The sequence below is a fragment of the Caulobacter sp. CCG-8 genome (assembly GCF_037402475.1).
GTDB lineage: Bacteria > Pseudomonadota > Alphaproteobacteria > Caulobacterales > Caulobacteraceae > Caulobacter.
On the sequence record NZ_JBBEUD010000020.1, the window covers coordinates 54,120 to 98,119 of the forward strand.

The following is a 44,000-nucleotide window of genomic DNA, read 5'->3' on the forward strand; positions in this document are numbered from 1 at the left end:
CAGCGGCGGGGCGCCGACCAGGGCCAGGACGATGATCGCCGCCAGGCCGACGGGGATGTACTCGCTGGCGTTGCCGAAGGCGCGGATGGCGCGGGCCAGCTCGGGGATGCCCTCGTCGCCCAGGGCGACCTTGTGCTTCTGCCGCAGGCGCACGACCAGCAGCGACAGGGTCAGCAGGAGCAGGACGTGCAGCCCCACCCAGAGGGCGGCGGCGTGTCCGGAAGCGATGGTGTCCATCGGGGTACTCGTGAAACGGGATCGAATGTCGCCGAATAAGGCTCAGCGTTCGGCCAAGCTGGCAAGATGGCTCGTCGGGGAGGCGACTGGGTTGAAGGGACGCTACCGGGCGTCCCGGGCGGAGGAGACCTTGGCGCAGCCCGCGCGGAAGGCCGCGGTCCGGTTCCAATCGGGGGCGGGGAAGGTCTCGACAAGATCCTCGTCGCGCGCCGTGCGCGCCGCGCGCGGCTTGCGGTTCACGCCGGTGAAGACCAGCGGCGGTCCGGACAGGAGCTGCGACACGGACCGGGCTCCGCCCGGGAAGACGCCATGCGACCAGCGTTCGAAACCGTTGCCGCGCGGCGTCAGGGTCGTCTCGAGGCGGAACGTCCCCGACGACACGGCCAATCGGGTGTAGTCGGCCGCATCGATCATCAGCGGCACGTCCGACGACAGCAACATGCGCCGCACCTCGACCCTCAGCGCGCCGTCGGGCTGGCAGACGAGCGACAACTGTTCCCAGTCGACTCCGCCCCGCCGGCGAACGTCCTCGTTCACCGTAAGGGCGTCGCCCTCGGCTTTCGGATAGCGCCAGGAGAACCGGGTCTCGCCGCTATACTCCAGAGGGAAGCCCTTCGGGCCGGCTGCGCGCGCGGAGTTGCAGCCCATCGACGCCAAGGCCGCCGCGACGATGGCCAGGCGCGTGAACCGGCGACCCACGCCTAAAGCTCCCGCCCGATCGGGTAGAGCTTGTAGTGGTCGTCGTAATAGGGCGTGCGCGCATAGAACCAGCCCAGGCGCGCGTCGGGATCGGCGGCGAACTTGGGGTCGGCGGCCAGCTTGGCCTCGAACTCGGCCTTCAGCTTGGGATCGGCGGCCAGCATCTTCTCGGCCAGCGGGGCCAGGGCGTAGCCCTCGATATATTCCACCCGCTGCAGCACCTCGGGGAACATGCCCCAGGCGAAGAAGCTCTCGTCGCTTTCCGGCTCCAGCAGCAGGGTGACCAGTTCGCCCAGCGGCTGGTCGGTGCTGACGCGGACCGAGCCGACGGGCCAGGTGACCGAGCGGGTCTCGTGGGTGACCGGGCCGGCGTCGATCTCGACGTGGCCTTCGCTGGCGCGGGTGGCGATCTTGGGCGACGTGAAGCGGATCATGTCGACCGACACCGTCTTCGGCGCCGCCAGGGTCTCCATCTGGACGCCGTGGACGCGCAGGCGCTCGATCACGTCGGGCTTGGCCGACGAGATCCAGTAGGCCTTGGGCGGGGTCAGCCGCAGCGACGGCTCGGCGGCGAACAGCGGCAGGGACCAGGGCTTGGGATCGGGCTTGCCCAGCCAGCGCACCTCCTTACCGCCCGTGGCGGGGGAGTCGTAGGTCTCGTACCGCACGCCCAGGAACGACACGGTGCGCAGCGGCTTGTCGCCGCCGCCCTTGCCGAAGCCGGTCCCGAAATTGGCCTCGACCACGGTCGGGCGCTGGGCGCGGTCGGCCGTCTCGGCGGCGCGCAGGGCCGCGCCGTCCCTGGCCAGGACCTTCAGGCTCTCTTCCAGCAGGACATAGGTGCCCAGCACCCGCTGGCGATAGGGCTTGAGGGAGTGGTTCTCGACCAGCACCGTGGCCATGCCCACCGCGTCGCCATAGCCGTTGGAATAGCGCAGCGAGGCCGGCGAGGAGCCCAGGCCCTTCTTCGGGTCGCGGTCGTCCAGGGCGAAGACCAGCTGGCCGGGCACGTGCCCCGCCGCCTTCAGCCCGGCCTGGGTGGCCGGCAGGTAGGTGTTGTCCAGCCAGGCGCTGGTGGCCTTGGAGCGCGCGAAGTCGCCCAGATAGCCGGCCCAGCCGTAGGTGACGTCGTACTGGTAGTCCTCGCCGTCGGTGACGTGGATGTCCATGTAGAGGTCGGGCCGGACCTTGTTGATCAGGCCGATCATCGCCCGCATCTCCGGCGCGTCCAGCTTGCCGTAGTCGCGGTTCAGGTTGAGGTTCTGGGCCGTGTGCCGCCAGCCCTGGATCACCGGGCCGCGCTGGTTGGGACGGCTGTAGGGGCTGGCGCGCTCGTGGCCGTCGACGCTGAAGATTGGCACGAAGACCAGGTTCACCTTGTCCAGCAGCGCGTCCTTGCCGTGGAACGCCATGTCCCGAAGGAGCATCATGCCGGCGTCCTTGCCGTCGATCTCGCCGGGATGGATGCCGGCCTGGGCCAGCAGCACGGGCTTCCTGGGATCGAACTTGTCGCCGTCCTTGGAGACGTACAGCACCAGCAGGTCGCGGCCCTCGGGCGACTTGCCGAAGGTCTCGATGCGGATCAGGGGCGAGGCGGCGGCCAGCTTCTCGAGCCAGGCGCGGGTCTCTTCATAGTTGGGCGAAGCCGTCAGGCCGGTCAGCTCGGACGGCGTGATCCAGGGATCGGAGGGCTTGGCGACCAGCTTCTCGCTGGCGCCATGCCAGGCGAGCGTCGGGGGAAGGATATCCGAGTCCCAGGGAGCCTTCGGGGTTTCCGCCATGGTCGTGCCCGCCATCATCGCGACGGCCAGAGCCGCCAGCCCTGTCTTCAACATCGTAAGCGCTCTCCGGCTCCCAGCCGGGGACATGCCCTTGCGGCGTGTCCCCAAACGCGGTCTGGGCTTGATGGGGACACGCGCGAGCGCATGTCCCCGGCCGGAGCGGCGTACTATTTCCGCGTCACCAGGTCCATGAAGCGCTGCTGCAGGACCTTGTCGGTCTTGAACGCGCCGCGGAACTGGGTGGTGATCGTCGAGACGTCGTGGTGGTGCACGCCGCGCGTCGACATGCACTGGTGCTCGGCGTCGATCAGCACGGCCACGCCGGCGGCGCTGAGGTGGTCCTCGATGGCGTCGGCGATCTGCATGGTCATGGTCTCCTGGGTCTGGAGACGCTTGGCGAAGATCTCGACCAGGCGCGCCAGCTTGGACAGGCCCACGACCTTGCCGGTCGGCATGTAGGCCACCCAGGCCTTGCCCAGGAACGGCGCCATGTGGTGCTCGCAGTGGCTCTGCACGTCGATGCCGCGCAGCATGACCATGTCGTCATAGCCCTGCACGTCCTCGAAGGTGCGCGACAGCTCCGTGGCCGGGTCGCCGTGATAGCCGGCGAACCACTCGCCGTAGGCGTCGACCACGCGCTGGGGCGTGTCGAGCAGGCCTTCGCGGTCGGGGTTGTCGCCGGCCCAGGCCAGCAGGGTCCGGACGGCGGCCATGGCCTCGTCTCGGGTGGGGCGCTGGGCGGGTTCAAGATCAAGACCGGTGTCAGTATCGAGACCGATCAGGGTTCGCTCGCGGGTCAGTGCGTCCATGTGCGGGAAGGGTCTTTCCACGGGCTGAGTTGCGCCAGGACGCCTTTCGTCCTGGAATTACGCGTGCCACCCGTCGCGCGCATTAGGACCAACTAAGAATGGTCGTGCGCGCGTGCTCTCGTTATATGGGGCCGATCCGTATCCCCGCAACACTCCCGCGACGTCAGGCCGCTGCTTCCCCATGACCATCAAGCTTCACGACACCATGGCGCGCGAGAAGCGCGACTTCGTTCCCGCTGATCCCAGCCGGGTGACGATGTATGTCTGCGGGCCGACGGTCTACAACCACGCCCACATCGGCAACTTCCGGCCGGTGGTGGTGTTCGACGTGCTGTTCCGCCTGCTGCGCCACGTCTACGGCGCCGACGCGGTGGTCTATGCCCGCAACGTCACGGACGTGGACGACAAGATCAACAAGAAGGCCTTCGACGAGGGCGTGGCGATCAAGGTCATCACCGACCGCTACCTGGCCGCCTATCACGAGGACGCCGACGCCCTGCTGGCCCTGCGCCCGAGCCTGGAGCCCAAGGCCACCGAGCACATGGGCCCGATCGTCGAGATGATCGGCAGGCTGGTCGACAACGGCAAGGCCTACGCCGCCGAGGGCCACGTGCTGTTCGACACCCAGTCGTTCGCCGACTACGGCGCGCTGTCGGGTCGCGACCTGGACGACATGATCGCCGGCGCCCGCGTCGAGGTCGCGCCCTACAAGCGCCACCCCGCCGACTTCGTGCTGTGGAAGCCGTCCAAGGAGAACGAGCCCGAGTGGGACAGCCCCTGGGGCGCGGGCCGTCCGGGCTGGCACATCGAGTGCTCGGCCATGATCGACAAGCAGCTGGGCAAGACGATCGACATCCACGGCGGCGGCATCGACCTGACCTTCCCGCACCACGAGAACGAGCTGGCCCAGAGCCGCTGCGCCCACGGCGCGCCGGTCCTGGCCAACTACTGGCTGCACAACGGCTTCCTGGATATGTCCGGGGAGAAGATGTCCAAGAGCCTGGGCAATGTGATCATCCCGCACGAGCTCCTGAAGACCACCCCGGGCGAGGTGATCCGCTGGGCGCTGCTGTCGGGCCACTACCGCCAGCCGCTGGACTGGACGCCGGAGCTGGTCGAGCAGAGCAAGAAGGCGCTGGACCGCCTGTACGGCGCCCTGCGCCGCGCCAAGACGGTCGAAGCCGGCGAGTCCGAGCCCTCGGACGACGTGCTGGCCGCCCTGTCGGACGACCTGAACACCCCTCTGGCGGTGTCGGGCTTCTTCGAGCTGTCCAGCGCCATCGAGCGTGCGGTGACGGCCGGCGACGAGGCGGCGATCGCGGCCAACAAGGGCCGGCTGCTGGCCACCGCCGGCCTGCTGGGCTTCCTGCAGGCCGATCCGGACGCCTGGTTCGAGGGCGACGCCGACGACGACCTGAAGGCCAAGGTCGAGGACCTGCTCAAGCGCCGGTTCGAGGCCCGCGCCGCCAAGGACTGGCCCGCCGCCGACGCCATCCGCGCCGAGCTGGACGGCCTGGGCGTGGTGGTCATGGACGGTCCGGCCGGGGCGACCTGGCGGATGAAGGACTAGGCTTTCCGCGGTTGCGGCTCATCTCATCCGTTGTCATCCCGGAAAGCGCGCAGCGCTTGTCCGGGACCCAGGTGAACCGCACCGCATCAGCCCAGTCCCCTGGGTCCGGGACAGCCTCCGCGAGGCTTCCGGGATGACAACTGAAATTCCAGCCGCCTCGACCACGACCTGAACGATGGCGGCTTGGTTCGCGATCAGATTACAGGCATAATCTGTTTGCCCGGATGAGCGGGGTTTGTGAATGCGCGCCTACTTCCAGATGTTCGCCGGCTACAACGCCTGGGCCAACCACCGCATCCACGCGGCGTGCGCCCTGCTGGACGAGGCCGACTACCTGGCCGATCGCGGGGCGTTCTTCGGCTCGATCCACGGCGCGCTGAACCACCTGATCGTCACCGACCGCATGTGGCTGGCGCGGCTGCGGGGCGAGCCCCTGCCGCCGGACGCCCTGGACGCGGTGGTCTTCCACGACCTGACCACGCTGCGCGCGGCGCGGACCCACGAGGACGCGGCCCTGTCGGACCACGTCGCCGGCCTGACCGACGAGGCGCTGGCCGGCGTCTTCCGCTGGACCCGCAAGGCCGACGGCGCGACCGTGACCCAGCCGCTGTGGGCGGCCCTGACCCATATCTTCAACCATCAGACCCACCATCGCGGCCAGGTCCACGGCCTGCTCAGCCAGGCCGGACAGGACCCGCCCTCCCTCGACCTGCCGGTCTTCCAGAAGGCCAGCGGCTTGGGCTTCTCAGAGTGAAAGTGATAGAGCGACGCCCATGCAACGCGCCGTAGAATTCCGAACCGGGGTGCAGGCCCCCGCCGAGATCGTCTGGGAGGTGGTCTCCGACTTCGCCTCGTGGAAGGACTGGAACCCCGTCCATCCGCGCATGGAGGGCGAGATGCGCATCGGCACGCCCCTGCGGTTCGACCTGGTCGTCGTCGAGAACGGCGCGCCCGTGGCGGTCGAGGCGGTGGTCCAGGACTGGGTGCCCTACGAGCAGCTGCACTGGCGCACCAAGCGGCTGAAGGGCTTCGTCACGGCGATCCGCTATCTCGAGATCGAGAAGATGAGCGACGTCGGCTCGACCTTCTCGAACGGCGAGCTGTTCATGGGCCCGCTGGTCCGCTTCGTCCCCCGCGACGAGCGGCGTCGCCTGAAGGCGGCCTTCACCCGCATGGGCGAGGCGGTCAAGGCGCGTGCCGAGGCCCTCTGGTCGGAACGCCAGAGCAGCCCCACATAAGCGGCATGATCGACGACCTCTATTCGGCCCGCATCCTGGGGCTGGTGGCCAACATGCCCCGGGCCGGACGCCTGGCCGCGCCGGACGCCAGCGCCGAGAAGACGGCCAAGCTGTGCGGCAGCCGGATCGTCGTCGACGTAACGGTGGCGGACGGCAAGGTCGCCGACTTCGCCCAGGACGTGACGGCCTGCGCCCTGGGCCAGGCCTCGGCGGCGATCCTCGGCGCCCAGGTGATCGGGGCCGATCTTTCCGAGATCGAGTTGGCCCGCGACGCCTTGCGCGCTATGCTCAAGTCGAACGGTCCCGCTCCCACGGGTCGATTTTCGGAGCTCGCCGTGCTGGAGACGGTCAAGGACTATCCCGCCCGTCACGCCTCGACGCTTTTGGCGTTCGAGGCCGCGGTCGAAGCTGTCCGCGAGGCCACAGGCGGGGCCCAAACCCGAACTAGCCGCGTCGGCGCCGCTTGATCGGGTCTTTTCGCTAGTCGATAAGGTCCCGACTCCGTCCGCGAAAGCGCCGGCATGACACTCTACGAACGCACCGTCGATCTGGGCCTGAAGGCCTACAAGACGACGCTGTCGCCCTTCATCGGGCGCCAATGCCGGTATCTGCCGACCTGCTCGGAATACGCGGCCCAGGCGCTCAAGGATCATGGGCCCCTGAAGGGGTCCTGGCTCGCGGTGGGACGGATTTGCCGCTGCAATCCGTTAGGCGGACACGGGTACGACCCTCCGCCCCCGCCCCGCGCGCCGCGCAAGTGGAACTGTGAAGAATGATCGACCTGATTTTCCCCGACGGCTCGGCCCGCCAGTACGCTGACGGTTCGACCGGCCGCGACGTGGCCGCCTCGATCTCGAAATCGCTCGAGAAGAAGGCCCTGCTGATCAAGATCGACGGCCAGCTGCTGGACCTGGACCGCCCGATCACGCCCGACCTGCTGGCCGGCGACAAGAAGTTCGAGATCATCACCCGCGAGGCCCCCGAGGCGCTCGACACGATCCGCCACGACACGGCCCACGTGCTGGCCGAGGCCGTGCAGGAGCTGTTCCCCGGCACCCAGGTGACCATCGGCCCCAACGTCGAGGACGGCTTCTACTACGACTTCGCCCGCGACGAGCCGTTCAGCCTGGACGACCTGGCCGTGATCGAGAAGCGCATGAAGGAGATCGTCGACCGCGACGAGAAGATCACGCGCGAGGTCTGGGACCGCAACGAGGCCATCAAGCACTTCGACGACATCGGCGAGGCCTACAAGGCCCAGATCATCCGCGACCTGCCGGCCACGGACACGATCACGGTCTATCGCCAGGGGAACTGGAAGGACCTCTGCCGCGGCCCCCACCTGCCGTCGACCAAGCACGTGGGCAAGGCCTTCAAGCTGACCAAGCTGGCCGGCGCCTACTGGCGCGGCGACCAGAACAACGCCCAGCTGCAGCGCATCTACGGCACCAGCTGGGCCAGCGAAGCCGACCTGGAAGCCTATCTGACGCGCATCGAGGAGGCCGAGAAGCGCGACCACCGCAAGCTGGGCAAGTCGCTGGGCCTGTTCCACATGCAGGAAGAAGGCCGCGGCATGGTCTTCTGGCACCCCAAGGGCTGGAAGCTGTGGCAGACGCTGGAGGCCTACATGCGCCGCCAGCTGGATCGCGCCGGCTATATCGAGGTCAAGACGCCCCAGGTGCTGGACAAGAACTTCTGGGAAAAGTCCGGCCACTGGGACAAGTACCGCGCCAACATGTTCGTCTGCGAGACGGTCGAGGGCGAGGTCCTGTCGCTGAAGCCGATGAACTGCCCGGGCCACGTGCAGATCTGGAACGTCGGCCAGCGGTCGTACCGCGAGCTGCCGATGCGCATGGCCGAGTTCGGCGCCTGCCACCGCTACGAGCCGTCGGGCGCCCTGCACGGCCTGATGCGGGTGCGCGCCTTCACCCAGGACGACGCCCACATCTTCTGCCGTGAGGACCAGATCGTCGAGGAGACCGAGCGCTTCATCCGGCTGACGCGGATGATCCACGGCGACCTGGGCATGACGACCAAGTACATCGCCCTGGCCACGCGTCCGGAGCTGCGCGCCGGTTCGGACGAGTTCTGGGACAAGGCCGAGGGCATGCTGGCCGAGGCCGCCCGCCTGGCCGGCGTCGAGCCGGTGATCGCCGAGGGCGACGGCGCCTTCTACGCGCCGAAGCTGGACTTCATCGTCCAGGACGCCATCGGCCGGGAATGGACCTGCGGCACGCTGCAGCTGGACTACGTCCTGCCCGAGCGGCTGGGCGCCGAGTACATCGGCGAGGACGGCGCCAAGCATCGGCCCGTGATGCTGCACCGGGCGATCCTGGGATCGTTCGAGCGCTTCATCGGCATCCTGCTGGAGAACTACGCCGGCGCCCTGCCGCTGTGGCTGGCGCCGACCCAGGTCGTGGTGGCCACGATCACGTCGGACGCCGACGACTACGCCCAGCGCGTGGCCGATCGGTTGACTTCGGCCGGCATTCGCGCAGAGGTCGACCTCAGGAACGAGAAGATCAACTACAAGATTCGCGAACACAGCCTCGCGAAAGTACCGGTGATCGCAGTGGTCGGGCGTAAGGAAGCCGAGAACGGAGAAGTCGCCCTGCGTCGCCTCGGCGGCGAAGGGCAGAGGGTGCTGTCGCTGGAAGACGCCGTCCGCGCGTTGACCGAGGAAGCGACGCCGCCCGACCTCGCCCGGGCTCGCACGGCGGCGGCGCCCGCGGAGTTGGCGCAGGCCTGATGAACAGCATTCTTCCCTCTCCTTCGACCTTCGTTACGGGTGCGCGGCCGATCCGGCCGCGCATCTCGGTCGTTATGGTCGTCTACAAGACGGGAGAAGCGCTGGTCGACAGCATCCGGCACGTCCTGGACGAGCCCCAGGTCGATGAGTTCGTCATCATCGACAACGGCTCGCCCGAGAACGAGGCCGAGCGGTTGCGCAAGCTGGGCATGGCCGAGCCGCGCGTCGTGCTGCGTCAGGGCCACGGCAATGTCGGCTTCGCGCGCGGCGCCAACATGGGCGCCGAGATCGCGCGGGGCGAATACATCGTCTTCCTCAATCCGGACGCCAACCTGCAGGACGGCTGCGTCGAGGCGCTGGTCGCGGCCTTCGAGGACCGGCCGGTCCCGACCGTGGTCGGGGCGCGGGTGATGAACACCGACGGCACCGAACAGCGCGGCGGCAGGCGGGGCGAGGTGACACCGGTCACCACCCTGCTCAGCTTCGGCCACCTGACCTCGCGGTTCCCGGGCCTGCAGAAATTCGAGATCCACCGCGAGCACGAGCCCACGCCCGACGGGCCGGTCCCGATGCCGACCATCTCCGGCGCCTGCTTCGCCCTGCGCCGCCAGGACTTCGAAGCGTTGGGCGGCTTCGACGAGGGCTACTTCCTGCACGTCGAGGACATCGACCTGTGCTGGCGCGCGCGCCAGGCCGGCGGCGAGGTGCTGTTCCAGCCGGCGGCCCAGGTGGTCCACCTGGGCCACACCAGCCTGGAGCACCCGGTGAAGGTCGAGTTCCACAAGGGCGTGGGCCTGTCGCGCTACTTCATCAAGCGGGCCGACACGGTCCAGCGCTACGTGATCGCCGTCCTGCTGGCCCCGGCCATCCTGCTGATGAGCATCACCCGCCCGCTGCTCTGGAAGATCACCGGGCGGCCGATCTAGGCCCGCGCCGCCGCCTAGTCGGCGAACACGAAGTTGTCGAAGGCCACGAAGCCCAGGGCGATCGTCAGCGAGGCCAGGCCGCCGAAACCCTCGGGCGCGAAGGTCTGGGGCGCGGTGTTGTTCGACGGCGTCGAGAAGGTGGCGCTGACCGTCGAGCCGTCCGGACGCGTCCCGGTGAAGTTGACCGGCTGGGCGGTGATGGCCGGATTGGGGTTGCAGACCTGCAGCGAGAGGAAGTCGAACGTCTGGCCCGCGGCCGGCGCGACGCTCACCGTGCAGGGCGCCTGGTAGCTGCCGACGAAGCCGTTGATGAAGCCGCTGCACCAGGTGTTGTCGGCCGAGTTGGTGAAGGTCAGGCCCTGGGAGGCGTAGGCGGTCGAGGCCGACGGGCAGCCGGGCGGGAAGTCCTGGTCGAACAGCACGGTCTTGGCCGACACGCCCTCGAAGACGAAGTTGTCGAAGGCCACGAAGCCCAGGCTGACCACCAGGTTGGTCAGGTCGTCGAAGCCCGTCGGCGCGAAGGTCTGGGGCGTGGTGTCGCCGTTCGGCGTGCTGAACTGGGCGCTGACCGTGGAGCCGTCGGCGCGGGTCCCGACGAAGGTCGTGACCTGCGGCGGGATCGCCGTGTTGGGGTTGCACACCTGCAGCGAGGCGAAGTCGAAGGTCCCGCCGTCGTCGCGGCTGACGAACAGCTGGCTGGGCGAGCCGTAGGTGCCGACGAAGTCGTTGACGAACGGGCTGCACCAGGCGTTGCCCACCGAATTGGTGAACACCAGGCCCCCGTTGCGGTAGGGACCCGCCGCCGACGGGCAGCCGGCGGGGAAGTCGTCGTGGAAGGTGATGGTGGTGGTCATGGCGGTCCCCCGTTCATCGCGCCCCCTTTCCTGGCGGTCGCGGCGCGGCGGACTAGAAGATCACCCAGGAGATGAGTCAACTTCGCCCTGTCACTACAAGTAGCGACGTCAGGCGGGGAACTTGCCGGCCTTTCCCAGGGACGAGGCGGGGGCCTTGCCCAGGCGTTCGCTGACGTCGCGGCCGATCTGGATCAGGGCGTCCAGGTCGTAGCCGGTCTCGTAGCCGCCGCGCTCCAGCATGTAGACCAGGTCCTCGGTGCCGATGTTACCGGTGGCGTTCGGGGCGAACGGGCAGCCGCCCAGGCCGCCGACCGAGGCGTCCAGCACGTCGATCCCCGCCTCGACCCCGGCATAGGCGTTGGCCAGGCCGGTGTTGCGGGTGTCGTGGAAATGCAGGCGCAGGCGGGTGTCGGGCGCGGCCTCGCGCACCGCCTCCACCCGCCGGCGGACGGTCCAGGGATCGGCGACCCCGATGGTGTCGGCGATGGCGATCTCGGCCACGCCGAACAGGGCCGCGGCCCGGGCGATGGTCACGACCTGGTCTTCCGAGACCTCGCCGTCGAACGGGCAGCCGAAGGCCACCGAGATCGTGGCGGTGATCGGCGGGCCGCCCTCCAGCGCCCGGCGCTCGCAGATCGCGCCCAGCGCGTCCAGCTGCTGCCTGGCCGTCGCGCCCTGGTTGGCCAGGCCGAAGCCGTCGGTGGCGCAGACCACGACATTGGCCTCGTCGCAGCCCGCCGACACGCAGCGCTCCCAGCCGCGCATGTTCAGCACCAAGCCGATGCGCGAGTGGTCCAGGTCGGGCGTCAGGGCCGCCTGGATCTCCTCGGCCCCCGCCATCTGGGGCACGCGGTTGGGATTGACGAACGAGACGGTCTCGATGCGCCGGGCGCCGGCCGCCTCCAGCCGCCGGATCATGTCCAGCTTCTCGGCCACGGTCAGGGACAGCTTCTCGTTCTGCAGCCCGTCGCGCGGGCCGACTTCGACGATCTGGATGAAGCGGCTCATGGGCGGGTCTCCTGCTCGGGCGCGTCCTCGTCGCCGGCCTCGTCGTCAGGGCGGATCGGCGCGCCGCGATAGAGCGTCAGGCGCTCCTTGTCGCCGTCGGAATAGTCGAAGCCCTCGACGACGCCGGCCGGCCGGGCGGTCTGGCCCAGGGCGGTCAGGGCGGCCTGGAAGGCCTTCTCCTGGCGGCCCTCGACCACGGCCGGGCGGCCCTGGGCCACGGCCTTGGCCGCGCCCGCCGGATCGGTCAGCTGGGTGGTGGTGCCCAGGAGGAAGATCATGCTGGGCTCGGCGTAGCCGGTGACGGCCACCGGTCCGGGCGCGCCGCCGCGCGGGGCCAGGTCGGCCGTCTCCAGCGCCTTCTCCAGGCGGGGCGACAGCAGCAGCGGCTCCAGGCGCGGCACGAACAGGCCCACCAGGGCGCCGTGGGCCAGCACGCCCAGCACGCCCGCCGCGACCAGGGCGGTGGCGGCGGTCTTGCGCATCACCAGAACCGCGCCGACCACCCCGGCGGCCAGGAACAGCAGGGCGGTCAGGATCGCGACCGGCAGGTCGCCGGGGTCGCCGTGTTCCTTGTAGAGATAGCCGATCAGGCCCGCGAACAGCACGCCGGCCAGGGCCGACAGCACCGCGCCGATCCCCCGCGCGATCCGGCCCAGCGGCGCGCGCAGGGACGCGGCCATCAGCATGGCCAGGGCCGGGAAGGCCGGCAGGGTGTAGTGGACCAGCTTGGTCGGCAGGAGCTCGAACACCAGCCAGGTCGGGATCAGCCAGCACAGGGCGAAGCGCACGCCCGCCTCCTTGCGCCCGGTCCAGCCCTGGACCAGGCCGGCGGGCAGCAGCAGGGTGGCCGGGAACACCAGCAGGAACGCCGCCAGGGCGTAGCTGCCGAACGGCGCGCCATGGCTTTCCTGGCCGCCGGCCAGCTTGGGGGCCAGGTCGCCGCCGACGGCCGAGGACCAGAAGGCGCCGTCGGTGGCCACGGTGATCGCCATCGCCCAGGGCAGGACGATGGCCGCCAGCACGGTGACGCCCCAGCCCCAGCCCAGGTCCTTGATCCACGGGGCCTTGCGGTCCCAGATCCACAGGGCGACCACGCTGAGCGCCACCACCATCAGCCCGACCGGACCCTTGATCAGCACGCCCATGGCCAGGCCGATCCAGAAGGCCAGCTTGGTCCAGCGCGGGACCTTTTCGCCGGCGAGGTGCGCCGCGTAGATCCGCGCCAGGGCGGCCATGGCCAGGGTGGTGAAGCCGCACAGGGCCGCGTCGGTCTTGGCGATGAAGGCCTCGGTCGACAGCAGGATGGTCGCGCCCAGTATGCCGCCGGCCAGCAGCCCGGTCTTGGGGCTCAGCAGCGCCGCCGCGCCCCAGGCGCAGGCCGCCGCCGCCAGCATGGCGCCCAGCAGCGACGGGATGCGATAGGCCCAGATCCCCCGGTCCTCGGCCGCCGAGAAGGCGGTGACGCTGGCCGCCTGCAGCCAGTGGATGCCGACCGGCTTCTTGAAGCGCGGCTGGTCCTGGAACTTGATGACGACCATGTCGTCGGTTTCCAGCATCTGGGCGGTGGCCTGGGCGAAGCGCGATTCGTCGCGGTCCAGCGGCGGCATGGCGAACAGGCCGGGCAGTCCGGCGATCAGCGCCACCAGGGCGGCGAACAGCGGGCCGCGCCAACCGCGGCTCCAGTCATCCAGGCGAGATTCAAGCGTCATCATACTGGAATAGCACGATCCTTCTTTCTGGCTATTTTTCGGGTATTAGAGGCCGATGAACGCTCAAGCCTCCCCCATCTCCTCGGAAGCTCCTGACTATTCCGTCGTCGTGCCGGTCTTCGACGAAGGGGGCGCCGCGCCCGCCCTGGCGCGCGAAATCGCCGCCGCCTTCGCCGGCGAGAACCACGAGATCATCTTCATCGACGACGCCAGCCGCGACGACACCAAGGCCCTGCTGGTGGCGCTGAAGGCCGAGATCCCGCAGCTGCGGGTGCTGTCCCACCGCAAGAATTCGGGCCAGAGCCGCGCCGTGCGTAGCGGCGTGCTGGCCGCCCGCGCCCCGATCGTCGTCACCCTGGACGGCGACGGCCAGAACGACCCGGCCGACGCGCCGCGCCTGGCCAAGGCCCTGAAGGCCGGCCCGCCGGAGCTGGCCCTGGTGGGCGGCGAGCGGGTCAAGCGCCAGGACAGCAACGCCAAGCGCTTCGCCTCCAAGTTCGGCAACGGGGTGCGCAAGCGCCTGCTGAAGGACACCGCCAACGACACCGGCTGCGGGCTGAAGGCCTTCCGCCGCGAGGCCTTCCTGCGCCTGCCTTACTTCGATCACATCCACCGCTACATCCCGGCCCTGATGCTGCGCGAGGGCTATGAGGTGGCGTTCCAGCCGGTGAACCACCGGCACCGCGAGAGCGGGGTGTCGAAATACACCAACTTCGGCCGGCTCAAGGCCTCGGTGTCCGACCTGCTGGGCGTGATGTGGCTGCAGACCCGGGCCCGCAACCCGCAAGGCGTGGACGAGGCCTGAGCCGGGGACATGCCCTTGGGCGTGTCCCCAAGTCCTGGCTCGGCGGATGCTGATGGGGACACGCCGCGAGGGCATGTCCCCGGTTCAGCGCGGGTATTGCGGGACCGGCTCGCGCGCTGAGCGGCGCCGGCTTTCGGGAATCCGCAAAACCGGTTAACCATCGTTCCTCAATCGGCCTTCGGGGGAGAGCCAGAGATGTTCGCCGCGTTTCCGCTGCTGGCCCTGCCGGTGCTGGTCTACAACCTGATCGTCCTGACCCTGGCCGGCGGCTTCAACGCCACCACCGCCCAGGCGCGGCTGGCCGAGCAGCTGTTCACGATCCACATGACCTCCAAGGCCGACTGGGCCGTCAGCCTGGGCGACCTCTTGCTGGCCGCCTCGCTGGTGGTGCTGTTCGTCGAGCTCTTGAAGTCGACCACCAGCCGCAAGATCGCGATCATCAACCACTCGCTGTCGATGGTGCTGTTCATTGTCTGCCTGGTCGAGTTCCTGCTGGCCCCGGCCTTCGGCACCTCGGTGTTCTTCCTGCTGACGGTGATGGTGCTGTTGGACGTGCTGGCCGGCTTCATCGTGACCATCGTCTCGGCCCGCCGCGACATCGACTTCAGCGACGCGCACTGAGCGCCCGCCGGGGACATGCCCTTGGGCGTGTCCCCAAGTCCTGGCTCCGTGGATGCTGATGGGGACACGCCGCGAGGGCATGTCCCCGCCACGAATTTCGACAAGACCTTGCGGCCAAGCCCGTCGATGCTGGCATCGTAGCTTTCCGCGAAGGATCACGATCATGGCGTCCAAACCCGACATCTGGCTGGCGGCCGGGGTCCGCACCCCCTTCGCCAAGGTCGACGGGCCGCTGAAGGGCTATGACGCCATCGCCCTGTCGGTGCCGGTGGTCCAGGCCATGCTGTCCCAAGGGGGCCGTCCCGACTTCGCGATCTGGGGCACGGTGATCCCCAACCTGACCTGGAGCAACATCGCCCGCGAGGTGCTGCTGGACGCCGGGGCCGACCCGACCATTCCGGCCTTCTCGACGATCATGGCCTGCTCGACCAGCATGATCGGGGTGATCGAGGCCGCCGGCATGATCGACGGGCGCGGCCGCGACCTGGCCCTGGTGGGCGGGGTCGAGAGCATGAGCAAGGTCCAGATCGGGGCCAGCATCGGCTTCTCCGACTGGCTCAAGGGCTTCCAGTCGGCCAAGACCCCGGGCGCGCGCCTGGCCCAGCTGGGCCGGCTGAAGCCGTCGGACCTGAAGCTGTGGATCCCCAAGGTCGCCAACCGCACCACGGGCCTGTCGATGGGCGAGCACACCGAGATCACCGCCAAGGAGTGGAAGCTCTCGCGCGCCGACCAGGACCAGATCGCCTTCGAGAGCCACCAGCACGCGGTGGCGGCCTGGGAGGCCGGCTTCTTCGACGACCTGGTGATCCCGATCGGCGACCTGAAGCGCGACACCATCCCGCGCAAGGATTCGACGCTGGAGAAGCTGGCCAAGCTGGCGCCGGCCTTCGACAAGACCAGCGGCCAGGGCACCCTGACGGCCGGCAATTCCTCGCCCCTGACCGACGGGGCGGCGGCGATCTGGGTGGCGTCCAAGGCCGGGCTGGCGCGCCTGCCGGCCAAGACCCCGCGGGTGAAGGTGGTCGACTACGAGGTCACCTCGATCGACCTGCGCCACGAGGGCCTGCTGATGGCTCCGGCCTACGGCGTGCCGCGCCTCCTGGCCCGCAACGGCCTGACCTACGCCGACATCGGCCTGTGGGAGATCCACGAGGCCTTCGCCGCCCAGGTGCTGTCGCACATCGCCGCCTGGGAGGACGAGGCGTTCCGGCGGACCAAGGCGGGGGTCGAGACCGACCTCGGCAAGTTCCCGCGCGAGCGCATGAACCCCACCGGCGGCAGCCTGGCGGTCGGCCACCCGTTCGGGGCGACCGGGGCGCGGATCCTGAGCCAGGCGGTCAAGGAACTGGCCACCCGGCCGAAGGGCGAGAAGGCCATCGTCAGCATCTGCGCCGACGGCGGCCAGGGGACGATGATGCTGCTGGAGAACGTCTAGGCGCGGCCGGGGACATGCCCTCGCGGCGTGTCCCCAAGTCCTGGCTCGGTGCATGCTGATGGGGACACGCCCAAGGGCATGTCCCCGGTCGGATCAGGTCAGGGCCGTGAAGATCAGGGTCACGACGGCGATGTCGAAGAAGCGGGTCACGGCGGTCAGCAGCATGATGGGTCTCGAGGCTTGAAGTCCCTCGCGACCAAGCAAGACTGGCGCCAACGCCGCCTCCTGCGTTAGCCTTGGTCCCATGGCGTTGTTCTTCGACCAGCTCTGGTACGACGCGCGGCTCGCCGAGCGGGGGCTGACGCGGGCGGTGCTGGCCGCCGTGGCCGGCATGACCACCGACGAGCTGACCCTGGCCTACAAGGACCAGCGCGAGCTGACGGCGGCCCAGATCGCCGCTTTCGCCGAGCTGCTGGGCGTTCCGCTGGCCGAGGCCGCGCGCCGGGCGGGCGTGGGGGCGCACGTGGCGGCCCTGCCGACGGAGGCGGTTTCCCTGGAGCAGAAGGTGGCTTCGCTGGAGGCGCGGGTGGCCGCGCTGGAGGCGGAGATCGCCCGCCTGAAAGCCTAGATCTCGGTCTTCTTGATCAGGCCCGCCTTGGGACGGCGGTCGGCCGGGCCGGAATATTCCGTGCCGAGATAGGTCGAACGCGCCGCGTCGAGCACTTCCTGCCCACCGCGCAGGCCGCGCTTCTGGCCGCTCTGGCCCATCAGGTGGGCGGCGAAGGTCGCGAAGGCGCCGCGACGGGGCGGCGGCGGAGCCGGCTGCTCGTCGCGCACGAACGTCACGTCTTCCTCGCCGTCCGCCTCGGGGCGGTCGGTTTCGCGGGGCGCGGGCAGCGCCCGGCGCGCGGCTTGCGCGCGTCGGATGGGGTCGATCGGACCGTTCATGGTGAAGAGTTGTGGTCCACGACGGTTAAGGACGGGTGGGTTTGCTTGGTTAAGGGGCGTTAGCACCCACCCTTTGGCCGTCATCCCGGGCACGAGGCCCGGGATGACGGTTCGTTTTTGAAATAGATCGCGGGCGCGGCCCTACGGCTTGGTCGCCAGCTTCTCGATCTGCTGCTGCATGGCCTCGAGCTGGCGCTTGAGGTCGGCCAGGGAGTCCTCGCTGGGCGGCGGGGCCGGGGCGGCGGGCGGCGGCTCGGCGGGCGGCGGCGGGGCGGCGGCGTCCTCGGGCCGGGCGTAGGCGAACGGCGAGAACATCTTCATGGCCCGGTCGAACAGCGCCATGTTCTGGCGGATCTGCTCCTCGTAGACCCCCATGCCCGGCATGCCCTTGGCGCCCAGGGCCCCGGGAGTCAGACCCGCGAACTGGCTGCGCATGCGCTCCTGCTGCTTGGTGAAGCTCTCCAGCGACATTTCCAGATAGCTGGGCAGGAAGGCCTGCATGGAATTGCCGTAGAAGCCGATCAGCTGGCGGAGGAACTGGATCGGCAGCAGGTTCTGGCCGCCGCCGCGATTCTCTTCCTCGAAGATGATCTGGGTCAGGACCGAGCGGGTGATGTCGTCGTTGGTCTTGGCGTCATACACGACGAAGTCGATCCCCTCCTTCACCATGTCCGACAGGTGCTCGAGGGTGACGTAGGAAGAAGACGCGGTGTTGTAGAGACGACGGTTGGCGTACTTCTTGATGACGACCTTCTGGCCCGCGCCCTTCTCACCGGCCTTGGCCGAGGGCGTTTCGCCGTTTTCGTTGTTCTCGGACATTTCGTTCCCTAGGACAGCGTTGTCTCCGCCTTTTCGCATCGCACTATCGCGAATGCAAAGGCGAGGCGCCAGTACCGGCGGCGCTTGGAGCTCGCAACATCCCGTGAAAATGTGCGCGTGACGAACGCCACGGCTTTGTGCAAGTTTATGCCGCACTGCAAAATCATGGGCGCCGCAGATGCGAGAAGCGCCCGGAAACACGTCACGGGAGCTATTTCGCCATGAGCGACATCGTCATCGTTTCCGCCGCCCGCACGCCGGTCGGATCGTTCCTCGGCGCCCTTTCCAGCCTGCCGGCCCACGAGCTGGGCAAGCTGGCCATCCAGGCCGCCGTCGAGCGGGCGGGCATCGCGCCGGCCGACGTCGACGAGGTGATCCTGGGCCAGGTGCTGCAGGCCGCCGCCGGCCAGGGCCCGGCCCGCCAGGCCTCGGTCAACGCCGGCATCCCGGTGCAGAGCCCGGCCTGGAGCCTGAACCAGCTGTGCGGCTCGGGCCTGCGCGCCGTGGCCCTGGGCGCCCAGCAGATCGCCGCCGGCGACGCCGACATCGTGGTGGTGGGCGGCCAGGAGAGCATGAGCCAAGCCCCGCACGCCCAGGCCCTGCGCAACGGCCAGAAGATGGGCGACCTCAGCTTCGTCGACACCATGATCAAGGACGGCCTGTGGGACGCCTTCCACGGCTACCACATGGGCCAGACCGCCGAGAACATCGCCGCCCGCTGGCAGATCACCCGCGAGGCCCAGGACAAGTTCGCCGTCACCAGCCAGAACCGCGCCGAGGCCGCCCAGAAGGCCGGCAAGTTCGACGCCGAGATCGTCCCGGTCACCATCAAGGGCCGCAAGGGCGACACGGTCGTCGATAAGGACGAGTTCATCCGCCACGGGGTGACGATCGACGCCGTTTCGGGCCTGAAGCCCGCCTTCACCAAGGACGGCACGGTCACCGCCGCCAACGCCTCGGGCCTGAACGACGGCGCCGCGGCCCTGGTGCTGATGAGCGCCGACGAGGCCAAGAAGCGCGGCCTGACCCCGCTGGTCCGCATCGCCTCGTGGGCCAACGCCGGCGTCGAGCCCGAGATCATGGGCACCGGCCCGATCCCCGCCTCCAAGAAGGCGCTGGAGAAGGCCGGCTGGAAGGCCTCGGACCTCGACCTGATCGAGAGCAACGAGGCCTTCGCCGCCCAGGCCCTGTGCGTGGTGGGCGAGCTGGGCCTCGACCCGGCCAAGGTCAACGTCAACGGCGGGGCCATCGCCATCGGCCACCCGATCGGCGCCTCGGGCGCGCGCATCCTGACCACCCTGGTCCACGAGATGAAGCGCTCGGGAGCCAAGAAGGGCCTGGCCACGTTGTGCATCGGCGGGGGCATGGGCGTGGCCATGTGCGTCGAGGCGGTTTGACGACCACGCCGATCAGACGTCTGTTTTGATTGGCTGTTTCGGCAAATTTTTCATGACGGACGCCATGAGGGCTTGTCCCATGGCGTCCCCCGCGTGCAACCATCGGGGAACACAGCGGAGATCATCATGGCGAGAGTTGCATTCGTGACCGGCGGCACCCGGGGCATCGGTCGAGCGATCTGCGAGCGGCTCGTCGCCGATGGTCTGAAGGTGGCGGCCGGCTATTCCGGCAACGAGGAGGCCGCGGCCGCCTGCGCCAAGAGCCTGGGCGTGATGGTGGTCAAGGGCAATGTCGGCTCGTTCGACGACTGCGCCGCCGCCGTGAAGCAGGTCGAGGCCGAGCTCGGGCCCGTCGAGGTGCTGGTCAACAACGCCGGCATCACCCGCGACGGCATGCTGCACAAGATGACCTACGACCAGTGGTCCGAGGTCATCCGGGTGAACATGGACAGCGCCTTCAACATGACCCGTCCGGTCATCGAGGGCATGCGCGAGCGCGGCTGGGGCCGGATCATCAACATCAGCTCGATCAACGGCCAGAAGGGCCAGATGGGCCAGACCAACTATTCGGCCGCCAAGGCCGGCCTGATCGGCTTCACCAAGGCCCTGGCCCAGGAGAACGCCAAGAAGGGCGTGACGGTCAACGTGATCTGCCCCGGCTATATCGACACCGAGATGGTCGCGGCCGTGCCCGAGGCCGTGCTGGCCAGCATCATCGCCGGGATCCCGGTCGGCCGCCTGGGCAAGGGCGAGGAGATCGCCGACGTGGTCTCGTTCCTGGCCGGCGAGCGCGCGGGCTTCGTGACGGGCGCCACCCTGACCATCAACGGCGGCCAGTACATGGCGGCGTAGGGGCGGCCTGAAGCCCCTCATCCCGTTGTCATCCCGGAAGCCCCGCAGGGGCTGTCCGGGATCCAGGGGGCTGGGCGAAGGCTGTACGGTTGCCCTGGGTCCCGGACAACGCTTCGCGTTTCCGGGATGACAACCTGAATTCACGGCCTCGATGGAGCCGCGAACCTTCCCCTCCAGACGCGACCTAAACGCCACACGCCGCGTCAAAAAGACATGACGACTTGACGAAGACTCCCCGCCGGTTTGAAGATTCCGGCCGGCGGGGAAATTCTTCCAAGCATTTCAGAGTGTCCTTCGGGAAATTGCGTGGCGGCAACAAGGTCTTCTGGGTCCAAGATTCGCCCCACTCGCGGGGCATGACCCTGGGTATGAAGAGTCAATCGGCGGTGACGACGGGGCCAGGACGCTGGGCGATCCTGCTGGCGTTCGCCCTCGCGGCCATCGTCGGTGCGGTTCCCCTTGGCGCGGCCCACGCGCAGTCGAGCCTGCGCGACGCCTTCCTGGGCCACCGCGGCAGCGAGACCCGCAAGTCGCCCGCCCCGCCCGTCGCCCGCTACGTGGCCGCCGAGACCGGCGACGCCTTCATCCTGGACCGCGCGGCGCCCCAGCCGCTGCTGAAGTTCGAGAACAGCTCCGAGATCTGGGTGCTGTCGCCCCAGCCCGCGCCGCGCGGCGACACCATCTACAAGAACGAGCTGGGCGAGCCGGTCCTGCGGGCCAGCAAGCTGGGCGGCATGACCCTGTTCACCACCGAGCGCCCGGCCGGCGACGCCGCCGCCCTGATGGGCAAGGCCAGCTCGATCCAGCCGCCGCCGTTCATCTCGGTCAACGCCCTGTTCCAGCGCCTGGTCCAGGCCAGCGCCCGCGCCAGCCGGGCGGCCCAGCACCGGGTGGCGTTCGAGACCGTCGACGACGCCACCCCCGCAACCTCGGTCCTGGTCGCCGACACCGCCACCGTCACCGCCGAGGCCTTCGAGCGCATGGCCCGCGACGGCGACCGCAACCTGCTGGCCCGCGTCACCCGGGTCCTGCTGGCCGAGGGCCACAAGCCCGGCGCCAGCCTGAAGGGCGGCGACCTGACGGTGACCTACGCCCCTGGCAAGGGCCTGTCGGGCCGTCCGTCGTCCAAGCGGATCATCAAGATCGTCAACAAGTAGGGCCGCCCGTCAGGGCCGGTCGTAGACCCGCACCCAGTCCACCTCAAGCGTGGCGGGCAGGGCCTTGTCGTCGACGCCCTTCCGGCCGGTGATCTCCGGCCACCGGCCGCCGACCGCCAGGTTGAGGATCAGGTGGAAGCGCTGGTCGAACGGCTTGCGGGCGGGCTGGCTGAAATAGGGCTTGCCGTCCAGCGACCAGGTCATGCGCTCGGGCGTCCAGTCCAGGGCGAAGACGTGGAAGCCGTCGACGGGGGCCAGGCGGGCGGAGCCGTTCCACATGCGGTTGGCCGCCAGGCTGGGGCCGTGATGCACCGCCCCCTGCACCCGGTCGCGGCAGCCCGGGCAGCGCACGCCCAGGTTCACGGCCTCGGCGATGTCGATCTCGCCCGATCGGGGATAGGGGCCGTAGTTGTCGTGCTCGGGCAGCATCCAGATCGCCGGCCACAGGCCCTGGCCCGCCGGCAGCCGGGCCCGCACGGCGATGCGCCCGTAGCGGAACGAGGCCAGGCCCCGGGTCTGGACCCGTCCCGAGGCGTAGCGCCGGCTGACCCGCTCCGGCGAGGGATCGCCCAGGGGCTTGGCGCGACCGGTCACGGCCCGGCGACGGGCGGTGATCCTCAGCATCCCGTCGGCGACCCGCAGGGCCTGGGCGTCGTCGACATAGCACTGGCGTTCGTCGTTGCCGCCGCCCCAGCAGTCCTGGCTGGCCGTCCACTTGGCGGGGTCCAGGCGCGCGCCGTCGAACTCGTCCGACCAGATCAGGGTCTGGGCGCCGGCCGTGGCGGGCAGGGCCGCGAGGCCGCCGGCCAGGATCGCCAGGCGCCCGCGTCTCACGGGATCGCCACCGACGTTCGCCCCCCGGCCGGCAGGGCCAGCGCCACCTTCCGCCCGCCGGCCTTGGGCAGGACGATCTCGACGCCCGCCGCCCCGCGCGGCGCGGCGACGTCCAGGACCCAGCCGTCGCCGCGCGGCGAGACATCGGCCTCCAGCCCGTCGCGCGCCGACCACCAGTCGCCGAACGCCTCGACCGTCCCCATCCAGGCGCGATCGCGCCAGCGGTCGGTCAGCCGGGCTTCGAAATCCAGCTTGCCGCCCGTGACGTTGGGGTGGATCAGGATCGTCGCCACGCCCTGGCGGCGGGCGATCCGGGCGATCACCGCGTCCGCCGCGTCCAGCCTCTGGTCCAGCGGCGGCTTGGCCTCGTCCTCGATGGTGACGGGGAATTCGAAGATCGGCGTCAGGGCGCCGTCGGCCCGGTCCTGGGTCAGCTGGAACGGCAGGTGGGTCAGGACGGTGTTGGCCGTGATCGACGAGGAGTAGCGATAGCCGGTCGCGGTCAGGGCCTGGGGCAGGGTGAACGGATAGGACAGCCGGCCGGGCCGGAACGACACCACGCGCGCCCCCGCCAGCCGCTCCAGCAGGAACTTCGACACCCGCAGCTCGCCCAGCACCGAGCCCTTGCGCACCGTGGCGACGTCCTGGACGAACGGGCGGTAGCCGGGATAGCGCTCGCGGCCCGTGCCCAGCGACATGGCCTCGAAGGCGCCGGCGTGGGCCACGGTGTGGCTGCCGACCTCCATGCCCTGCTCGACCAGGGCGTGGACGTCGCGGATCGCGGCGGCGTCGAAGAACGGCCGGTCGTTGAAGTCCTTCATGTACTTGGTCTGGACGAAGAACGTCCCCTTCAGGCCGCGCTGGCGCAGCATGGCGGCATAGGCCAGGGCGTTGCCGACCGACGGCCCGTAGTCGACATCGTGGGTCAGCAGGATCGACACCGTCTTGCCCGCTGGCGCGCTGGACACCAGCCAGGGCATGGGCTCGCCGGCGACATAGAGGTCCTTGATCCACCAGAACAGGGTGTCCAGCGAGGGCTCGTAGGCGTTTACGTAGCTGCGGGCCATGGACTCGGCGCGGCCGTTCATGGCGCGCTGCGCCAGGTTGCCCAGGTCCACGCCCAGGACGCAGGCCTGGCCCACCACCGTGCGGCAGCTGGCGGCGATCGAGCCGTCGTCGAACCGGGCCGCCACCTGGGCCGTGCCGGGCGCGTAGCCGACGCTCTCGACCTTGGCCTCGCCGTGGCCGGAGATGACGATCTGCGTCTCCTCGGGCGTCGCGCCGGCGGTGGTCCAGGTCAGGCGCGTGCGCTCGCTCCCTTCGCGCCCCGGACCGACGCCGAACAGCTCGTCCAGCCCGCCGCCCGCCAGGTTGAACGCCAGCACCGTCCCGCCGTCGCGGACATGGCCGGCCAGGGCCCGCAGGTCGGGCGCGCTCAGCACCCGGCCGGAGATGATCGGATAGACCAGCACCACCCGGTGCCGCAGCGCCTTGGCGGCGTCCTGGGTGACGGTGATCGGCACGCCCTGGGCGCGCAGGCCGCGGACCAGGCCCAGCCAGCCCGAGTTCGGGTCGGTCACCAGGATCGCCAGCCGGTGGTCGCCGCCCCGGTCGAACTGGGCGATCTCGGCGCGGGGCGGGGCGACCATCCGGGTGACGGGCCGGGGTCCGCTGACGCCGGGATAGACGTTCATCGCCGCCGGATCGGGCCGGGAGGCCCACCACCATCCGCCCGCCGCCAGGCCGGCCAGCACCACGACGGCCAGCGCGATCACGAGGCGGGGCTTGGGGGACGTGCGGGGCATTGGGAGGCGTTCCGCGACTCGGACCTCAAGCCCGGGTCCGCCAGAGGACTAACCCCGATGCGAAACGCGCAGTTCCCTTCGGCGAGACGCGCCTAGCCCAGCCGCTTGCGCACCTGGATGAACAGATACGGCTCGAACGGCAGGCTGCGGTACTCGATCTTGTCGACCACGTTGTCGGCCCGCGAGCCCTGGTAGATCGTCCGTTCGCGGGTGACGTTGCGCGAGGTCCAGTTGGACAAGGTGGTGCGCACGGTCAGGTCCGGGCGGGGCTTCCACTCGACGAAGCCCTCGAAATACTGCTCGGCTCGCTGGGTGCGGACCTCGTTGAAGCGGAAGCGGCTGTACTCGTTGGCGCAGCTGGTCGAGACACCCCAGCTCCATTTGCCGCCGGGCATGTCGCGGACGAAGCTGACGCTGCAGACGAAGGGCGTGGCGTTGGTGATGCGGCGCTTCTCGAAGGTGACCGGGTCGGTGACCTCGCTGTCGAACCAGGAAAAGCGCGCCTTCACCTGGCCGCCGGAGATCCCCAGCCTCTGGGTGGGCACGGTCGCGGCGATCACGAACTGGTCGGAGCGGCCGTCGCCGATGTTGCTGGGCGCGTCGCCGCCGCCGGGCAGGGGCTTGTAGTCGACGACGTCCTGGATCTCCGAGTGGGTCAGGGTGGCCGAGATCGAGCCCGCGCCCCAGAACCGCCGCTCCCACGCCACCTCGCCGACCCACGAGCGCTGGGGCTCGAGGTTGGCGTCGGCGCCGTCCTGGCTGCCGGCCGTCAGGTCGGCCGAGGCGATGAAGTCGCCGAAGTCCAGCTGGCCGACCTCGCGCTCGATCCGCATCCGCAGCTGATCGACGCCGGTGGGGTTCCAGGTCACCACCACCCGGGGCTTGGGGTAGAAGAAGCTGCGCTCCAGGTCGACGCCGCCGCTCTGGGTGATGCGCGAGACCTCCAGCCGCGCGCCGGCCTCGACGTTCAGCTTGGGATTGGCGCGCCAGACCGCCTTGCCGGCCGCTTCGCCGCGCAGCTCCTCGACCTTCACGTGGGGCGGGCCGATGTCGACCGGCGCGCCGTTGGCGGTGTAGCCGATCTCGCCGTCCAGGAAGTTGTAGGCGCCCTCCAGGCTGCCCTCCAGCGACAGGGCGGCCGAGCGGCGCTGCTTGAGCTCGCCGCGCAGGATGCTCTCGCCGGTCTTGTCGCGCTCGCGATAGACCTCGTCGCGGCCGGGCGCGACGAAGGTCGAGCCGTAGCGCTCGTCGCCCAGGTTCTGCAGGAACACCAGCTGCAGGTCGGTGCGGCCCGACAGCTTGGCGTCGTAGCGGGCGCCGAATTCGCCGGTCCAGTTCTTGTCGGTCTCGCCGCTGTCCTGGCGGCCGGGGCCCGGCTCGTACTGGGTGTAGACGACGTCGCGGTCGAACGAGAAGTACTCGATCTTGCCGTTGACGCGGATCTTGCCGCCCGGGGCCGCGCGCTGGATCGCGCCGCGCGCCACGTAGTTCTGGATCTGGTCGTAGCCCTTGAGGGCTTCCTTGATGGTCGGGCGGCCGTCGGGGAAGCTGGTCACCCGCGCGCCGCCGTCGAAGGTCTGGTCGGTGCGGTCGACCGTGCCCTTCAGCGAGCCCTCGATCTCGTTGATCCCGTCCCGGCGCGAGGCCTGGAACTCCAGCAGCGGGCCGAACAGGCCGTCGGGATAGAGGTAGGTCTGCAGGTTGGCGACCTTCTCGACCTGGACCGTCGACTTGATCACCACATTGGCCAGGATCGTCTGGCCCTGCATGTCGATGCCCGGCGCGCCGCCGCGGATCAGCTCCACGCGCTCGACGGCCGTGGCCGAGATGCGCGTCAGGATGTCCTGCAGGGTCTCGCTCTTGGTGGTGGGGCGCTCGCCGTTGATCAGCACGTTGCCGGCCGTGCCGGCGAAGCCGCGGGCGCTGTCGCCGCTCTCCAGCCGGAAGCCGGGCAGGCGGTTGACCATGTCCAGGGCGGTGCTGGGATGCTGCTCGGCGAAGAAGCTGGGCGGATAGCTGATCACGCCGCGCTGGGCGTCGGCCGCGGGCGCGGGGACCTCGGGCGTCGTTTGGGCCGCGGCCTGGGCTTCCGGCGCGGCCAAGCCCAGAGCGAAAATGACGGAAGCCAGACTCATGACGCGTTCACCCCCAAAGCGCCCCCGCTTTGTTGGCCGCGAACCTGTGCGTGCGGACGCTTCCGGCCTAGTTACAAAACCGAAAGGTAGATTACATTTGTGAAATGTTTTCGCCGATCACCTTGGCGGTGGGGAGTTTTGTTTGGGGATTCAGAGGGTTATGCCGCCCAAAATCCCTCTCTCATAGAGAGAGGGAGGGGCCCGCCGCCGCAGGCGGTGGGAGGGTGAGAGGTTTCACCGCCGGCCGGAAAGGTCCAACCCGTTCAACCGCGCTTCGACTTCAGGGAAGCACACGAGGGGCGCCGCCGTGGATCGAACCGATCTCCGAAGATCGGCTGAACGGCCGCGTTTCGTTCGGTGAGGGTGTAACCTCTCACCCTCCCATGGCTTCGCCATGGGCCCCTCCCTCTCTCAAAGAGAGAGGGTTTTTGGTCAGACCGCCGTCCCGCCCACGGTCAGGCCGGTGATCTTCAGCGACGGCTGGCCCACGCCCACCGGCACGCCCTGGCCTTGCTTGCCGCAGACGCCGATGCCGGGGTCGAAGTCGAAATCGTTGCCGATCATGGTCACGCGGGTCAGGGCCGAGGGGCCGTCGCCGATCAGGGTGGCGCCCTTGACCGGGGCGGTGATCTTGCCGTCCTCGACCAGGTAGGCCTCGGTGCACTGGAAGACGAACTTGCCGTTGGTGATGTCGACCTGGCCGCCGCCGAAATTGGCGCAGTAGAGGCCCTTCTTCATCGAGGCGATCATCTCGGCCGGATCGTCGTTGCCCGCCAGCATGCCGGTGTTGGTCATGCGCGGCATGGGCATGTGGGCGTAGGACTGGCGGCGGCCGTTGCCGGTGGCCTTCATGCCCATCAGCCGGGCCGACATGCGGTCGTGCATGTAGCCGACCAGGATGCCGTCCTCGATCAGCACGGTGCGCTCGGTCGGGGTGCCCTCGTCGTCAATGGTCAGAGACCCGCGGCGGCCGGGGATCGAGCCGTCGTCGAACACGGTCACGCCCTTGGCGGCCACGCGCTCGCCGATGCGGCCGGAGAAGGCGCTGATGCCCTTGCGGTTGAAGTCGCCCTCCAGGCCGTGGCCGACGGCCTCGTGCAGCAGCACGCCGTTCCAGCCCGGGCCCAGCACCACGTCCATCTCGCCGGCCGGGCAGGCCACGGCGTCGAGGTTCACCAGGGCCATGCGCAGGGCCTCGTCGACCTGGGCCTGCCACTTGTCGGGGCTGATCCAGGCCGAGAAGCCGGCGCGGCCGCCGGCGCCCGACGAGCCGGCCTCGCGGCGGCCGTCCTTCTCGACGGTGACCTGGACATTGACCCGCACCAGCGGGCGCACGTCGCGCAGCAGCTTGCCGTCGGCGCGCAGGATCTCGACCACGCGGCGCTCGCCGGCCATCGAGGCCATCACCTGGACCACGCGCGGATCGCGGGCCCGGGCGAAGGCGTCGATCTCCTGCAGCAGCGAGACCTTGTCGGAGAAGGCGGGGGACGAGACCGGGTCGTCCTCGCCGTACAGCTTTTCGTTGGTGGCGCGCGGGGCCTCGGCGCTGACGCCGGCATAGCCGCGGCGGGCCAGCTTGGCCGAATCGGCGGCGCGGCCCAGGGCGGCTTCGGAAATCTCGGCGGAGTGGGCGTAGCCCGCCGTTTCGCCGGCCACCACGCGCAGGCCGAAGCCCTCGCCGGAATCGTAGGAGGCGCTCTTCAGCCGGCCGTCGTCGAACACGAAGGCCTCGCTCTCGGAACGCTCGACGAACAGCTCGCCGTCGTCGGCCCCGGCCAGGGCCTCGCCCAGGATGGCGCGGGCGCGCTCGGGATCGACGTCGGCCGAGGCGAGCAGGGAGGGGGCGGTGATGGGAGCGTTCATGGCGTCACAGGTAAGCGTTTCATCCGCCGACGTCATCACCCCGGCGACGATTCGGCGCGGGGATGGGAGACGAAACGGGGGACACACACTCGCTCAAAGGCCCATGCCGGACCGGCAAGATGGTTTGGGCGAGTGTGTGTCCCCTCCTTCATCACCAGTCCTGGTGCACTTCCCCCGAGCCCGCGACGTTCGAGCTGAGCACGGTCGGCTTGCTGGTCAGGTAGACGTCGCCGCTGCCGGCCACGTCGATCTCGGTCGCGCCGTGCGGGGCGACGTGGGCCTCGCCGCTGCCGGCCAGGGCGATCTTGGCGTCGCCGGTGTCGAGGCTGCGCAGGTCCGCCTCGCCCGAGCCCGAGACCCGCAGGTCGATCTTCCTGGCCTTGCCCTCGGCCTCGACATTGCCGCTGCCGTTGATCTCCAGGGCCAGGTCGGGCTGGTCGTAGGCCTTCAGGTGCAGGTCGCCGCTGCCGTTGACGGTGAAGCTGCGCACGCCGGGGGCGATCACCTCGATCGACAGCTGGTCGCTGTCGCGGCGGGCGTGGAAGGCGATGTCGCCGTCGCCGTCGCGAAGGCCCAGGCGGCCGTTCTCCATCGTCACCCGGTCGACCAGGTCCTTGGGCCCGGTCACCTTGACGCTGCCGCCCGCCCCGGCGGCGGCCTGGGTGAAGGTCACCTCGGCCGGCACGTCGATCTGCAGGGAGTCGGCGCCGCTCCAGGCGAGGTCGCGGGTCGTGGCGTCGCCGCCGTCGCCGTCGTCCGAGCCGTGGCCCACGCGGACGTGGTCATGGTCGTCGCTGATGTCGATGTTCCAGTCGGCGGGGAAGTTCCAGCCGTGCTTGAGCAGTTCCGGCCCGCCCAGGGCGGCGGCCCCGGCGAAGCAGCCGACGGCGAGCACGAAGCTGGCGACGGCGACGATGGTCAGGTTGCGGATCATGGCGGTCCCCTCAGACCTGGGTTTCGATGGCCGGCTTCAGCAGCCGGTAGTGGAGGCGGCCGAACCAGACCAGGCCGTTGACCAGCCAGATGCTCAGCAGGCCGGTGACCGACGCCCAGGCGGTGGCCCCGGCCATCAGGCCGATGCCCAGCAGGAAGGCCACGGCGGGACCGCCGGGCTGGCTGGCGAACGGACCGATCGTGGCCACCGCGCCGCCGGCGATGAAGATGGCGATGGCGGCCATGAAGAAGGCGAACAGCGTCCCCAGGATCCCCATCAGCACGGGGGCCAGGATGAAGATGTCCAGCGCCCCCAGGCCGAGGATGGCGAAGATCGCCCCGGCGGCGGCCGAGGGGTTCTTGGTCTCCTCCCAGCGCTTGACCCCCTGCTCGGCGCGCTGCTCGCGGGCAAGCCTTTCGGGTTCGCCCAGCGCGGCGGCGACTTCGCTCTCGCTGCGGCCGGCCTCCTGGGCGTCGTTGAAGTGGGCCTCGTAGTCGGCGACGATGTCGGCGATCTGGGCGGCGGGCATGCCCGCCAGCCCGCGCTTGAGGCGGGCGAGGAATTCGGCGCGCGTCATGCGGCGGCTCCCAGGATGTTTTCGACGGCCGAGCTGAAGGCCGCCCATTCGGCCTTCTGGGCCGTGAAGCTGCTCCGACCGGCTTCGGTCAGGCGGTAGTATTTGCGCGGCGGACCGGCCTGGGACTCGACCAGATAGGTCTCGACCTGGCCGTCCGACTGCATGCGGCGCATCAGGGGGTAGATGGTGCCTTCCCCCATATCGATGGCCTTGGCCAGCTTGCTGGCGATCTCGTAGGCGTAGCTGTCGGCCTTCGACAGCAGGGCCAGGACGCACAGTCCCAGCACCCCCTTCTTCAATTGGACTTCGATGGCTTCCGTCACGGCGCTAGGTTCCCGTTGCTGGTCACTCTTGTGACGCAAGGTAGTGTTGATTGCAAGGTAGCTGGCGTTACAAGTTAGTAATGGTACGTAGCTCGAAATCGCCCTGAAGGAGGGGTTGTTGAGAGTGGTTCTCAGGTGGAAAGCCTTGACCCAGCGCAAGGCGTCCGAGGGAACGCCTCTGGTGCTTGGCAACCGGGATTGGAGCGCGTATGCACGCCAGCGACCGGCCAGAGACGCCGGGACGAGAAGCCTTCGATTCCCCGTCGCCTGACGAAGTCGATTGCCTAAGTCCCGTGTCGCTGGTCGTATTGTGCATGTCGGCGCGGCGTGGGGTTGATCGCGACGCCAAATCGCCGCCGAAACGGGCCGTGAGGGATATGAAGGCGCAAATTCAGGGGATGCGGCGGAAGTTGACGGGCGTAGCCGCCGTCGCCGCCACGACGATGGCCCTTTCGGGCGTGTTCGCGGGGGAAGCCCTCGCCAAGGGCGCCGAACTGCTGGGTCAGCCGACCCCCGGCGCCTATGACCTTCAGCAGGCGGCCTCGCCGCTGAAGTACGAGGCGATCGCCTTCCACAACCACATCCTGATGCCGATCATCACGGCCATCACCCTGCTGGTCCTGGGCCTGCTGATCTGGATCGTGATCCGCTACAACGCCAAGGCCAACCCGGTCCCGGCCAAGTTCAGCCACAACACCACCGTCGAGATCATCTGGACCGTCGGTCCGGTGCTGATCCTGATGATCATCGCCATCTTCTCGTTCCGGCTGCTGTTCGCCTACAACGACATGCCCAAGCCGTACCTGACGGTGAAGGCCACGGGCTACCAGTGGTACTGGGGCTACGAATATCCCGACCAGAAGATCGGCGAGATCACCTCGGTGCCGCTAAAGAAGGAAGAGGCCGACGCCAAGGGCGTGCCGTACCTGCTGGCCGCCGACAAGCCGATGGTCGTCCCGGTGAACCAGGTGATCCGCGTGCAGGTCACCGGCGCCGACGTCATCCACGCCTTCGCCCTGCCGGCCTTCGGCCTGAAGACCGACGCCATCCCGGGCCGCCTGAACGAAACCTGGTTCAAGGCCGACAAGATCGGCGTCTACTACGGCCAGTGCTCGGAACTCTGCGGCGTCGACCACTCGAACATGCCGATCGAGATCCACGTCGTCAGCCAGGCCGACTTCGACGCCTGGGTGAAGACCAAGACCGCGCCGCCGGCCGCTCCGGTCGCCGCCGCCGCTCCGGCCCCCGCCGCCGGCGCTCCCGCCGCCGCGACCCCGGCCGCCGCCCCCGCTTCCGCTCCGGCCGCGGCTCCCGCCGCGCCGGCGGCCTAAGATACGATTGCAGGATTAAGTCCGATGGCTCACGCCGCTGACATCGATCACCACGACGCCCACGGCGCCGACGAAAAACCGCCCTTCTTCGCGCGTTGGTTCTTCTCGACCAACCACAAGGACATCGGCACCCTCTACATCCTGTTCGCCATCATGGCGGGCCTGGTCGGCGGCGCCCTGTCGGGCCTGATCCGCTGGGAACTGGCCGAGCCGGGCATCCAGATCTTCGGCCCCAACTCGTCGGTCAGCCTGCTGGGCCTGATCGAGCAGTCCAAGCACGGCTACAACGCCGTGGTCACCGCCCACGCCCTGATCATGATCTTCTTCATGGTCATGCCGGCGATGATCGGCGGGTTCGGCAACTGGTTCGTCCCGATCATGATCGGCGCGCCGGACATGGCCTTCCCGCGGATGAACAACATCTCGTTCTGGCTGCTGGTCGCCGCCTGGGTGCTGCTGCTGACCTCGATGTTCGTCGACGGCGGCCCGGGCAAGGGCTTCGGCGGCGGCTGGACGATCTATCCGCCGCTCTCGACCACCGGCCACACCGGTCCGTCGATGGACCTGGCGATCCTGGCCCTCCACCTGGCCGGCGCTTCGTCGATCCTGGGCGCGATCAACTTCATCACCACGATCTTCAACATGCGCGCGCCGGGCATGACGCTGCACCGCATGCCGCTGTTCGCCTGGTCGGTGCTGATCACCGCCTTCCTGCTGCTGCTGTCGCTGCCCGTCCTGGCCGGCGCCATCACCATGCTGCTGACCGACCGTAACTTCGGCACCCACTTCTTCGACCCGGCCGCCGGCGGCGACCCCGTCATGTTCCAGCACCTGTTCTGGTTCTTCGGCCACCCGGAAGTGTACATCCTGATCCTGCCGGGCTTCGGCATCATCAGCCACATCGTCTCGACCTTCTCCAAGAAGCCGATCTTCGGCTACCTGGCGATGGCCTACGCCATGGTCGCCATCGGCTTCGTCGGCTTCATCGTGTGGGCCCACCACATGTACACCGTCGGCATGAGCATCAACCTGCGCGCCTACTTCGTGGCCGCGACGATGGTCATCGCGGTTCCGACCGGCGTGAAGATCTTCTCGTGGATCGCCACGATGTGGGGCGGCTCGATCAGCTTCAAGACGCCCATGCTGTGGGCGATCGGCTTCATCTTCCTGTTCACCGTCGGCGGCGTGACCGGCGTGGTCCTGTCGAACGCCGGCATCGACTACAGCCTGCACGACACCTACTACGTCGTCGCCCACTTCCACTACGTGCTGTCGCTGGGCGCGGTGTTCGCCATCTTCGCCGGCTTCTTCTACTGGTTCGAGAAGATGTGGGGCGTGAAGTACAACGAATTCCTGGGCTGCGTGCAGTTCTGGATCATGTTCGTCGGCGTCAACCTGATCTTCTTCCCGCAGCACTTCCTGGGCCTGCAGGGCATGCCGCGTCGCTACGTCGACTACCCGGCCGCCTTCGCGCACTGGAACTACATCTCGTCGGTCGGCTACGCGATCACGGCCGTGGGCGTGGTGGTGTTCCTGGTGATCCTGCTGGAAGCCGCCGTCCGTCGCCGCAAGGCCGAGGCCAATCCGTGGGGCGAAGGCGCCACCACCCTGGAATGGACCCTGTCCTCGCCGCCGCCGTTCCACCAGTTCAGCGATCCGCCGGTCATCAAGGCCGACAGCCACTGAACCTGGTAGACCAAGACACGCCTAAACGCGGGGGCGCGGGCCGGATGAAAATCCAGCCCGCGCCCTTCGCCCATCAAGACCTGAAGACCCTTAAGTATTATGGCCCGTACCCCCGTCCTCTCTGGGCATGTCCTGAACCCCGACGCCGAGGCGACCGAAACGGTCCGCCACGCCCGTTGGCAGGACTATTTCCAGCTGATGAAGCCGCGGGTGATGTCGCTCGTCGTCTTCACCGCGCTCACGGGCCTGCTGGCCGCCCGCACCCCGATCCATCCGCTGCTGGGCGCGGTGGCGGTGTTCTGCATCGCCGTCGGGGCCGGGGCCTCGGGCGCGCTGAACATGTGGTACGACGCCGACATCGACGCCAAGATGCGCCGCACGCGCGGCCGTCCGGTGCCCGCCGGCCTGGTCAAGGGCGAGGAAGCCGCCACCCTGGGCGTGGTGCTGTCCATCCTGTCGGTCATGCTGATGGGCGTGGCGATCAACTGGCTGGCCGCGGGCCTGCTGGCCTTCACCATCGTGTTCTACGCCGTGGTCTACACCATGTGGCTCAAGCGCTGGACGGCCCAGAACATCGTCATCGGCGGCCTGGCCGGCGCCCTGCCGCCCGCCATCGGCTGGGCCGCGGCCACGGGCCACGCGCCGCTGAACGCCTGGCTGATGGTGCTGATCATCTTCCTGTGGACCCCGCCGCACTTCTGGGCCCTGTCGCTGTACATCTCGACCGACTACGCCAAGGCGGGCGTGCCGATGCTGCCGGTGGTCAAGGGCGCCAAGGAGACCCGCAAGCAGGTCCTGCTCTACAGCCTGATCCTGATCCCGATCTGCGTGGCCCCGGTGTTCACCGGCCTGGGCGGCTGGCTCTATCTGGCCGTCTCGGGCCTGGGCGGTCTGGTGTTCCTGGTCCTGGCCTGGCGGGTGTTCGCCAGCAACGCCGGCGACGCGGCCGACCCGCGCCCCGCCGACCGCGACCTCTACGAGGTCAAGGACGAGGCGCCGGCCCCCAAGAACGAGACCGCCGACAAGAAGGCCCTGGCCGACGGCGCCAAGAACGCCCGCAACCTGTTCGCCTTCTCGATCCTCTACCTGTTCGCCCTGTTCGCCGCCCTGCTGGCCGAGGCGGTGCTGGGCCTGCCCACCCTGGAGCTGCCGCTATGAGCCGTAAGGACCTCGATCCCGCCGCCAAGGCGCGCGGCGGCCGCAACATCGCCCTGGGCCTGGGCCTGGCGGCGTTCGTCATCCTGGTGTTCGTGGTCACCGTCGTGAAGCTGGGAGGCAATGTTGGCCCCCACTTCTAAGGATCGCCTCTCGCCCGAGGACCTGGCCAAGATCGAGGCCGACAACAAGGTCGGCACGCCCGACCGTCCGGCCAAGCGCGGCCACGGCAAGGTCGCCCTGCTGTGCGGCCTGGCCTTCTTCGGCATGGTCGGCGCCGCCTACGCCGCGGTGCCGCTGTACAAGCTGTTCTGCCAGGCCACCGGCTTCGACGGCACGGTGCGCAAGGCGGTGGCCAAGCCGACCAAGGTGCTGGACCGCAAGGTCGAGGTCCGCTTCGACGCCAACGTCCGGACCCTGCCGTGGGACTTCCAGCCCATGCAGACCAGCCAGCAGATCCGCATCGGCGATACCGGCCTGGCCTTCTACAAGGTGACCAACCACGGCGACAAACCGCTGACCGGGCGGGCGCTGTACAACGTCGTGCCCGAGCAGGCCGGCGCCTACTTCCAGAAGCTGGAATGCTTCTGCTTCTCGAACCAGACCATCGAGCCCGGCCAGACGGTCGAGTTCCCGGTCGTCTACTTCGTCGATCCCGGCTTCGTCACCGACGCCGACACCAAGGACAAGCAGACGATCACCCTGTCCTACACCTTCTTCCCGGCCGTTCCGGACGCACCCGGGAAGAAAGACGCGGCCTCGCCGCCCCGTATCGTCGAACCCCTTGGCGGCAAGCCGCCGAGGGCGCTATAGCGTTTCACACATGAGTGCGTCGGGCGGGGGAACTGGCCGGGGCATTCCGAGGGATTAAAGGGTTAGCACGCACATGGCCCACGGCGCCGTCAAACACGACTATCACATCCTGCCCCCCAGCCCGTGGCCGTTCGTCGGCTCGGCCTCGGCCACGCTGATGGCCATCGGCCTGATCGCCTGGATCAAGGGCGGCGTCTTCGGCATCGAGAAGGGCCAGTGGTGGCTGTTCGCGACCGGCCTGGCCGGCGTGCTCTACACGATGTTCGGCTGGTGGCGCGACGTGGTGAAGGAAGCCAACGCCGGCGACCACACCCCCGTCGTCTCGATCGGCCTGCGCTACGGCATGGTGCTGTTCATCGCTTCGGAAGTGATGTTCTTCGTGGCGTGGTTCTGGATCTTCTTCGAGATGGCCCTGTTCCACCATCACCGCACCCTGTCGGGCATCGAGGAAGTCCGCGCCGCCTGGGCCACCTGGCCGCCGGCCGGCGTCGAGACCGTCTCGCCCTGGCACCTGCCGCTGGTCAACACCCTGACCCTGCTGCTGTCGGGCACGACCATCACCTGGTCGCACCACGCCCTGCAGCAAGGCGACCGCAACGGCGCCAAGTGGGGCCTGATCCTGACCATCCTGCTGGGCGCGCTGTTCACGACCATCCAGGTCTACGAGTACAGCCACATCAACCACGAGCACCTGTTCTACTCGGAAGCGGCCGCCAATTCGGGCCTGTACGGCTCGACCTTCTTCCTGGCCACCGGCTTCCACGGCTTCCACGTGTTCGTCGGCACCCTGTTCCTGATCGTCTGCCTGATCCGCCTGCTGAACGGGGCCTTCACGCCCAAGCAGCACTTCGGCTTCGAGGCCGCCGCCTGGTACTGGCACTTCGTGGACGTGGTCTGGCTGTTCCTGTTCGCCTTCATCTACGTGATCTTCGGCGGCTCGCCGCACTAGATCATCCGCTTCGAGAGGGCCCGGAACGCCAAGCGGTGTTCCGGGCCTTTTTCTTTTCCGGACCCTCTCCCATGAGCCAAGTGAACCCCTACCTCGCCGGCGCGACCGGCCATTGCCCGAACTGCGGCGAGGGGATGCTGTTCGACGGGTTCCTGAAGGTCTCGCGCACCTGCGAGGCCTGCGGCTTCGACCTGGGCGCCCACGAGACCGGCGACGGGGCGGCGACCTTCGTGATCCTGATCGCCGGCTTCCTGTGCGCCTTCGGGGCGCTGTTCTCGATGTTCGCCTTCGCCTGGCCGGTGTGGCTGCTGCTGGTCGTCTGGCTGCCGGTCACGCTGATCGCCTGCCTGGCCCTGATGCGCCCCGCCAAGGGCCTGATGGTCGCCGCCCATATCGCCAACCACGCCTCCGAGGCCGGCCGCCACGATGTCTGACGCTCCCGCTCCAAAAGACCGCCGCTTCCCGATCGGCCTGACCATCGCCACCCTGATCGCCTTCGCTATCCTGTGCGGCCTGGGGACCTGGCAGGTGAAGCGCCTGCACTGGAAGGAAGGCCTGCTGAAGCGGATCGAGGCGCTGAAGACGGCGCCGGCCCAGCCGCTGGACGCGGTGCTCAAGGCCCATCGCGCGCCGAAGGACCTGGAGTGGACGCGGGTCACGACCACCTGCCGGCCGGAGGGGGGCTTCAGCTTTCCGATCCCGCCGCGCTACGCCCTGCGCGACGGCGAGATCGTCTGGCGGGCGATGGACACCTGTCGGCCCCAGGGACCGAACGGCCCCGTGTTCCTGGTGGACCGCGGCTATATCGAGGCGTCCAGCGGCGCGATGACCGCGCCCGCCTTCGCCTCCTCGCCGCCGGTCCAGCTGACGGGCATCCTGCGGACCGCCGCCATGCCCAAGATGGCCATGCCCAGCCAGGCCGAGATCGAGAAGGCGGCCCCGCCTCCCAGCCCGAAAGCCGAGGGCGCCGACGCCGTCGTCGACGAGATCGTCATCACCGGACAGCGCTTCGAGCCGATGATGATCGTCGTCGAACACGAGACGCCCGCCGCCCCCGGCCTGACCCCCGCGCCGCTGCCGGCAGAAATTTCCAATCGGCACCTGGAATACGCGCTTACGTGGTTCGGTCTTGCCGTAACCCTGCTGTTTATCTATGCCGCCATGCTCTGGCGGAAGATGAGATCCTGATGCGCTACGTTTCGACCCGGGGCGAATCCCCCTCGATCGGTTTCCTGGACGCGGTCCTGGCGGGCCTGGCGCCCGACGGCGGCCTGTACGTGCCCGAGCGCTGGCCGACCTTCAGCCCTGAAGAGATCGCCGCCTTCGCCGGCCAGCCCTACGCCCGGGTGGCCGCCGCCGTGGTCGGCAAGTTCGTGGGCGACGACATCCCGGCCGACGACCTGCAGCAGATGTGCGACGAGGCCTACGCCACCTTCGCCCACGCCGCCGTCGCGCCGCTGAAGCAACTGGCCCCCGGCCGCTTCCTGCTGGAGCTGTTCCACGGCCCGACCCTGGCCTTCAAGGACGTGGCGATGCAGCTGCTGGGGCGGCTCTACGACTACGTCCTGTCGCGCCAGGCGCGGACCATGACCATCATCTGCGCCACCTCGGGCGACACCGGCGGCGCGGCCGTCGAGGCCTTCCGCGGCCGCTCGCACGCCCGCATCGTGGCCCTGTTCCCCGAAGGCCGGATCAGCGAGGTCCAGCGCCGGTTCATGACCACGGCCACCGACGCCAACGTCGCCTGCGTCTCGATCCAGGGCTCGTTCGACGACTGCCAGGCCATCGTCAAGCAGGCCTTCCAGGACGACCAGTTCCGCCACGCCGTCGACCTGTCGGGCGTCAACTCGATCAACTGGGCGCGGATCGCCGCCCAGAGCGTCTATTTCTTCACCGCCGCCGTCGCCCTGGGCGCCCCGGCCCGCAAGGTGGCCTTCGTGGTGCCCACCGGCAATTTCGGCGACGCCTACGCCGCCTATGTCGCCACCCGCATGGGCCTGCCGGTGGCCCGCGTGGTGGCGGCCACCAACAGCAACGACATCCTGGCCCGGGCCTTCGAGGAGGGCCGCTATTCGCGCGGCGCCGTGGCCGCCACCCAGAGCCCGGCCATGGACATCCAGGTGGCCTCCAACTTCGAGCGCCTCTATTTCGAGGCCGTGGGCCGCGACGGGGTCGAGACCGGCCGCGCCTTCCGCGCCTTCGCCGGCACGGGCGTGCTGGACATCCCGCCCAGCGCCCACGCCAAGATGCGCGAGCTGTTCCAGGGCGCCTCGGTCAGCGAGGCCGACACCGCCAAGACCATCCTGTCGACCCTGAACGAGACCGGCGAGGTCATCGACCCGCACACCGCCGTCGGCGTCGCCGCCGCCCAGGGCCTGCGCCTGGCCGACCCGGCGACCCCGGTCGTGGTGCTGTCCACCGCCCACCCGGCCAAGTTCCCCGAGGCGGTGTCGGCCGCCGCCGGCGTCGTCCCGGCCACCCCGCGCGCCACCCCGGATCTGTCGAAGAAGCCCGAGAAGTTCGACCGCCTGCCGGCCGACGCCGAGACCGTGAAGGCCTTCGTGCGGATGTTCGCGGCGAGCTGAACCAGGCGCCTGGGGGGCGAGATGGGCGATACGCGGACTTTCCGTTTCGAGGGGCGGTGGAAGGAAGAGCTGGTCGTCGTCGGACCGGCGGGCAAGTTCGTCCTCGAACTGGTGGCCGGGGTCGCCTATCTCCCGCCCGAGGACGTCTGGCGCGGCTCGGCGCCCGCCTGGGCGGCCGATCTCTGGGCCACGCTGAAGACCGAGCTGGAAGACTGGGGCCCGGCGCACGGCGTGACGCTCGGCATCGATCCGACGGCCACGGTCGCGCCCTTCTACGAAACGCTGGTCGAGAAGCGCTCGCGCGCGGCCGCGCGGCGATGGCTCTGGAGCTTGCTGGCGCTGGGGCTCCTGGCCGGCGCCGCCTGGCTCCTGGGGCGCTGAGAGGCGCTTGGCCGCACGCGCCGCCCTGGCGCCCGGGGCTCCGCCCCGCTATGTGCGTGGGCAGATGAACATCGCCACCACCCTCCACACCCTCGAAAACGGCGTCCGCGTCGTCCATGACCCGATGCCGGGCCTGGAGACCATCGCCCTCTCCGTCGTCGCCGGGCGCGGCGCGGCCTACGAGGATCCGGCGCGGTCCGGCTGGTCGCACCTGCTGGAGCACATGGTGTTCAAGGGGGCGGGCGGACGCTCGGCCCGCGACATCGTCGAGGTGATCGAGGCCGAGGGCGGCCAGATCAACGCCGCCACCGGCTATGAGCGCACCAGCTTCCAGGTCCGCGCCCTGAAGGGCGGCCTTCCCCTGGGCATGTCGGTCCTGTCCGACCTGGTCCTGCGCCCCACCCTCGACGCCGGCGACCTGGTCCGCGAGAAGCAGGTCGTGGCCCAGGAGATCGCCGAGGCGGCGGATGCGCCCGACGACTACGTCTTCGACCTGGTCCAGGCCGCCGCCTGGGGCGACCACCCGCTGGCCCGGCCGATCCTGGGCACGGTCGACAGCGTCAATGCCGCCACCCCCGAGGGCCTGTCGCACTGGCGCGGCCAGCTCTACGCCGCCGATCGGCTGATCGTCAGCTGCTCGGGCGCCGTCGACCTCGACGAGGTGCTGGACCTGGCCCGCCGCGAATTCGGCGCGATGCCCGCCGCCCCCGGCGCCCTGGCCAGCGATCCCGCCGGCTTCATCGGCGGCCGCAAGAGCGAGGCGCGCAAGCTGGAGCAGGCGCACCTGGTGTTCATGCTGCCGGCCGTCAGCGCCCGCGAGGACGACTATTTCGCCCTGCGCATCTTCGCCGAGGCCCTGGGCGGGGGCATGTCGTCGCGCCTGTTCCAGGAGGCCCGCGAGAAGCGCGGCCTGGCCTACAATATCGACGCCTACGCCGACACCTACGCCGACGCCGGCGCCCTGGGGGTCTATGCCGGCTGCGCGGCCGGCGACGCGGCCGAGACCGCCAAGGTCTGCGCCGAGCAGATCGCCCTGCTGGCCGCCCGCATCGACGACGCCGAACTGGCCCGCGCCAAGGCCCAGCTGAAGGCCCACATGTTCATGGCCCGCGAACAGCCCCTGTCGCGCGCCGAGCAGGCCGCCGGCCAGGCCCTGATGTTCGACCGCCTCTACACCCCGGCCGAGCTGGCCCAGGCGGTGGACGCGGTCACGGTCGACGACCTCCAGCGCCTGGGCCGCACGATCCTGGGCCCCGGCAAGGCCGCCAGCGCCATCCTCGGCGCCAAGGCGGCGCTGAAGGCGGGGGACGTGTTCGGGGCGGCGCTGGCTTAGAAACCGCTCTCCCAAAGGGAGAGGGAGGAAGCGTCAACAGCCAAGCTCTCGTAAAAAGTGTCCATCTCAATCAGGACTTGTGCTTGAATGGCTCCTTGGGCGACGACCGCCTTCGGAGGGAACGAGATGACGGGACGCTGGATCACCGTGGGCCTCTGCGCGCTGGCGCTGGCCGCCTGCCACAAGAAGGAGGCCGAGAAGCCGCCGGCCCCGAAGGTCGAGACCCCGGCCACGCCGCCCGCGGCTCCGCCGACCACCACCACGACGACGGAAACCACGCAGACCACCACCCCGCCGGCCGACACGCCCGCCACGCCCCCACCGGCGGCGGGCGACGCGACGGCGACCGTCCCGACCCCGCCGGCGCCCGGCGAGACGCCGACCACCACGCCCGACGCCCCGGCCACCTTCGTGCCGCCCAAGGTGATCAAGCTTCCGCCGCGCCCGCCCATCCGGCTGCCGCCGGGCGCCGTGATCCGGCCCGCCAAGACCCAGGCCCAGACCAAGGCCGAGCGCGACATCCTGGGCCTGTGGGTCGAGCAGAAGCGCCACAACGCCATCCTCAACTTCACCACCGACGGCGCGGTCGCCTATCGCGAGAAGATCACCGATACGCCGAAATGGACGGGCCACTGGAAGGCCGGCTCCGACGGGGTGGTGCAGTTCGACCTGGCCATGGCGGGCGCGAACGGCGGCCTGCAGTTCTCGGCCTATCCGACCGCCGCCCAGATCATGGCCGTCGCCCCGCACTGGACCAAGGAATGGGGCGGCTCGGGGCAGTATGCGTACGAGCGGATGAAGTAGGCCGCCTCCGGAATCCCTCTCTCAAAGAGAGAGGGATTCAAAGGGGGGCGACGCTCACAGCCGTCCGCGCCGGCCGCCCTTCAGCTTCTCCAGAGCCCGCGGCGCGTGCTCGGCCTTGGCCGGCGTCGTTCGCGGCGTCGGTTCGAGCAGGGCCACCTTGCGGCCCATGATGGCGATCGCGCCGATGGCCTTGGCCCGGTCGAGGGCCTCGCGGATCTCGGCGGGATCGACGCTGCGTTCGATGATGGCCCAGGCGGCGTCCAGCGCGTCCATGAGCTTGGTCTGCAGGGCCTGGCGCCAGGCGATGGCCGGGGTCAGGGGCGGAGCGGGGGTGTGTTGGGTCTGGATCATGCCGATAGGATGCGCCCGCCCCGGAGGGTGGGGATCGGAAACGTGCGTTTTCGTGTAGGGCGTTGAATTCGTTGAGGGCGGGTTTGGAAGTCGCGGGGATAGAGGCGCCGCGGCCGACTTGGGGGACACACACTCACGGCAAGGCGGGGGAAGGTCTGGCGAGGCCGTGGGGTGAGTGTGTGTCCCCACCTTCGGCCCCGACCTGCGACCCTGTGGATAACTGCAACCTCTTGCCTCGGGCGGCTCGACCCCCGAAGGTGCGCGTCTCAACGAGACCCTGTCCGCCTTGACCGCCTTCCTGCGCCTCTTCCAGCCCGATCCCGGCCCCCGCCTCGAAGGCGACAAGGTGTTCCTGCGTCTGCCGCGCCTGCACGACTACAAGCCGTGGGCCGAGCTGCGCGCCCAGTCGGCGGCCTTCCTCAAGCCGTGGGAGCCGACCTGGCCCGAGGACGACCTGACCCGTCAGGCCTACCGCGCCCGGCTGGCCGCCTACGCCCGCGAGCTGGAGCTGGGCGAGGCCTTCCCGTTCTTCATGTTCCGCCGCGACGACGGGGCCCTGATCGGCGGGGTGCGGCTGTTCCATATCCGCCGCGGCGTCGCCCAGTGCGGGGTGATGGGCTACTGGATCGGCCAGCCCCACGCCCGCCAGGGCTACATGCAGGACGGCGTCCGGGCGGCGGTCGCCTTCGCGTTCGGCGAGCTGGGGCTGCACCGGCTGGAGGCCGCCTGCATGCCGGAAAACCAGCCTTCGGCCGCCGTTTTGCTGAAATCCGGCTTCTCCGAAGAGGGATATGCGCCCGCTTATCTGAAAATTAACGGCGAGTGGCGAGATCATCGTCTGTTCGGGATGGTCGCGCGGAGTTAGCGCGCTCGCCCGTGCGTTGCGCCCTTGGGGCGTGGGATCAGGGCATGTCGTTCAAGATCAGTCAGCGACGCGTATGGGACGCCACGGCCACCCTCGAGGCCCTGGGCGCCGCCGAAGTCGCGCTTTGGCTCTGGGAGCCCGAGGCCGACCGCCTGCGCGTCAACGGCGCGGCCAGGGCTTTGGGCCTGGGACCGCTGGCCCCCGACTGCTCCTCCGCCGCCTTCCGCGCCCTCACCCTGCCGCAGGACCGCGCCCAGGCCGAGGACATCCTCAAGGTCCGCCCGCCGGGCAGCGAGATCGTCGCCCGCCTGCGCGTGCGCAACGGCGAGATCTGCATCTGGCGCGGCACGTGGCTGGAAGACGGGGTGCGGGCAGCCGGCGTCATCGCCCCCGAGGTCAAGTTCGCCGCCACCGAGCGCGACAGCCTGACGGGCCTCCTGGACCGCAAGAGCTTCATCGCCCAGGCCCGTGAGCGGCTGGGCCGCACCGGCGTGCACGAGCTGGTCGTCGCCGACGTCGACCGCCTGCGCCGCCTGAACGAGGCCCTGGGTCACGAGCGCGCCGACCTGGTGCTGGCCGCCCTGGGCTCGCGCCTGGCCGCCGCCTTCCCGTCGGAAGCCCTGCTGGGCCGGATCGGCGAGGACGAGTTCGCGGTGCTCTGCGACCCGGCCGGCTTCGAGCCCGCCGAGCTGCTGCGCACCGCCCTGGAGCAGCCCCTGCGGGTGGCCGGCTTCGACATCCACCCGACCCTGTCGATCGGCGCCGTCTCGGCCGAGGGCGGCGAGGACGCCCCCGAGGCGGCCGAACTGCTGCGCCGCGCCGAGCTGGCCGTCGAGGCCGCCGCCTCGGCCGGCCGCGGCGGGGCCGCCGCCTACGGCCGCTCGATGGAGACCGACGGTCTGTCGCGCCTGGCCCTGGAGGCCGACCTGCGCGGCGCCATCGGCCGCGGCGAGATCACCCCCTTCTTCCAGCCCGTGGTGCGGCTGTCGACCGGCGCCCTGTCGGGCTTCGAGGCCCTGGCCCGCTGGATCCACCCGCGTCGCGGCATGCTGCCGCCCGACGAGTTCCTCCCACTGGTGGAGGAGATGGGCCTGATGAGCGAGCTGGGCGAGCACATGATGCGCACCTCGGCCGCCCAGCTGGCCGCCTGGCGCGCCTCGCACCCGGCCGTCGGCGCCCTGACCGTCAGCGTCAACCTGTCGACCGGCGAGATCGACCGCCCGGGCCTGGTCCATGACGTGCGCCAGGTGCTCAAGGAGCACGACCTGCCGCGCGGCGCCCTGAAGCTGGAAGTCACCGAAAGCGACATCATGCGCGATCCCGAGCGGGCCGCGGTGATCCTCAAGACCCTGCGCGAGGCCGGCGCCGGCCTGGCGCTGGACGACTTCGGCACCGGCTTCTCGTCGCTGTCGTACCTGACCCGCCTGCCGTTCGACACGCTGAAGATCGACCGCTACTTCGTGCGGACCATGGGCAGCAACGCCGGCTCGGCCAAGATCGTCCGCTCGGTGGTGAAGCTCGGCCAGGACCTGGACCTGGAGGTCGTGGCCGAGGGCGTCGAGAACGCCGAGATGGCCCGCGCCCTGCAGTCGCTGGGCTGCGACTACGGCCAGGGCTTCGGCTACGCGCCCGCCCTGTCGCCGCAGGAGGCCGAGGTCTATCTGAACGAGGCCTATGTCGACGGCGCCGCGCCGGTGAAGGCGCGGGGGTAACGCCCTTTCC

At 69.5% G+C, this 44,000-nt stretch carries 46 protein-coding genes (1 of these 46 only partly in view); 28 read left to right on the top strand and 18 right to left on the bottom strand.

Annotated features, from left to right (window positions below; genetic code table 11):
• The 4 genes from WAE60_RS18580 to folE form a co-directional block, all read right to left on the bottom strand.
• Positions 1–237, bottom strand: partial view of an MAPEG family protein gene (locus WAE60_RS18580; RefSeq protein ID WP_029908783.1) — the 5' portion only. It extends 165 nt beyond the left edge of the window; 237 of the gene's 402 nt are visible here — the first part of the coding sequence; it begins with the start codon at positions 235–237; its stop codon lies off the left edge, out of view.
• 102 nt (positions 238–339) lie between these two features.
• On the bottom strand, positions 340–936 hold the full coding sequence (locus tag WAE60_RS18585) for a hypothetical protein (protein ID WP_337687824.1): 597 nt from the start codon (positions 934–936) through the stop codon (positions 340–342).
• Between the two features lie 2 nt (positions 937–938).
• On the bottom strand, positions 939–2,771 hold the full coding sequence (locus WAE60_RS18590; RefSeq protein WP_337687825.1) for a M14 family metallopeptidase: 1,833 nt from the start codon (positions 2,769–2,771) through the stop codon (positions 939–941).
• A 113-nt stretch (positions 2,772–2,884) separates the two neighbouring features.
• Complete coding sequence (folE, locus tag WAE60_RS18595; RefSeq protein WP_029908777.1) at positions 2,885–3,526, bottom strand: GTP cyclohydrolase I FolE; 642 nt, start codon at positions 3,524–3,526, stop codon at positions 2,885–2,887.
• Positions 3,527–3,707: 181 nt separating this feature from the next.
• Here folE and cysS point away from each other — a divergent pair, with 181 nt between their 5' ends.
• The 7 genes from cysS to WAE60_RS18630 all read left to right on the top strand — a co-directional run bounded on the left by cysS (position 3,708) and on the right by WAE60_RS18630 (position 10,009).
• A complete protein-coding gene (cysS, locus tag WAE60_RS18600) occupies positions 3,708–5,096 on the top strand; it encodes a cysteine--tRNA ligase (protein ID WP_337687826.1) in 1,389 nt (462 codons plus the stop codon).
• Between the two features lie 241 nt (positions 5,097–5,337).
• On the top strand, positions 5,338–5,850 hold the full coding sequence (locus WAE60_RS18605; protein WP_337687827.1) for a DinB family protein: 513 nt from the start codon (positions 5,338–5,340) through the stop codon (positions 5,848–5,850).
• Positions 5,851–5,869: 19 nt separating this feature from the next.
• Positions 5,870–6,334 (top strand): SRPBCC domain-containing protein, encoded by a 465-nt coding sequence (locus WAE60_RS18610; RefSeq protein WP_029908771.1) that lies wholly within the window; start codon positions 5,870–5,872, stop codon positions 6,332–6,334.
• Between the two features lie 5 nt (positions 6,335–6,339).
• Positions 6,340–6,801: an iron-sulfur cluster assembly scaffold protein gene (locus WAE60_RS18615; protein ID WP_337687828.1), complete on the top strand. Its 462-nt coding sequence runs from the start codon at positions 6,340–6,342 to the stop codon at positions 6,799–6,801.
• Positions 6,802–6,855: 54 nt separating this feature from the next.
• On the top strand, positions 6,856–7,110 hold the full coding sequence (gene yidD / locus WAE60_RS18620; RefSeq protein ID WP_081916561.1) for a membrane protein insertion efficiency factor YidD: 255 nt from the start codon (positions 6,856–6,858) through the stop codon (positions 7,108–7,110).
• Entirely contained in the window at positions 7,107–9,083 is a 1,977-nt protein-coding gene (gene thrS, locus WAE60_RS18625; RefSeq protein ID WP_029908768.1) for a threonine--tRNA ligase, read from the top strand. Before yidD ends, thrS begins: the two co-directional genes overlap by 4 nt.
• Positions 9,083–10,009 carry a glycosyltransferase family 2 protein gene (locus WAE60_RS18630; RefSeq protein WP_029908766.1) on the top strand — a complete coding sequence of 309 codons (927 nt, stop codon included), beginning with the start codon at positions 9,083–9,085 and terminating at the stop codon, positions 10,007–10,009. The genes thrS and WAE60_RS18630 overlap by 1 nt, the downstream gene beginning before the upstream one ends.
• 14 nt (positions 10,010–10,023) lie before the next feature.
• Here the strand turns inward: WAE60_RS18630 and WAE60_RS18635 are convergent, their stop codons facing one another.
• From WAE60_RS18635 to WAE60_RS18645, 3 genes are all read right to left on the bottom strand, one after another.
• A complete protein-coding gene (locus tag WAE60_RS18635) occupies positions 10,024–10,863 on the bottom strand; it encodes a hypothetical protein (protein WP_337687829.1) in 840 nt (279 codons plus the stop codon).
• Positions 10,864–10,971: 108 nt separating this feature from the next.
• Positions 10,972–11,871, bottom strand: coding sequence for a hydroxymethylglutaryl-CoA lyase (locus WAE60_RS18640; RefSeq protein WP_337687830.1), 900 nt, complete (start codon positions 11,869–11,871; stop codon positions 10,972–10,974).
• Positions 11,868–13,580 carry a glycosyltransferase family 39 protein gene (locus WAE60_RS18645; protein WP_337687862.1) on the bottom strand — a complete coding sequence of 571 codons (1,713 nt, stop codon included), beginning with the start codon at positions 13,578–13,580 and terminating at the stop codon, positions 11,868–11,870. The genes WAE60_RS18640 and WAE60_RS18645 overlap by 4 nt, the downstream gene beginning before the upstream one ends.
• A 55-nt stretch (positions 13,581–13,635) precedes the next feature.
• On the opposite strand from WAE60_RS18645, the gene WAE60_RS18650 reads away from it, so the two are divergent.
• The 3 genes from WAE60_RS18650 (at position 13,636) to WAE60_RS18660 (ending at position 16,441) form a co-directional block, all read left to right on the top strand.
• Positions 13,636–14,385 carry a glycosyltransferase family 2 protein gene (locus tag WAE60_RS18650; RefSeq protein WP_029908758.1) on the top strand — a complete coding sequence of 250 codons (750 nt, stop codon included), beginning with the start codon at positions 13,636–13,638 and terminating at the stop codon, positions 14,383–14,385.
• Between the two features lie 195 nt (positions 14,386–14,580).
• Positions 14,581–15,006 (top strand): hypothetical protein, encoded by a 426-nt coding sequence (locus tag WAE60_RS18655; protein WP_029908751.1) that lies wholly within the window; start codon positions 14,581–14,583, stop codon positions 15,004–15,006.
• A gap of 163 nt (positions 15,007–15,169) precedes the next feature.
• Positions 15,170–16,441, top strand: a complete 1,272-nt coding sequence (locus WAE60_RS18660) for an acetyl-CoA C-acyltransferase (protein WP_337687831.1) — start codon at positions 15,170–15,172, stop codon at positions 16,439–16,441.
• Positions 16,442–16,534: 93 nt separating this feature from the next.
• On the opposite strand, the gene WAE60_RS18665 is transcribed toward WAE60_RS18660, so the two are convergent.
• Positions 16,535–16,657, bottom strand: coding sequence for a hypothetical protein (locus WAE60_RS18665; protein WP_255347287.1), 123 nt, complete (start codon positions 16,655–16,657; stop codon positions 16,535–16,537).
• 28 nt (positions 16,658–16,685) lie between these two features.
• Here WAE60_RS18665 and WAE60_RS18670 point away from each other — a divergent pair, with 28 nt between their 5' ends.
• Positions 16,686–17,009 carry a DNA-binding protein gene (locus WAE60_RS18670; protein ID WP_337687833.1) on the top strand — a complete coding sequence of 108 codons (324 nt, stop codon included), beginning with the start codon at positions 16,686–16,688 and terminating at the stop codon, positions 17,007–17,009.
• Here WAE60_RS18670 and WAE60_RS18675 read toward each other — a convergent pair.
• Complete coding sequence (locus tag WAE60_RS18675) at positions 17,006–17,329, bottom strand: hypothetical protein (RefSeq protein ID WP_337687835.1); 324 nt, start codon at positions 17,327–17,329, stop codon at positions 17,006–17,008. The genes WAE60_RS18670 and WAE60_RS18675 overlap by 4 nt on opposite strands.
• A 141-nt stretch (positions 17,330–17,470) precedes the next feature.
• Positions 17,471–18,148, bottom strand: a complete 678-nt coding sequence (gene phaR / locus WAE60_RS18680; protein ID WP_029908743.1) for a polyhydroxyalkanoate synthesis repressor PhaR — start codon at positions 18,146–18,148, stop codon at positions 17,471–17,473.
• 221 nt (positions 18,149–18,369) lie between these two features.
• Here phaR and WAE60_RS18685 point away from each other — a divergent pair, with 221 nt between their 5' ends.
• The 3 genes from WAE60_RS18685 to WAE60_RS18695 all read left to right on the top strand — a co-directional run bounded on the left by WAE60_RS18685 (position 18,370) and on the right by WAE60_RS18695 (position 21,554).
• The gene (locus WAE60_RS18685; RefSeq protein ID WP_029908741.1) at positions 18,370–19,545 is read left to right on the top strand and encodes an acetyl-CoA C-acetyltransferase; all 1,176 of its coding nucleotides are present in this window, start codon (positions 18,370–18,372) and stop codon (positions 19,543–19,545) included.
• A 126-nt stretch (positions 19,546–19,671) separates the two neighbouring features.
• Positions 19,672–20,397, top strand: a complete 726-nt coding sequence (locus tag WAE60_RS18690; RefSeq protein WP_029908739.1) for a beta-ketoacyl-ACP reductase — start codon at positions 19,672–19,674, stop codon at positions 20,395–20,397.
• 368 nt (positions 20,398–20,765) lie between these two features.
• Positions 20,766–21,554 carry a DUF4908 domain-containing protein gene (locus tag WAE60_RS18695; RefSeq protein ID WP_231499406.1) on the top strand — a complete coding sequence of 263 codons (789 nt, stop codon included), beginning with the start codon at positions 20,766–20,768 and terminating at the stop codon, positions 21,552–21,554.
• Positions 21,555–21,563: 9 nt separating this feature from the next.
• Here the strand turns inward: WAE60_RS18695 and WAE60_RS18700 are convergent, their stop codons facing one another.
• The 7 genes from WAE60_RS18700 to WAE60_RS18730 form a co-directional block, all read right to left on the bottom strand.
• Positions 21,564–22,388 carry a glycoside hydrolase family 16 protein gene (locus WAE60_RS18700; protein WP_337687842.1) on the bottom strand — a complete coding sequence of 275 codons (825 nt, stop codon included), beginning with the start codon at positions 22,386–22,388 and terminating at the stop codon, positions 21,564–21,566.
• Positions 22,385–24,193: a polysaccharide deacetylase family protein gene (locus tag WAE60_RS18705; protein ID WP_337687844.1), complete on the bottom strand. Its 1,809-nt coding sequence runs from the start codon at positions 24,191–24,193 to the stop codon at positions 22,385–22,387. Before WAE60_RS18705 ends, WAE60_RS18700 begins: the two co-directional genes overlap by 4 nt.
• 92 nt (positions 24,194–24,285) lie before the next feature.
• Entirely contained in the window at positions 24,286–26,328 is a 2,043-nt protein-coding gene (locus tag WAE60_RS18710; protein ID WP_337687846.1) for a TonB-dependent receptor, read from the bottom strand.
• Positions 26,329–26,760: 432 nt separating this feature from the next.
• Positions 26,761–28,191 carry a metalloprotease TldD gene (gene tldD / locus WAE60_RS18715; protein ID WP_029908729.1) on the bottom strand — a complete coding sequence of 477 codons (1,431 nt, stop codon included), beginning with the start codon at positions 28,189–28,191 and terminating at the stop codon, positions 26,761–26,763.
• Positions 28,192–28,342: 151 nt separating this feature from the next.
• The gene (locus WAE60_RS18720; protein WP_029908727.1) at positions 28,343–29,125 is read right to left on the bottom strand and encodes a DUF2807 domain-containing protein; all 783 of its coding nucleotides are present in this window, start codon (positions 29,123–29,125) and stop codon (positions 28,343–28,345) included.
• 10 nt (positions 29,126–29,135) lie between these two features.
• A complete protein-coding gene (locus WAE60_RS18725; protein WP_029908725.1) occupies positions 29,136–29,702 on the bottom strand; it encodes a DUF1700 domain-containing protein in 567 nt (188 codons plus the stop codon).
• Positions 29,699–30,025, bottom strand: a complete 327-nt coding sequence (locus tag WAE60_RS18730) for a PadR family transcriptional regulator (RefSeq protein WP_029908723.1) — start codon at positions 30,023–30,025, stop codon at positions 29,699–29,701. Before WAE60_RS18730 ends, WAE60_RS18725 begins: the two co-directional genes overlap by 4 nt.
• Before the next feature lie 377 nt (positions 30,026–30,402).
• On the opposite strand from WAE60_RS18730, the gene coxB reads away from it, so the two are divergent.
• The 12 genes from coxB (at position 30,403) to WAE60_RS18790 (ending at position 41,062) form a co-directional block, all read left to right on the top strand.
• Positions 30,403–31,356 carry a cytochrome c oxidase subunit II gene (gene coxB / locus WAE60_RS18735; RefSeq protein ID WP_029908721.1) on the top strand — a complete coding sequence of 318 codons (954 nt, stop codon included), beginning with the start codon at positions 30,403–30,405 and terminating at the stop codon, positions 31,354–31,356.
• 24 nt (positions 31,357–31,380) lie between these two features.
• Positions 31,381–33,042 (top strand): cytochrome c oxidase subunit I, encoded by a 1,662-nt coding sequence (ctaD, locus tag WAE60_RS18740; protein ID WP_337687850.1) that lies wholly within the window; start codon positions 31,381–31,383, stop codon positions 33,040–33,042.
• 99 nt (positions 33,043–33,141) lie between these two features.
• Complete coding sequence (locus WAE60_RS18745) at positions 33,142–34,200, top strand: heme o synthase (RefSeq protein WP_337687852.1); 1,059 nt, start codon at positions 33,142–33,144, stop codon at positions 34,198–34,200.
• Positions 34,197–34,340 carry a hypothetical protein gene (locus WAE60_RS18750; protein WP_018061469.1) on the top strand — a complete coding sequence of 48 codons (144 nt, stop codon included), beginning with the start codon at positions 34,197–34,199 and terminating at the stop codon, positions 34,338–34,340. Before WAE60_RS18745 ends, WAE60_RS18750 begins: the two co-directional genes overlap by 4 nt.
• Positions 34,321–35,010, top strand: a complete 690-nt coding sequence (locus WAE60_RS18755) for a cytochrome c oxidase assembly protein (RefSeq protein ID WP_029908716.1) — start codon at positions 34,321–34,323, stop codon at positions 35,008–35,010. The genes WAE60_RS18750 and WAE60_RS18755 overlap by 20 nt, the downstream gene beginning before the upstream one ends.
• A gap of 73 nt (positions 35,011–35,083) precedes the next feature.
• Positions 35,084–35,959: a cytochrome c oxidase subunit 3 gene (locus WAE60_RS18760; RefSeq protein ID WP_029908714.1), complete on the top strand. Its 876-nt coding sequence runs from the start codon at positions 35,084–35,086 to the stop codon at positions 35,957–35,959.
• Between the two features lie 71 nt (positions 35,960–36,030).
• The gene (locus WAE60_RS18765) at positions 36,031–36,393 is read left to right on the top strand and encodes a DUF983 domain-containing protein (RefSeq protein WP_337687856.1); all 363 of its coding nucleotides are present in this window, start codon (positions 36,031–36,033) and stop codon (positions 36,391–36,393) included.
• Complete coding sequence (locus WAE60_RS18770; protein ID WP_337687858.1) at positions 36,386–37,147, top strand: SURF1 family cytochrome oxidase biogenesis protein; 762 nt, start codon at positions 36,386–36,388, stop codon at positions 37,145–37,147. Before WAE60_RS18765 ends, WAE60_RS18770 begins: the two co-directional genes overlap by 8 nt.
• Entirely contained in the window at positions 37,147–38,544 is a 1,398-nt protein-coding gene (gene thrC, locus WAE60_RS18775; RefSeq protein ID WP_029908707.1) for a threonine synthase, read from the top strand. Before WAE60_RS18770 ends, thrC begins: the two co-directional genes overlap by 1 nt.
• A gap of 21 nt (positions 38,545–38,565) precedes the next feature.
• A complete protein-coding gene (locus tag WAE60_RS18780; RefSeq protein WP_197026648.1) occupies positions 38,566–38,925 on the top strand; it encodes a hypothetical protein in 360 nt (119 codons plus the stop codon).
• Positions 38,926–38,995: 70 nt separating this feature from the next.
• Positions 38,996–40,258, top strand: coding sequence for a pitrilysin family protein (locus tag WAE60_RS18785; RefSeq protein WP_156035647.1), 1,263 nt, complete (start codon positions 38,996–38,998; stop codon positions 40,256–40,258).
• Positions 40,259–40,384: 126 nt separating this feature from the next.
• Positions 40,385–41,062, top strand: coding sequence for a hypothetical protein (locus WAE60_RS18790; RefSeq protein WP_029908702.1), 678 nt, complete (start codon positions 40,385–40,387; stop codon positions 41,060–41,062).
• A gap of 54 nt (positions 41,063–41,116) precedes the next feature.
• Here WAE60_RS18790 and WAE60_RS18795 read toward each other — a convergent pair whose 3' ends face one another.
• A complete protein-coding gene (locus tag WAE60_RS18795) occupies positions 41,117–41,413 on the bottom strand; it encodes a hypothetical protein (protein ID WP_337687860.1) in 297 nt (98 codons plus the stop codon).
• Between the two features lie 286 nt (positions 41,414–41,699).
• Between WAE60_RS18795 and WAE60_RS18800 the strand changes: the two genes are divergently transcribed.
• Together WAE60_RS18800 and WAE60_RS18805 are read left to right on the top strand one after the other, a co-directional pair.
• Positions 41,700–42,278 (top strand): GNAT family protein, encoded by a 579-nt coding sequence (locus WAE60_RS18800; protein WP_029908697.1) that lies wholly within the window; start codon positions 41,700–41,702, stop codon positions 42,276–42,278.
• Between the two features lie 44 nt (positions 42,279–42,322).
• Complete coding sequence (locus WAE60_RS18805) at positions 42,323–43,990, top strand: bifunctional diguanylate cyclase/phosphodiesterase (RefSeq protein ID WP_029908695.1); 1,668 nt, start codon at positions 42,323–42,325, stop codon at positions 43,988–43,990.
• Positions 43,991–44,000: the final 10 nt, after the last annotated feature.

What these genes read in the sequence shown, in the direction of transcription:
- phaR (WP_029908743.1), bottom strand. Translation starts at nt 18,148, where the DNA reads ATGTCCGAGAACAACGAAAACGGCGAAACGCCCTCGGCCAAGGCCGGT.
- WAE60_RS18745 (WP_337687852.1), top strand. Translation starts at nt 33,142, where the DNA reads ATGGCCCGTACCCCCGTCCTCTCTGGGCATGTCCTGAACCCCGACGCC.
- WAE60_RS18765 (WP_337687856.1), top strand. Translation starts at nt 36,031, where the DNA reads ATGAGCCAAGTGAACCCCTACCTCGCCGGCGCGACCGGCCATTGCCCG.
- WAE60_RS18755 (WP_029908716.1), top strand. Translation starts at nt 34,321, where the DNA reads ATGTTGGCCCCCACTTCTAAGGATCGCCTCTCGCCCGAGGACCTGGCC.
- WAE60_RS18790 (WP_029908702.1), top strand. Translation starts at nt 40,385, where the DNA reads ATGACGGGACGCTGGATCACCGTGGGCCTCTGCGCGCTGGCGCTGGCC.
- WAE60_RS18695 (WP_231499406.1), top strand. Translation starts at nt 20,766, where the DNA reads ATGAAGAGTCAATCGGCGGTGACGACGGGGCCAGGACGCTGGGCGATC.
- WAE60_RS18660 (WP_337687831.1), top strand. Translation starts at nt 15,170, where the DNA reads ATGGCGTCCAAACCCGACATCTGGCTGGCGGCCGGGGTCCGCACCCCC.
- folE (WP_029908777.1), bottom strand. Translation starts at nt 3,526, where the DNA reads ATGGACGCACTGACCCGCGAGCGAACCCTGATCGGTCTCGATACTGAC.
- WAE60_RS18675 (WP_337687835.1), bottom strand. Translation starts at nt 17,329, where the DNA reads ATGAACGGTCCGATCGACCCCATCCGACGCGCGCAAGCCGCGCGCCGG.
- WAE60_RS18615 (WP_337687828.1), top strand. Translation starts at nt 6,340, where the DNA reads ATGATCGACGACCTCTATTCGGCCCGCATCCTGGGGCTGGTGGCCAAC.
- coxB (WP_029908721.1), top strand. Translation starts at nt 30,403, where the DNA reads ATGAAGGCGCAAATTCAGGGGATGCGGCGGAAGTTGACGGGCGTAGCC.
- cysS (WP_337687826.1), top strand. Translation starts at nt 3,708, where the DNA reads ATGACCATCAAGCTTCACGACACCATGGCGCGCGAGAAGCGCGACTTC.
- WAE60_RS18635 (WP_337687829.1), bottom strand. Translation starts at nt 10,863, where the DNA reads ATGACCACCACCATCACCTTCCACGACGACTTCCCCGCCGGCTGCCCG.
- WAE60_RS18645 (WP_337687862.1), bottom strand. Translation starts at nt 13,580, where the DNA reads ATGACGCTTGAATCTCGCCTGGATGACTGGAGCCGCGGTTGGCGCGGC.
- WAE60_RS18640 (WP_337687830.1), bottom strand. Translation starts at nt 11,871, where the DNA reads ATGAGCCGCTTCATCCAGATCGTCGAAGTCGGCCCGCGCGACGGGCTG.
- WAE60_RS18610 (WP_029908771.1), top strand. Translation starts at nt 5,870, where the DNA reads ATGCAACGCGCCGTAGAATTCCGAACCGGGGTGCAGGCCCCCGCCGAG.
- WAE60_RS18710 (WP_337687846.1), bottom strand. Translation starts at nt 26,328, where the DNA reads ATGAGTCTGGCTTCCGTCATTTTCGCTCTGGGCTTGGCCGCGCCGGAA.
- WAE60_RS18780 (WP_197026648.1), top strand. Translation starts at nt 38,566, where the DNA reads ATGGGCGATACGCGGACTTTCCGTTTCGAGGGGCGGTGGAAGGAAGAG.
- WAE60_RS18805 (WP_029908695.1), top strand. Translation starts at nt 42,323, where the DNA reads ATGTCGTTCAAGATCAGTCAGCGACGCGTATGGGACGCCACGGCCACC.
- WAE60_RS18630 (WP_029908766.1), top strand. Translation starts at nt 9,083, where the DNA reads ATGAACAGCATTCTTCCCTCTCCTTCGACCTTCGTTACGGGTGCGCGG.
- WAE60_RS18655 (WP_029908751.1), top strand. Translation starts at nt 14,581, where the DNA reads ATGTTCGCCGCGTTTCCGCTGCTGGCCCTGCCGGTGCTGGTCTACAAC.
- ctaD (WP_337687850.1), top strand. Translation starts at nt 31,381, where the DNA reads ATGGCTCACGCCGCTGACATCGATCACCACGACGCCCACGGCGCCGAC.
- WAE60_RS18795 (WP_337687860.1), bottom strand. Translation starts at nt 41,413, where the DNA reads ATGATCCAGACCCAACACACCCCCGCTCCGCCCCTGACCCCGGCCATC.
- WAE60_RS18760 (WP_029908714.1), top strand. Translation starts at nt 35,084, where the DNA reads ATGGCCCACGGCGCCGTCAAACACGACTATCACATCCTGCCCCCCAGC.
- WAE60_RS18750 (WP_018061469.1), top strand. Translation starts at nt 34,197, where the DNA reads ATGAGCCGTAAGGACCTCGATCCCGCCGCCAAGGCGCGCGGCGGCCGC.
- WAE60_RS18720 (WP_029908727.1), bottom strand. Translation starts at nt 29,125, where the DNA reads ATGATCCGCAACCTGACCATCGTCGCCGTCGCCAGCTTCGTGCTCGCC.
- WAE60_RS18650 (WP_029908758.1), top strand. Translation starts at nt 13,636, where the DNA reads ATGAACGCTCAAGCCTCCCCCATCTCCTCGGAAGCTCCTGACTATTCC.
- WAE60_RS18725 (WP_029908725.1), bottom strand. Translation starts at nt 29,702, where the DNA reads ATGACGCGCGCCGAATTCCTCGCCCGCCTCAAGCGCGGGCTGGCGGGC.
- tldD (WP_029908729.1), bottom strand. Translation starts at nt 28,191, where the DNA reads ATGAACGCTCCCATCACCGCCCCCTCCCTGCTCGCCTCGGCCGACGTC.
- thrS (WP_029908768.1), top strand. Translation starts at nt 7,107, where the DNA reads ATGATCGACCTGATTTTCCCCGACGGCTCGGCCCGCCAGTACGCTGAC.
- WAE60_RS18685 (WP_029908741.1), top strand. Translation starts at nt 18,370, where the DNA reads ATGAGCGACATCGTCATCGTTTCCGCCGCCCGCACGCCGGTCGGATCG.
- WAE60_RS18605 (WP_337687827.1), top strand. Translation starts at nt 5,338, where the DNA reads ATGCGCGCCTACTTCCAGATGTTCGCCGGCTACAACGCCTGGGCCAAC.
- yidD (WP_081916561.1), top strand. Translation starts at nt 6,856, where the DNA reads ATGACACTCTACGAACGCACCGTCGATCTGGGCCTGAAGGCCTACAAG.
- WAE60_RS18705 (WP_337687844.1), bottom strand. Translation starts at nt 24,193, where the DNA reads ATGCCCCGCACGTCCCCCAAGCCCCGCCTCGTGATCGCGCTGGCCGTC.
- WAE60_RS18690 (WP_029908739.1), top strand. Translation starts at nt 19,672, where the DNA reads ATGGCGAGAGTTGCATTCGTGACCGGCGGCACCCGGGGCATCGGTCGA.
- thrC (WP_029908707.1), top strand. Translation starts at nt 37,147, where the DNA reads ATGCGCTACGTTTCGACCCGGGGCGAATCCCCCTCGATCGGTTTCCTG.
- WAE60_RS18590 (WP_337687825.1), bottom strand. Translation starts at nt 2,771, where the DNA reads ATGTTGAAGACAGGGCTGGCGGCTCTGGCCGTCGCGATGATGGCGGGC.
- WAE60_RS18670 (WP_337687833.1), top strand. Translation starts at nt 16,686, where the DNA reads ATGGCGTTGTTCTTCGACCAGCTCTGGTACGACGCGCGGCTCGCCGAG.
- WAE60_RS18770 (WP_337687858.1), top strand. Translation starts at nt 36,386, where the DNA reads ATGTCTGACGCTCCCGCTCCAAAAGACCGCCGCTTCCCGATCGGCCTG.